This is a genomic window from Rudaea sp. (assembly GCF_057139185.1).
Window position 1 is genome coordinate 1 of the sequence record NZ_DBNHDN010000043.1, and the last position, 48,899, is coordinate 48,899.

A 48,899-nucleotide genomic window follows, 5' to 3' on the forward strand; every position below is an offset into this window, starting at 1 on the left:
GCAGGTCGGTATCGACAATGTGGGCGATCGCCAGCCGCCGATCCTGTATCAGCAGAACGTGGCCAACGCCAACACCGACGTGAACACCTACGACACGATCGGCCGCTTCTTCTGGGGCAAGATCACGATCAAGTTCTAGACGCGACCCCTCCCGGGCCGCATTCGTGCGGCCCGGGTTTCCACAGGGACGACACATCATCTGGCGCGGTCGGGTCGATACGACCGGTGGCGCTTTCTTCAACAGGCGTTCGTACGCAACGCCGGAGCAGCGAGCCCGCTCCTGCGCAGCGCGCTTGCGGTGGTTCCGAAGCGCTGATGGAACAGGCGCGAGAACGCACAACGATTCTCGAAACCGCAGGCGAGCGCGATCTCGCCGATCGCGAGCGGGCTCGTGCGCAGCAGGCGCTGCGCGCGCAGCAGGCGCTGGCGCACGAGGAACGCGTGCGGCGTCTCGCCGTAGGCGGCATGGAAGGCGCGGATGAAATGCCAGGGTGAGTAGCTCGCGATGCGCGCGAGCGCGGCATTGTCGAGATCGAGATGGTAATTGCAGGCCAGATGTTCGCGCACGCGCTGCAGGCGCAGGAACACGTGACGACGCTGTGCCCAGGTGCGACCGGGGCAGCGCGCGATCATCTCGTCGAAGCGGTTCTGCATCGCACCGATTTCGTCGAGCATGCCGTACAACGCCACGGCATCATCGCCTCGCTGCACTGCGCGCGCAAGGCTGAGGGCACGACGCAGCAGGGCGCGGCCAACCTGATGCGTGGCCGGCAGCAGGCCGCAATCGCGCGCCGACCCGGTCGCAAGCGCTTCGCGCCACGCGGACGGCGTGCCGACGATGGCCAGCCAGAGGGCGTGACCGCGGCCGGTCACCTGGGTGAACGCATCGGCACAGGTGGCGCGAGCCTCGAAGCGCGCATGGGTGCTTTCGCCGTCGCCGACGCCGATCTGCAGGCGGCCGCGCAGCGGCAGCCATATGCCCGCGGCCGGGCCCTCGATGCGCAGGCCGGCGCTGCGTCCTCCGCCGATGAACATCGACAGCGGCCCGCTGTCGATGCGCGGCAAGGCCAGGCGGGTTCCGTGGCTGATGATTTGAACGCTTGCGGGCATGGTGCACCTTCGTCGTCATGAAGAAGGCACCTATTTACTTACCCTGTCATAGAACTGTACGGAAATTGCGCTGAAATCGCGGTGAAATCTTTCGGAGCAATCGACGAAATCGTTTAATCACAACGGCTTGCACGATCGCGCCTGCGCGCAAGTCGTCGAACACCTTGGACCTTTCGAGAAGCTGGAAATGAAAACGGCCATCGGGGTCCCGGTCCCGATGGCCGTGTGACGCTTCCACTGCCCGTTGGAGAGGGCGAACGCAGTGTCCTCCACGAGGTCATCGCCGGGGTTGCGCGAACTGGCGCATGAGTTGATCGAAATTGCCCGATGCGCGCCGCGACAAAATGCGACGCGGCCGACAAATTCAGCGTGCGGAGCTACGCTGCAGCTCGAAGGCGCCGATGTCGCTGTCCTCGACCGACACACGCGGCAGATAGACCCGCTTCAAGTCAGGGCCGACGCTGAAATTGAACTCGCCGAGCTCGATCGCGAGTTGCGCGACCAGCCGGTCGCTGCGCGTATCGGGGTCGAATTCGCGCAGCGTCATCGAATGCAGGTCGGCGGCGGAGATATACCAGATCTTGCCGCCTACGAGGTGCCAGCCGTTCAACGTCAGCGAGGTGATCGTCTGGGTCAGCCGCTGTTCTTCGCCCGAGGGCAGGGCGCGACGGAACAGGCCCGCGGTACCGGTATGCGTGTAGTAGACGAGGCTGCGCGCCGCATCAACTTCGACGTGCTGCACGCCTTGCGCCAGTACTTCGTCGGCCTGCTGCGGCGTGCCCGCCCGTGTGCGCTGGAGCAGGCGCGCGCCATTGCTGCTTGCGCCGATCGCGAGCACGACACTGCCCGGCTGCGCGCCGTAGGCGCCGAACAGCACATTCTCGTCCTTGCCAGAAACGACGCGCTCGCGGCGCGAGGCGATGTCGATTTCCGCCAGACGCGAAGGCTCGCCGTCGCGATGCACGCCGACGAGCAACGCCGCCGAGTCGCCACGCCACACCGGGTTGGACAGGGTCGCATCGCGATACTCGGTCACGGCGTAGGCGTCTTCCTTGCCGCGTTCGCTGACCCACAGTTGCACGGCGCCGCTGCGCGTGGAAAGGAAAGCGACGCGTGTGCCATCGGGCGAGGCGACGGGCGTGAAGTCGCTGCCGGTCGATGCCGCGAGTTTGCGCGGCTCCTTCGCTGCCGCGTCGAGATCGACTTCGACGACATCCGTGGTCGTGCGCGAAATCTCGTAGACCACCGTGTTGCTGCCACGCGCCGCATCCGGAAAGCGCGCCGATTCGACGCCGAGGCGCTGCGGCGCGCCGCCCGCCATGTCGACGGCATACAGCTCGGGCTTGCCCTGATGGTCGGTCGAGAATACGAGCGCCGAACTGTCGGCGACCCAGGCATAGCCGCGAATTCGGCCGGACAGATGGGTGAGCTGGCGCACTGCGCCGCCGCCGGCGTGCATCACGAACAAGTCGCTGTACGGCGAGATGCCGCGACGGAATGCGATCCAGCGGCCGTCGGGCGAATAGCGGGCCTCGAGATCCTGATCGCCTTTCGCATGTTCGTAGCGCAACGGCTGCCTGGCGCCGGTCTCGACGTTCCAGAGCAGCAGGGTCAAGTCCGACTGGCGGCCATCCATGCGCAGCGCAGTGATGAGCTGCTTGCCGTCCGGAGCCCAGTCGTAGTCGCTGGTGAAGAAATCCTGGCAATCGCCGATCTCGCGCTCGCGCCCGCCGAGGCTCGGCACGACGAACAGCGTGCACTTGCCCTTGCCCAGGCGCGAGAAAGCGATGCGGCTGCCGTCGGGCGACCACATCGGCTGCATGTCGTGCGCGACCTCGGTATTCGGCGCTAGCGCGACGAGCTGCGAGGGCTCCATCGCACGGATGTAAAGACGATCGAAACCGGTGCTCTGAACGAGCTTGCCGAACGCGACGCGCGTACCGTCGGGCGAGATGTGCGGGCGCAGCTCCATGCCCGGATCGGAGGTGACCGCGCGCAAGTTCGAGACGCGCCACGGCGGCGGCGACGGAGCGTGCGCGGTGCGCGCGACGTATGCTGCGGCAGCGAGCGCCAGCGCCAGCAATACCGCAAGCGGGGCGAACCATTTCCCTGCCGTGCGCTGCTCGGCACCGGCTTGGCGCATCGTCGCAGCCGGCGCTTCGGCTGGCGCGTTGCCGTCATCGCTGGCGAGCGCGCTCGCGGCGAGGGCGAACGCGGTCGCCTCGCCGCCGTTCGGCTCGGCCCAGGATTCGTTCTCGGCACGCAGCGCGAGATGGTCGATGCGACCGAACGGAATCTCATCGGCCTCGATCACCGACACGTCCGCGAGCAGACGGTAGCCAACTTTCGGAATCGTCTCGATATAGCGCGCCGGCTTGTCGCCGTCGGCGAATGCGCGGCGCAGTTCCTTGACCGCCTGGGTGAGCACGTCGGGCGTGGTCACGCGGTCCTTCCATACCGCCTCGAGCAGATCTTCGCGGCCGACCGTGTTGCCGGCATGGCGCACGAGTTCGAGCAGCACGGCGATGGCCCTGCTGGTCACCCGCGACGGTTCGCCATCGCCAATCACGCGCAACGCACCGACATCAACGGCGCAGTCGCCGACGCGCAAGCGTAGATTCTGGAGTTTGAGCTGCTCGGCCGAAGGCAAGCGCCGCAGCAGTTGCAAATTGGCATTCATCGCTGGGAATCGAAGCTTGGACTGGATACGTGCAAAAAATTTCCCGGGACGCGACGATGTGAGTCTGATCGCGACCGCCCGATCCGGCAAGTGCCACTATGCGCCGAAGCCCGCGACCACTTGCTCATTCGCCTGCAGCGCCTCTTCGCGAAAAACACCCTCGCTGCAGCCCCACCCATTTTGCAGACGCAGCACGCGGCCAAATCGTCGCAACACCGGATCCGCGCGCACTTGCCCGGGGCGCGCGCAATCTCGCATTCATTCATAGTGGCGATTCGCAGATCGATCGAAGGCGCGGCATCTCCTGCGAGCGAGGTCGCCGCAAGCGCGGTACCTTGCCAGACCGATGCGCAGATCGAGCGCGCATAGGCACCGCCTCGGATTTTTCAAGGCGCGGCGGAACGGCTGCCGTGTCGATCGATTGCATCGGCCAATTGCAACGAGTCCGGACGACGACGCCGAATCCAACGCCGCCAGTGAGCGCAATCGGCCCGCCCGTCCGTCGGGCCGACGTCTCGTCGAACGGGCTATTTCTTCGCGAACACCAGCCGGCCGTGCTCGGCGTCCACCGCCACCGTATCGCCCGGCTGGAACTTGCCTTCGAGAATCTCCTTCGCCAGCGGATTTTCGAGTTGCTGCTGGATCGCGCGCTTGAGCGGGCGCGCGCCGAACACCGGATCGAAACCGACGTTGCCGAGCAGATCGAGCGCCTTGTCGCTGATCGTCATGTTCAACTGACGCTCACCGAGACGCTTGGCGAGATAGGCGGTCTGGATGCGCGCAATCTGGCGGATCTGCGCCTTGTCCAGCGGACGGAACACGACGATCTCGTCGAGACGGTTGATGAACTCGGGGCGGAAGTGCGCCTGCACGACGCCCATCACCGCGGCCTTCATCTTCGTGTATTCCTCCTCGGTGTCGCCGGCCATTTCCTGGATAAGCTGCGAGCCGAGATTGCTCGTCATCACGATCACCGTGTTGCGGAAATCGACCGTGCGGCCCTGGCCGTCGGTCAGGCGGCCGTCGTCGAGCACCTGCAAGAGAATGTTGAACACATCGTGATGCGCCTTCTCGACCTCGTCGAGCAGGATCACGCTGTACGGCCGGCGGCGCACGGCCTCGGTCAGATAGCCGCCTTCCTCATAGCCGACATAGCCCGGCGGCGCGCCGATCAGACGTGCGACCGAGTGCTTCTCCATGAACTCGCTCATGTCGATGCGCACGAGCGCATCGGGGGAATCGAACAGGAACTCGGCCAGCGCCTTGCACAACTCGGTCTTGCCGACGCCGGTGGGACCGAGGAACAGGAACGAGCCGTTCGGCCGGTTCGGATCGGACAGTCCCGCGCGCGCGCGCCGGATCGCATCCGCGACCGCGTGCACCGCTTCGCTCTGACCGATGACCCGCTCATGCAGCACGTCCTCCATGCGCAGCAGCTTGTCGCGCTCGCCTTCGAGCATCTTCGCCACCGGGATACCGGTCCAGCGGCTGACAACCTCGGCGATTTCTTCGCCGGTCACTTTCTGCTGCAGCAGCTTGAAGCCCTTGCTCTCGGCTTCCTGCGCCGCGGCGAGCTGCTTTTCCAGTTGCGGGATTTTTCCGTACTGTATTTCCGCCACCTTGGCCAGATCCTGCTTGCGCTGCGCGGCCTCCAGCTCGGCACGCGCCGCTTCGATCTCCTCCTTGATCTTCGTCGTACCCTGCACCGCGGCCTTCTCGGCCTTCCACACCTCGTTCAGGTCGGAGAACTCGCGCTCGAGCTTGGCGATGTCGGTTTCCAGATCGGCCAGACGCTGCTGCGATTCCTTGTCCTTTTCCTTCTTCAGCGCTTCGCGCTGGATTTTCAACTGGATCAGGCGGCGCTCGAGGCGATCGAGCTCCTCCGGCTTGGAGTCGATTTCCATGCGGATGCGCGAGGCCGCTTCGTCCATCAGGTCGATGGCCTTGTCGGGCAATTGGCGATCGGGGATGTAGCGATTGCTCAGCGTCGCCGCGGCGACGATGGCCGGATCGGTGATCTCGACGCCGTGATGCAGCGCGTACTTTTCCTTCAAGCCGCGCAGGATCGCGATCGTGTCTTCCACGCTCGGCTCGCCGACGAAAACTTTCTGGAAGCGGCGCTCGAGTGCTGCGTCCTTCTCGATGTACTTGCGATATTCATCGAGCGTGGTCGCGCCGACGCAGTGCAGTTCGCCGCGCGCGAGCGCGGGCTTGAGCATGTTGCCCGCATCCATCGCGCCGTCGGCCTTGCCTGCGCCGACCATCGTGTGCAGCTCGTCGATGAACAGGATGACGTTGCCCTCTTCTTTCGCCAGATCCTTGAGCACGGCCTTGAGCCGTTCTTCGAACTCGCCGCGGAATTTCGCTCCGGCGATCAGCGCGCCCATGTCGAGCGAGAGCACGCGCCGGTCGCGCAAGCCTTCGGGGACCTCGCCGTTCACGATTCTTTGCGCAAGACCTTCGACGATCGCCGTCTTGCCGACGCCGGGCTCGCCGATCAGCACGGGATTGTTCTTGGTGCGCCGCTGCAACACCTGGATGACGCGACGGATCTCCTCGTCACGCCCGATCACCGGATCGAGCTTGGACTTCTCGGCGCGCGCGGTCAGGTCGATCGTGTACTTCTCCAGCGCCTGGCGCTGGTCTTCCGCATTCTCGCTCTGTACCTTTTCGCCTCCACGCATGTTCTCGATCGCAGCTTCGATCTTCGGCCGGATCGCGCCGGCCGCCTTGAGCGCCTGCCCGACCTCGCCCTTGTCATCGACTGCGGCCAGCACGAACAGCTCGCTGGCAATGAACGCATCGCCGCGTTGTTGCGCGAGTTTGTCGGTGAGGTTGAGCAGGCGGTTCAGCTCGTTGGAGACGTTGATGTTTCCTTCCTGCCCCTTGACCCGGGGCAGGCGCTCGATCGCCTCGTTCACGCGCTGGCGCAACACGGGCACGTTCACGCCGGCCTGCGCCAGCAACGGCGCGGTCGAGCCGCCCTGCTGTTCGAGCAGCGCCGCCATCAGGTGCGCGGGTTCGAGCATGTTGTTGTCGCGCCCCACGGCGAGGCTCTGCGCATCGGCGAGCGCCTGCTGGAAACGCAAAGTCAGCTTGTCTTGTCGCATGACGGGATATCCCAAAAAAAGCGCGGCATCGAGCCGCTGATGGCTCCGATATGGGCCTGCACCCACACGATTCAACTGCATCGCCGACGCTTGTTCAACGCGATCCGATCATCACGGTTCTGCGCTATGGTAAGCATCCCGCCCACCCGAACCGGTCCGCCATGCACGCTTCCCGCATCCTCGCCTGCCTGCCGTTTTTTGCGCTGACCACCACGGCGTCAGCCGTAACGCTGTCGGTGCAGGAACAAAAAATCGTTTCCGCCGTGGACGCCGGACAGACCCGCAGCGTCGCCTTGCTCCAGCGCCTGGTGGAACAGAACAGCGGCACCCACAACCCGCAAGGCGTGGAAGCCGTGGCGCGCATGCTCACGCCCGAATTCGAGGCACTGGGTTTTCGCGTGCAATGGAAGCCGTTGCCGCAAACCGGTCGCGCCGGCCATCTCATCGCCACCCACGCCGGGTCCGGCAAGGGCAAGCGCTTGCTGCTGATCGGCCACCTCGACACGGTGTTCGAGGCTGACAGCCCGTTCCAGGGCTTCCGCCGCGAGGGTGCGCGTGCGATCGGCCCCGGCGTCGGCGACGACAAGGGCGGCGACGTGGTGATGCTGGCCGCGTTGCGCGCGATGCAGGCCGCAGGCACGCTGCGCGACGCCGACATCGAAGTGGTGTTGACCGGCGACGAGGAAGATGTCGGCAGCCCGCTCGACGTTGCGCGCGCTGACCTCGTCAACTCCGGCAAACGTGCCGACGTCGCACTGGATTTCGAGAACCTCGCCCACGAGAACGGGCGCGACATGGGCTCGATCGCGCGCCGTTCGTCCAACACGTGGACGCTCACCACACACGGCAAGTCCGGACACAGCTCGACGATCTTCTCGACATCCGCCGGCGACGGCGCGATCTTCGAACTCGTGCGCATCCTCGACGCGTTCCGCAACGAGTTGCCGGAAGCGAACCTCACCTTCAACGTCGGCCTGCTCGGCGGCGGCCAGCGGGCGACATTCGACGCCGGCAAGTCGCACGTCACCGCCGACGGCAAGGACAACATCATCCCGCCCATCGCCGTGGCCCGCGGCGATTTCCGCACGCTCAGCGCCGAGCAGACCCGGCGCGTGCGCGAAAAGATGCAGGCGATCGTCGCGCGCCACCTGCCGCAGACCGACGCAGTGCTGGAGGTCGAGGAACACTACCCACCGATGGCACCGACCGCCGGCAGCCGCGCACTGCTGGCGCAACTCAACGCCGTGAACCGCGATCTCGGCCTGGCGGAAATGGGCGAACTCGATCCGCTCAAGCGCGGTGCCGGCGACATCGCCTTTGTCGCCACCGATGTCGACGGCCTGATCGGCATGGGCGTGTCTGGCGCCGGCAGCCACGCACCGGGCGAGTCCGCCGACCTGGATTCCATCCCGCGCCAGGCCAAACGCGCCGCGATTCTGATGAGCCGACTCGCACTCACGCCGCGCTGACCGGCTCGATCCACGCGAGCGTTGCCATGCGCCCCGTGCGCTGATCGCGCCGGTACGAGAAAAACATCTGCGGCTCGCTGATGGTGCAGCGATCGCCACCGAACACGTCGCGAATGCCGGCGTCGGCCAGACGCTGGCGCGCGAGTGCGTACAGGTCGACGCGCCAATGCCCCGGACGCGTCGGAACGAAGGCGGTGCCGGCACCGCGATCATGGGCGAGGAAGGCATTGCGCACTTCCAGGCCGATCTCGTAGGCTGTCGGCCCCGCCGCCGGACCCAACCATGCGACGCACCGCGCACATGCCGTGCGCATCGATGCAACGGTCGCTTCCAGTATTCCGGCGGCCAGCCCTTTCCAGCCGGCATGCGCGACTGCCACCTCGCTGCCGTCGCGCGCCGCGACCACCACCGGCAGGCAGTCCGCGGTGAGGATGGCCAGCACCAAACCGGGTGTCGACGTCACTGCGGCGTCGGCTTGCGGCTCGCCCTCGCCCGCTTGCGCATCGAGCCGCATCACGTTCGTCCCATGCACCTGGCGCAACCAGTGCGGCTCGCCCGGCAGGTCGAGCAGTGCCCGCAACGCGGCGCGGTTCGCGGCGACGCTTGCTGGATCGTCGCCGCTGTTGCTGCCGAGGTTGAACTTATCGAACGGCGGCCGGGAAGCACCGGCCATCTGCCGCGTCGTCGTCAGCGCCCGCACGCGTGGGAGCGCAGGCCAGTCGGGCACGAGAATCGCATCAGCGGACGACATGGGATGATCTGATCTGTTCAGCGCCGGATCCCGTGTCAGCGGCCATCCATGGCCTGCACGCGATGACTATATCCTGTCGTCACTTGCCCAGTTCGTACAGGTAATCGACGAAAGACATGACCGCCCCGTCGTACCCCGCCACCTTCGGATTGCTCGATTCGATGACGTAGTACTCGTCCGGCGCATGCGCGCCGCTGCCATGGCCGAGACCGAAGTGGCCCGAGGCAAGCTTGAGCGGCGCGCCGGTGAACACGTAACCGGGGTAGGAGCCGGCATTGCGCAGCCACATCACCGGATCGATGCCGGCGCGCTTGAGCACGGCGATCTGCGCCTGGATCAGCGGCGCATCCGCCGCCGTGCTGGTCGAATCGTAGCCGCCGGAGACGTTGACCTCGATATCGCCGAAGCCACGCTTGGCCAGATGCGCCTTGAGTGCGGCCACGGCGTCCTTCAGCGTCATGTCGGGAACGAGGCGCATATCGATCTTCGCCACCGCCTTGTGCGGCAACACGGTCTTGCCGCCGGGGCCGGTATAGCCGGCGACGAGGCCTTCGATGTTGACCGTGGGCTGCGACACCAGACGCTCGTTCGCCTGCAACCACGGCAGATCGTCGATCCAGTGCTGCACGCCGAAGCGCTGCTTGGTCTGTGCCTCGTCGCCGCGCTCCGCAGCCTTGGCGATCATCGCTTTCTCGTCCGCGCTCAGCGGCCGTGGCTGCGGATAGTTGTCGATCGTGATCGTGTTGCCGTCGGCCGAGACCAACGTATCCAGTGCCTTGACCAGGTGCCAGACCGGGCTGTCGACCATGGCCTTGAGCGAGGAATGGACGTCCTTGACCGGGCCACGTCCCCATTTCTCCCCGCTGGAGACGAGTTCGAGTTCGACCACGCCTTTCGCCCCCAGGCTCACCGTGACGACACCGTCGGGCTCCTGCTCCGCCGACGGCATGAACACGCCAACGGTTTTCGCCAACGCCTTCTGCACCTCGGGTTTGAGCGCAATCTGGCCGATGTGCGGCGAGCCGATTTCCTCCTCGCCCTCGGCGACGAGGACGAGATTGACCGGCAGTTTCTTGCCCGCTGCCTTGATCGCATGCAGCGCGGCGAGGAAGGCCGACTCCGGGCCCTTCTGGTTGACCGCGCCGCGACCGACGACGACCTTGCCGTATCCCGGTTTGTCGACCAGCTTCGCCTCGAGCGGTGGCGACGACCATTCGGCCGGATCGAATTGCTTCACGTCGTACATGAAATACAGGCCAACGGTTTTCTTCGCACCGGCATCGAGCGTGGCAAACACTCCGGGCTTGCCGTCGGTCGGCACGATCTCGACCTTCTGGAAACCCGCCTCGCGCGCGAGCCGGGCCATGTGCTCGGCGCCTTCCTTCGAGTTGCGGTTTTCCGCCGCAATCGACGGCAGCGCGATCCAGTCCTGCAGACGCTTGAGCGCCTCGTCATGGCGTTTGCCGACTTCGGCCTTGATCGCGGCGCGGTCGACAGCGTCGAACGCATGCGCGTTGCCCATCGCCAGCAGCATGGCGGCAATGCCGGCCGTGAGCGCATTTCGACCCGATACGAACGATGCTCTACGCATGTTTCCTCCACCCGTGGTTGCAAGTTGACGAACCCCGGCGGGAATCTTACGTCATCGCGCTGCCTTCGTATCCTCGCGCAGCGCCTTCACGAGCGCAGCGAAATCCGCCGGCGCATCGACCGCGACGCTGACCAACCCGCCGCCGACTGGATGCTCGAATTCCAGCTTCTCCGCATGCAGCGCCTGGCGCTTGAAGCCGCGCAGCGTCTGCACAAGTTCGGCCGTCGCGCCCTTGGGCAGCTTCATGCCGCCACCGTACTGCGTGTCGCCGACCAGCGGATGCTTGGCGTGCGCCATGTGCACGCGAATCTGGTGCGTGCGCCCGGTTTCGAGGCGGCACTCGATCAGCGTGTGCGCGCGGAAGCGTTCGCGCACGCGGTAGTGGGTCAGCGCGTGCTTGCCCGCCGGCTCGTCGACCACGGCCTGCTTCAGGCGATCGCGCGGATGGCGGCCGATCGGCGCATCGACGCTGCCGCCGGCGATCATCGGGCCGAGCACGACGGCGACGTACTGGCGATGCACGTCGCGCTCCTGCAGCGCCTCGACCAGCTTGGTGTGCGCGCGCAGCGAGCGCGCGACGACCATGACGCCCGAGGTGTCCTTGTCGAGCCGGTGCACGATGCCGGCGCGCGGAATTTCGACCAGCTTCGCATCGAAGTGCAGCAACGCATTCTGCAGCGTGCCCGCGGGCTGGCCCGCACCCGGATGCACGACGAGGCCGGCGGGCTTGTTGATCACCAGCAGGTCGGCGTCCTCGTAGCGGATGTCGAGCGCGATTTCCTCCGGCCGCAGCGGCACCTCCTGGCCAGGCCGCGCATGCAATGAGACAAGCTCGCCGCCGTGGACAATCTTGCGCGGCGCCGCCTGTGCGCCGTCGAGCAGCACGTCGCCGGCCTTGATCCATTCGCTCAGGCGCGAACGTGAGTAATCGGGGAACATCTGCGCCACAGCCTGATCGAAACGCAGGCCGGCAGCGCTTTCGGGGACGGGCAAGGTCTGGACGGGAATGGAGTTTTGCATGCTGAATCGAATCTGGCTGTCGGGCCGATGGATTTCCGGGCCGTGGCGGGTTTGGGCTATTATCGCCGCTCTTGCCGACTTGCGGCCCCTGTTCCCCATGCGAATTTTCTCGATGCGTCTGTCGCTGCCCGCCAAAACCCTGATCCTGCTGCTGCTCGCCGTGTTCGCCGTCGGCTGCCACCGCGAGAAGAAGCAGGACGAAACCGAGGTGCTCCCGGTCGAACAAATGTACGAGACCGCGAAGGACGCGCTGATGGCCGGCAACGAGTCCAAGGCGATCCGCTACTACACGCGCCTGATCGCGCGCTTCCCGTTCGGCCCGTACACCGAGCAGTCGCAGATGGAACTGGCTTTCGCCCAGTACAAAGACGGCAAGAACGACGAGGCGCTGTCGACGATCAACCGCTTCATCAAGACCTACCCGACGCAGAAGAACGTGGCGTACGCCTACTACCTGCGCGGCATCGTCAACTTCGACCGCGACCGCGGCTTCCTCGCCAATTGGGCCAACCAGGACCCGACCAAGCGCGAGATGGCAAGCACGCTGCAGTCGTTCGAGGACTTCAACGAACTGGTCACCAAGTTCCCCGACAGCCGCTACACGCCCGACGCGCGCCAGCGCATGATCTACCTGCGCGACAACCTGTCGCGCGCCCAAGTCCACGTCGCCCAGTATTACTACAAGCGCGGCGCCTACGTCGCCGCGATCAACCGCAGCAAGGACGTATTCGAGCGCTTCACGCGCACTCCGGCCGCGGGCGACGCGCTGGCGCTCACCGTGCTGTCGTACAAGGCGCTGGGCCAGGAAAAGCTTGCCAGCGACGCCGAGCGCGTGCTCAAGCTCAATTATCCCGACCACCCCTACTTCGCCGGCCATTACCCCGACTACGGTCACTGGTGGATGCGCCTGGTGCCGTTCCACGGCTGAAAAGCCGGCCGCCAGAACAAAGCATCGAAGGTCGGGCATCCTCATTCCCTCGCTCGCCGCGGGGACTACAGCCGGACAGGCTCGCCTCACCTTTGGCACTTGCGACCATTTGCCGTCATGACGCATCTGTAGCGTCGTGACCGCCCCGACTTTCGAACTCGACGTCCCGCTTGCCCTGATCGCCCGCGTCCGCAACGGTGAGACGGCGGCATTCGAGCAGATCTACCGGTGCTTCGAGCGGCCGGTGTTCAATCTCGCCTGGCGCATGCTCGGCGACGCCGATGCCGCGCGCGAGATCCTCCAGGATGCGATGCTCAAGGTGTTCCAGCGCATCGGCCAGTACCGCAGCGATGCGCCGTTCTGGGCGTGGCTGCGGCAGATCGCGACGAACGAGGCATTGATGCGCCTGCGTCGCGACAAGCATGTGGACGACCGCGCGGAAGTGCCCGAGGTGATCGACGAAACCGCGCCGCCGTGGGTGCGCGCCGATTCGGCCGCGCTCGAACGCGCGCTGGCCGGCTTGTCCGCGCTGACGCGCAGCGTGCTCTGGCTGTATCACGTCGAAGGTTACGCGCACCACGAGATCGCCGAGCAGCTCGGCAGGACGGTCAGCTTTTCCAAGTCGCAGGTCGCGCGCGGCACCGCGCGCCTGCGCGAGCTGCTCGCCTGTGTTCCGGACGAGCCCACCCCCGGCCCGCCGGAGCACGCCGCGTCCGGAACAAGTCCGGACTCGACGGCGCCGCCACAGGCGCTCGCGCGCATGCGGCGCGTCGAGCCCTCCGTGTCTCGAACGATTTTTTCCGAAAATCCATCATAGGACGCGACGTCATGTCCGATCGAACTCAAGCAAACGACGCGGGCGGATTGAACGCGCCAATGCCGGTTTCCCTGGCCGAGGCCTTGCGCGCGCTGCCGCCGCTCGCGCCGCCCGCGGATGCATGGGCCGAGATGGCGCGGAAGCTGCGGGACTCGGGGCTCGCGACTCGGGACTCGGGAGAGGGCACAAGCGTCTCGCTCGCCGCCCTGCGCTCGAACGGTATAAGGCACTTGTGGCCGCTCGGCATTGCCGCTGCGCTCGTGCTTGCGTTTTCCGCGGTGGCGGTCCTGCGCATGCAGCATCTGCAGCGCACACGGGAACTCGGACATGCCGAAACCGCGCAGGTCGTTGCGACGGAATCGGGCGCCGCCGCATCTTCCGTACACAATGCCGCAAATTCCACAAATTCGCACGATGCTTCGTCCGCCGCCACAAGCCTGGCTGCGTTGCAATCGCGTTCACGCGCGCTCGAACGCTGGCTGCGCGACACCGGTGCCGCGTCCGCTCCGCAGTCGACGCAGGACCTCGCCGCAAGCGCGGAGATCGAGGACATGATCGGCCTCGTCGACGTGCAACTCGGCGCAGCCGACCCGGCCGACGCGGATACGGCGCTGCCGCTGTGGCGCCGTCGGGTTGCGCTGCTCGAGGACCTGTCGACGCTGCGCTACAGCGCGAACGCGTTGAGCATGCGCAGCGGCATCGCCGTCAACGATGCCGCCGCGAAACGGATGGACGCGGCCCCCACCGTCTGGAGAAACTAGTGAACGCCATGAAACATTCCTTCATTCCCGCGTTGCTCGCCGCATTCGCCTTCGCCGCCGGCACGGCCGCCGCGGCCGAAACCCCCGTGGCCAAGGCCGAGCTCCAGGCGAGCGTCGATACGACGCCGCACGCCGACGCAAAAATCGATGCGCAGGAAGCGCGCCGCGAACTCGACGGCATGCGCGAGCAAATGCGCGAGCTGTCGAAGAAGATGGCCGAGATGTCAGCCAGACTCGGCGATGTCGGTCCGCGCAGCTACGCCTGGCAATACATCGGCGACCAGGACCGCGGCATGATCGGCGTCGTGCTGTCGAAAGGCGAGCATGGTACGCGGGTCGACGCGGTGACGCCGGGCGGCCCCGCCGACAAGGCCGGGATCAAGAACGGCGACCTGATCGTCAAGGTGCGCGGCGAAGCTCTCGAAGGGCCTGCGGACGATTCGGCGAAGTTCCTCAGCGAAGCCCTGCGCAACCTCAAGGTCGGCCAGGAAGTCACCTTGACCCTGCAACGGGACGGCAAGAACGTCGATGTCAAGGTCAAGGCCGAGCGCCGCGAGCCGTTCAATTTCGCCTACTCGATCGACAGCGCGAACATCGATGCGGAACAGGTTCGCAAGGACGTCGAGCAGGCGCTGCGCGACGCCCACTTGAGCCGCGAAGAAGCCGCGAAGATCGGCGCGGAAGCACGCCATGCCGCGGAGCAGGGACGTCTCCTGGCGGAACAGCAACGCAGCGTTGCCGCGCAGGCGCGCGAGATCGCCGACCAGGCGCGCCGCCAGGCGCAGCAGATCCGCTACTCCACACCATGGTGGGGACTCAACCTCGCCAGCCTCAATCCCGATCTAGGCGGCTATTTCGGCGCGGATCACGGCGCGCTCGTGCTCTCCGCGGACGCGGGAACCGCGAAGACACTCAAGTCGGGCGACGTGCTGCTCGCGATCGACGGCAAGAAGATCGAACGCCCCGAGGATGCGATGCGCCTGTTGCGCGAAGGCGAAACCGGCCGCGAGGTCAAGGTTGAGGTGCTGCGCCAGCACAAGACGCAGACGCTGAGCATGAAGGCACCGGAGTTCAACAGCCTGTTCGTGCCCGCGCCACCGGCACCGCTCGCGCCGCTGAAGCCGGTCGCGCCGTTGAAGCCGCTGGTTGCGCCGAAGGCACCCGCGACTCCGGCCGCGCCTGCTCCGCCGGCGCCGGTCGGAGCGGCCCCGGCAACTCCGACGGCTCCGCTGGCGATGTCGCCGGCGCTACGGATGTGACGTCGGACCCGAACGATCGGGCGCGGATCAGCCACGCAACGTGACGTTCTCGTCGCGCGCAATCGTTGCGGCGACCTGCCCGCCCAGCACAGACAGCTCCACTGGCGCACGCAAGCCGAGCACACGCAGGCATGGCAGCTGCAGCAACGGAAAGCGCACGACCTGCGCGTGCCAGGCGATGCCCTTGCGGCGCAGTGCGCAGCGCATGAACGCCGCGTGCGCACGCCACGGCTCCGGCTCCGGCACCGGCACTCGGGCACGCGCGATTGCGCACTCGGCGAGCATCGCATCCCAGGCCAGATAGTCCGTGTCGGGCAGCAAACACAGACGCGCGCTGCATGTGCCCCGCGCATCGATCAACTCCAGCCATTCGCGCGGGCCGTGCGAGCCGATCGCGGCGCGTGCGTGCAGCGCAACGCAGGAGGAAAGCGCGGTCAGCGCGGGATGATCGAGCAGCAACACACCCCGTTGCGCCAGCCGCGCACGCGGGAATGCCGCGTCGCCGACGTCGCGGTGCAGCCACAGCGCGGGACCCAGGCGGGCCAGCCGACCGGCAAGACGATACCAGTCGATCGCAGCGTCGCCGCCCGGCGGCGACGCTGCGCGCACGCATCGATGCGCGGCCGAAGCGGATTCGGCTTCGTTCGGCGCGCGCGCGTACCCTGTGGCCTCGTCCTGGCGATCGCTCATGGAGCGGATCCTCGTTGCCAGCGCTGTCGCGGCATGGCGGATGGCGGTTCGCGGCTACTTGGTCAGGATCAGCTTGCCATTGCGCGTCTGGCGCAGGCGATACTCCTGGCCGTAGTGTTCGATGCGCAATTCCTGTGCGGCGCCGAACAGCGTACGGCTGTCGAACTGACGCGGCGCCTGGTTGGTCTGCGCGCGGGACGCCGCGTTGACCGGGCGCAAGGCAACATCGCCCGAAGGCAGCGGCAGGATCGCGGTATGCATGGCACGGCTCCGTTTTTGACGATCAGATAAATGATAATAATTCTTATTCGCGTGTCAAGCGATGCCCTGCCGCGTGGGTCCAACCGCCACATGCAATGCGCAAGAAGTGTGTAGACAGCCTTGCAATTCTTTACCCGAATCGTTTCGACAACCTCGCCACGCGTGCGCCAGAATGCGCGCCGTCCCGCCGCATAAACCCGGAGCACCCGTGCCGCGCCAACTCGTTGCGATCCTTCTCGGTATGCTGGCGATCGCCGCCGTCGCCTGGTACGGCGGTCGCCGCAGCACGCCCGTACCGGCGCAAGGCGCGGCGGCGCCAACGGAGGCGCGAGTGCAAAATGCCGCAATTTCCACAAAGGGAAAAAGCGAAACGGCTGCTGCCGCGACCCGACCCGCACTGTCGGGCGCACCGGGCCGACGCGTGCTCGACAGCGCCGTATCGGATGCCAGCGAACGCACGCCGCTGCCGCCGGCAAGCGCACCGCTCAAGTCCATCCTCGCCGAACTCAAGGCACGCGCCGATGCCGGCGACAGCGACGCCGCAACGCGCCTGTTCCGCGACATGCAGACCTGCGCACAGGTGCAACGGCTCAACCAGACCATGCCCGGCGTCGCCAACCGCGTGCTCAACGACACTTCGGCACCGGCCTCGTCCGCGGCGGCACAACGCAGCGAGCGCATGCTCGATTTCGTCCAGCGCAATCTCGACTTCGCCAGGAACAACGCGGCGATGTGCGCGGGCCTCAGCGCCGACGACATGGCCAATCTGGTGCCGGCGACGCTGCAGGCCGCGCAGCTCGGCGACGCACAAGCCGCGAACTGCTATGTCGGCGCCAACCTCAACAACTGGCCGGGGCTCGTCAACAACCCGCAGTGGGTGCAGGACTATCAGAGCAACGCGCTCAATCTCGCCAACAATGCGTTGCAGCAGGGCGACTGGTCGATGGCAATGCTGATGGCGCAGGCCTATGGCGGCAGCTCGCGCAACCTGCTCAACCAGATCACCGGCAACAACGCGCAGCAGGCCTACACCTACGCGAAACTGATGAGCCTCGGTCAGCCGACCGGCACGCAACAGTCGCAACGCTCGACCAACGCGCTGAGCAATTTTTCCAGCCAGTTGACGCCCGACCAGATCCAAGCCGCCGACGCGCAGGCGCAACAGATGTATCAGCAGTATTTCAACAATACACCGCGCCAGACCGGCGATGTCGCCGGTGCGATGCAGGCCTGCCAGGGTGGCGGGCCGCCGGGATTCTGACCCGCGGCGACTTGCGCGATCCTGGAGAAATGCGCAGCATCGCTTTCTGCAAACGGATATTCGCGGAGAGTCGATGAAGCGCCATCTCTGGATCGTTGCGGTGATCATCGCGGCACTCGCTGCCGGTTGGTGGTTGGGTCGTGGCGCAGCGCCGGCGCGCAGCGCGACGACCGCGGAGAAGGCTAACGCCGATGCCGGCAACCCCGACGCAACCGCCCGATCCAACGCGCCGAAGCGCACGACCGCGCATGCGCAATCAAGCGCGCCGACGAAGACGCCAAGCGTCTCGAAACCGCTACCTCCGCCCGGCACTCCGCTGAAACAGACATTCGACGAACTGAAGGCGCGTGCCGATGCGGGCGATGCGCAAGCGGCATCGCGCTTGTATCGCGACTTGAACATCTGTTTCGCCGCAGATGCCGTGATACGCAGCAATGCGCTCGAGGCAGAGGACATTCTGCGGACGCAGAACAGCGCCGATCCCGTCGAAGTGCAACAAGCGCAGTTGGACAATGCGCAGCGATTCATCAAAGGCTCGGGAACGCTGAAGATCCTGTGCGCCGGTGTGGACCCGCACATTCTCGGCACGCTTCCCGCTGCGTCACTCCAAGCGGCGCAACTGGGCGATGCCAACGCGCGAGACTGCTATGTTCATCGCGGCCCCTTCGTGAATCCAGGCAGTCTCGTCAGCGATCCATCGTCCATCGACACCTATCGCGCACAGGCTCCGGCACTGATTGATTCCGCGATGGCAGCAGGCGATTGGAAAATGGTTTCCATGCTGCAATACGCCTACGGGCCTTCCGGAACGAACATGATCGCCGGCCTTGTCGGCCCTGATCCGATTCAGCACTACCGGTATTTGAAATTGTTCCGCCTCGGCGCCGACGGCTATCGAGTTCCGCAACTGGACAAGGAATTGGCGTACGCGGCAAAACAACTCGACGCCCAACAACTGATCGACGCAGACGCATGGGCACAGACGACGCAACAGGCCTACTTCAAGGGCAGCTCCACCGATGCGGCACCACAAAACTGGAACGCATGCGCGGTGCCGTCAGAATGACCCTCGGGTTGCAGTTTCGGTTGCGCCGCGAACGCTCAGAAGAATAAACTGCACCCACTCCATCGGGGAGTAGTCGGCCGGCTCGATTCAAAATCCGGCGTTCCGCGTCAACACACTCGGGCGGCAGCCTGTGGCGCGGGAAACGCGATATCTTCGCGCTCGACGAGACCTTTGGTTCGCTCGCGTCGCACCCAGGCCGGGGCCGCGCGGGGGAATCATTGCGTCCACTGCCCCGGCTTCGGAGTCACTCTTGGAAACCCTGCTCATCTCCACGCTGACCGTCACGCTCGGCGAGATCGGCGACAAGACGCAACTGCTCGCGCTGATCCTCGCGGCGAAGTACCGCAAGCCGTGGCCGATCTGCCTCGGAATCCTCACCGCGACATTGGTCAATCACGCGCTCGCCGGTGCGTTCGGCGCGCTCGTCAGCGAATGGCTGTCGCCGCAGATGCTGCGCTGGATCGTCGCGATCAGTTTCCTCGCGATCGCGCTGTGGACGCTCAAACCCGACCAGGCCGACGAAGACGAAGCCGCGCACGGCAGCGCGCACGGCGTGCTCGTCGCGACGGTGCTGAGTTTTTTCCTCGCCGAAATGGGCGACAAGACGCAGATCGCGACCGCGGTGCTCGCCGCGCAATATCATCCGTTGTGGCAAGTGGTGAGCGGTACGACGCTCGGCATGCTGATCGCCGATGTGCCTGTGGTCTGGCTCGGCGCGCGCTTCGCGCATCGATTGCCGCTGCGCGCGGCGCGCATCGGCGCGGCGTTGCTGTTTGCGGCGCTGGGGGTATGGATACTCGTCGGCGCGTGATTCAGCGCCAGACGAACGTCGCGACGCTGCGCGCAGGCATCGTGTAGGCGAACCTTCGTTCGCGCTCGCGCGCGACGAAGCGCTGCGTCGACGATGAGGAGTTCGCCACGATCATCACCAGCGAGGCATCGTCCGCATTGCGGAACGCCACGTTGTCGAGATCGGCGCGGCCGGCGCTGGATTCGATGCGCTGCGCACCGGCGCGCACGAACCGGCTGGCGTGCGCAAGCGCCACATAGTCGACCGTGCGCGTGTAGTTACCCGTCTTCGAATTGATCGTGACGAGACCGCGGCAGTCGCTGCAACCGCCGGCGTGCGGGCCGTGGTTTTCGTCGAGCGCGAGATTCCACAACAACACGCCGCGCGACCAGCCGCGCACCGAGTCGATCAGCAGGCGGCGCGCGATCGTGAGCAGGCCGTCGTCCCTCATCGGCTTCCAGCCGCCGCCGGAGCATTCTGTGAGATAGGTGTCCTTGTCCGGATACTTGTCGTGCACGCGCGTCTGCGCATCGACGTAGCCCGCGTAGCAATGCCAGGCGACTGCCGCGACGTACCGATTCGCGAGCGGATCGTCGAGCAGGGCCAGCGGTTCCGTCTCGATGTCCCAGTTGTGGTCCCAGTCGAAGATCAGCGTCGGCGGTTTGCGTTGCGCCAGCGCCGGCCCGAGATGCTCGCCGATCAGCAAGCGCCGCGCGCCCGCGCTGAGCAGCATGCCGGGATAGTCGGGCGCGTTGAAGCGCGGTTCGTTCTGCACGGTCAGCGCGAAGATCGGCACCCCGGCGGCCGCCATCGCGTCGACGTATTTGACGAGATAGTTGGCGAATGCGGCGAAGTATTCGTACTTGAGCGTTCCGTGCAGCATGCTGCCGTTGGTCTTCATCCACGCCGGGGCACTCCAGGGCGATGCCATGACCTTCAGTCGCGGATTGATCGCGAGCGCCGCACGAACGACCGGCAATACTTCGTCGGCGCCGGTGCCGGCGATTTTCGGCGTCAGCGAAAAATGGGCAAGCGTCGGATCGCTCTGCCCCGGCGGCATGTCGTCGAGGCTGTAGTGTGCGCGGGAAAAGTCCGACGCGCCGATGCTCAGGCGGGTGAAGTCGATGCCGAGGCCGCCGTCGTCGCGGCCGAACAATTCGCGCAACAGTTGATCGCGCTGCGCCGGGCTCATGCGCTGCTCGATCAGCCATGCAGATGAATCGGTGATCGCGGCACCGAAACCGACCATGGCCTGATAGCGCTTGCCCGCATCGATATCGATGATGGTGTCTTCGCCCGCAGCAACGTCGAAGGCAACATCGGCTTCGCGCGCCAATTGCTTTCTGCCATCGGCGGTGCTCAGCCAGACTTGCACGGACGCGTGCGGCGACGGCCGCGGAACGGCCGCACAGGCGGCAAGGACGAGCAGGCACAGGGCGGATACGGCGTACGGAAATTTCATCGGCAAGAAGCAATACTGGAAACGTTCCCAACTATTGAGGCCGGAATATAGCAAAACCCGAAATTCCTGCGGCGTGTTCCGACCCGGCCTTGATTCGCGGCAAATCCAGCACGGGCAGGGGAAAAATGCTGCGCCGCACGGTGACGGCCGAATGCGTCTCGTGCATATTTCGCGGCGAAATTGGTAACGCTTCCAAAAATTCTTCCCGGTTGCGTCGGAAGAGCAGGTCGCGAATGCACACCGGCAGGTGCCATGCATCGCGGGCAACACAAGTGTCCATTCCTGCGATCGTCCTTGATCGCGAAAACCAGAAAACCAAAGCGGCCATTCACGACCGCATTCGACAATCGAATCCCTGGGAGAGCACCGATGATCCAGTCCAGCACGTCGCGCACATCCACCACACCCGTCCGCGGGCTGCGCAAGCGTCCGCTCGCCGCCGCCTGCGCGAGCGCGCTGTTTCTCGTCGCCTCGTCGGCGCTGGCCGCCGATGAATCCACCGGCGCGACGACGGCCGGCAGTGCGGCCACCCCGGCGGTGGCCGCCGGTCAGGCGCAATCGGGTACCACGCCGGATCAGGCCAAACCCGCCGACCAGAAGAAGGGTAGCGGCGATGCCACCGCCAGCCTTGACACGGTCACCGTGACCGGCATCCGCGGAAGCATCCAGAGCGCATTGTCGGTCAAGGAAAACCTCGACAGCATCGCCGAGGCGATCGCGCCGGAAGATCTCGGCAAGCTGCCCGATCTGTCGATCGCGGAAAGCCTTGCGCGCCTGCCCGGTCTCGCCACCCAGCGCGTCGGCGGCCATGCCGAATACATCTCGATCCGCGGCCTGTCGCCCGATTTCGTCGGCACCACACTGAACGGCCGCGAACAGGCGTCCACCGGTGAAAACCGCGGCGTCCAGTACGATCAGTACCCGGCCGAACTCATGGGCGGCGCCGTCGTCTACAAGGTTCCCGATGCCACCGTGATCGGCCAGGGCCTGTCCGGCACCGTCGATCTGCACACGATCCGCCCGCTCGACTTCCAGGAAATGACCATGGCCGCGAACCTGCGCGGCGAACGCACGACCAACGGCAGCCTCAACCCCGGCAGCGGCGTCGGCAAGACCGGCAATCGCGTCAGCTTTTCGTTCGTCGACCAGTTTCTCGATCACACCCTGGGCGTCGCTTTCGGCGTGGCCCACCTGGATTCGCCATCGCAGGAAAAGCAGTACCAGGCGTGGTGGTGGAGCATGAACAATGGTGCGGGCAGCATCGAGGATGCCTGGGGTGGGCCGCATACGCCCGGAATGCCGGGTGGCGTGATTTCCGAAGAAGGCATGCAGCTGCGCGCGCAATCACAAAGCCAGGTGCGCAACGGCGCCATCGGCATCATCGAATGGGCGCCGAACGATCACTACCATTCGACGCTCGACATCTACTACTCGAAGTTCGATCAGGAGAAATACAAGAACGGCCTGCAGTGGTCGAGCAGCCCGTGGGACGGCATCGCCTTCTCCAATGTCGGCACCTCGCTGGGCGGCCCCTACCCGATCGCCACCTCGGGCACGATCGACGGCCTGCAGCCGATCATGCAGAACGAGTACACCAAGGAAAAGGATTACCTGTTCTCCGCAGGCTGGAACAACCGCTTCGAATTCGACAACCAGTGGCAAGTGACGGCGGATCTGTCGTATTCGCGCGCCAAGGTGAAGTTGCACGACGCCTACGCGTTCACCGGACTCGCCGGCGGCGCAAAGCTTTCGACCGGATTCACGATGCCGGCCGGCGAGGGCTATCCGACGTTCACACCGGCCGTGGACCTGTCGAACCCCGCCAACCTCGTCTTCGCCGACCCGACCAACTACAGCTACAACGGCCGTGCCGAATGGGACCGGCAAAAGGACGAGATCAAGGCATTCCGCCTCGAAGCCTCGCATCCGCTGGGCTGGATTTTCAGCGCCATGAACTTCGGCTTCGACTATTCCGAGCGTACCAAGTCCAAGCAGGCCGACGTGTTCTTCGCGTATCTCAACGGCAACGGCTGCTCGACCTCGTACGCTGGCCCGACCGGCAACCTGCCTGCCACCAATCCGCAATGCCAGAGCCCGGCCTACGACCCGCACCACTACGTGCCGATCGGCTCGAGCCTCGACGGCAGCACCTCGCTCGCCTACGGCGGCATCGGCGGCATTGCGTACTACGACGTGTTGTCGGCCATCGCGAACCAGTTCTATCTCATTCCCAAGAGCGGCCAGAACGACTGGAACCGCAACTATTCGATCACCGAGAAGGTGCCGCTGGCCTACGTCAAGCTCAACATCGACACGACGCTGTGGGACATCCCGATTCGCGGCAATATCGGCGGGCAGTTCGTGCGCACGGAAGTGTCCTCCTCGGCCATCCAGACCAGCGGCGACACCTACGTCGGCACGCTCCAAGGCAGCAACTCGTACAACAAATTCCTGCCGAGCCTCAATCTCGTCGCCGACTTCGGCGATCGTACCTACCTGCGCTTCGGTCTGGCGAAAACGATGGTGCGCGGGCGCATCGACGATGAAAAGATCGCTTCGTCCGCCGGCGTCAGCCCCTGCGGCGGAAACCCCCCGAACGCGCAGTGCGCCACGGTCGGAAACGATCCCACCAAAGGCACGTGGAACGGCAGCGGCGGAAACATCTTCCTCAAGCCATGGGTCGCCGTCGGCACCGACCTCTCGCTGGAGAAATATTTCGGCGAAGCCAGCTATGTGTCGGCCGCCGTGTTCAACAAGAATCTGCTGACCTACATCTACAACCAGACGGTCGAGAACTACAACTTCGCCGGATACACCAACCCGACGCCGAACATCACCGCGATTTCCAGCTACGGCACGAACACGGTGCCGCAGAACGGCGCGGGCGGAAGCATCCAGGGCGTCGAACTGGCCGCCGCGCTCGAAGGCAAGTTGCTCGCGTCATGGTTGGACGGCTTCGGCATCCAGGGCAACTTCGCCTACAACAAGAGCAAGATCCCGACCAGCACGATCTCGCAGATTCCGGGAGGTCCGACCACGCTGCCGGGCCTGTCCGCGAAAACCGGCAACATCACCGTCTACTACGAGAAGGCCGGCTACTCGGTGCGCCTCGCCCAGCGCTACCGTTCCGAATTCACCGGCGAGGCAGTCGCCCTGTTCGACCAGATCGGCTACACCAAGATCCTCGCCGACAAGCAGACCGATTTCCAGGCCGGCTACGAATTCCAGGACGGAAGGATGAAGGGCCTGTCGGTGCTGTTGCAGGTCAACAACCTGACCGATTCACCTTACCGCACGCAACAGGTTTCGGGCCTGCCCAACGGTGTTTCGGTCGCGCGGCCGCTCGAGTACGACACCTACGGCCGTACGATCCTGCTCGGGTTGAACTACAAGCTGTGACGATGAGCAAGACGCCCGCGGTAGCGCGAAGCCTCCTGTTCCACGCTATCGCGGGCCTTGCGCTGGCCGGCTGCACGGCCGAGGCGACGAAGCACACTCCCGGAGCGCCAACGCCGGAAGCCGATGCTGTTCGCCAAGGCGACGGCATTGCCGACTGGCCCCAACTGACGAGCCCGAACAAGCCCGATCCGGCGATGGAAGCGCGCATTCGTGCGATCGTCGCCGGCATGACGATCGAGCAGAAGATCGGCCAGATGACCCAGGCCGACATCCGCAAAATCACGCCCGAAGAAGTGCGCCGCTTCTACATCGGCAGCGTGCTCAACGGCGGCAATACGCAGCCCGACAACACGCGCGGCGCAAGCTTCGCACAATGGCGTGCGGCAACCGGGCGATACCACGCCGCGGCGCTCGCCACCGACATGGCGGTGAAGATTCCGCTGCTCTGGGGTACCGACGCGGTGCACGGCCACGGCATCGTCACCGGCGCCACCGTGTTTCCGCACAACATGGGCCTCGGCGCCACGCACGATGCCGCATTGGTGCGCGAGATCGGCGCGGCGACGGCGCGCCAAGTGCGCGCGACGGGCATCGACTGGGTGTTCGCGCCGACGCTCGCGGTGGTGCAAAACTACCGCTGGGGGCGCAGCTACGAGAGCTTCTCGTCCGACCCGGCCGTGGTGCGCGAACTCGGCTCGGCCTATGTGCAAGGCTTGCAAGGCGACCTCGGCAGCGACGCGAGCGCGCTGGCGACCGCAAAGCATTTCATCGGCGACGGCGGCACCGATCGCGGCAAGGACCGCGGCGTCAATCTGTCCAGCCGCGCCGACCTGATCGCCATTCACGCGCAAGGCTATGTCGGCGCACTCGAAGCCGGCGCGCAGACCGTGATGGCGTCGTACAGCAGCACGCGCGACTACGGCAAGATGCACGGCGCCGGGTTTCTGTTGACCGACGTGCTGAAAAAGCGCATGGGCTTCGACGGCTTCGTGGTGTCGGACTGGAACGGCATCGCCGAAGTCGCCGGTTGCGCGCGCGATCACTGCGCGCAGGCGATCAACGCCGGCATCGACATGGTGATGGTGCCGGAGAAGTGGGAGAAGTTCATCAAGAAAACGGTGCGCGAGGTGAACCTGGGCGAGATTCCGATGAAGCGCATCGACGACGCGGTGACGCGCATCCTGCGCGTGAAGCTGCGCGCGGGCCTGTTCGCGCGCCCGGCCGACGCCGTGTTCGGTGACGCGGGCGACTTGCAGGCGCGCGATCTCGCCCGGCGCGCGGTGCGCGAGTCTCTCGTGCTGCTCAAAAACAATGACGCGGTGTTGCCGCTCAAGCGCAGCGCGAAGATTCTCGTCGTCGGCAAGAGTGCGAATTCGCTGCGCAACCAGGCCGGCGGCTGGACGCTCGACTGGCAGGGCATGAAGAACCGCAACGCGGACTTCCTCATCGGCGACACCATCCTCGCCGGCATCCGCGAGACCGCGGGTGAGGCCAACGTCGTGTTCGACAAGACCGCAACGAAGGCGAAGGTCGAATCGTTCGACGCAGTCATCGCGGTGATCGGCGAACTTCCCTACGCGGAAATGAAAGGCGATATCCTTTTTCCCGACACCATCGCCGAAAGCCGGCATTTCCCAGAGGACCTCGAAGTGCTGCGTCGCGTCGCCGGACACGGCAAGCCGGTGATCACCGTGCTCGTGTCGGGACGCCCGCTGTACGCGAACGAGCTGATCAACCTCTCGGACGCGTTCGTCGCCGCGTGGCTGCCGGGCACGGAAGGCAAAGGCGTGGCCGATGTGCTGTTCCGCACCGCAAACGGCGCGATCGCGCACGACTTCCGCGGCACGCTGGCATTTGCGTGGCCGCATGCACCGTGCCAGACCAGTTTCGCCGCCGGCGATGGCGGTCCACAGTTTGCACGCGGCTACGGCCTGACGTACGCGAATCCGCAGCCGCTGGGTCTCATCGCCACGCCTTCGATTCCGATCAACTGCGTGCAGTAGGGGCACAAGGACGCCATGGCCACGATCACCGACGTCGCACGCCTGGCCGGAGTCGGACTCGGCACCGCCTCGCGCGTGATCAGCGGCAAGGGCTCGGTCTCCGCCCGGACCGCCGAACGCGTGCGCCGCGCAATCGATGAGCTGAAATACCGCCCTTCGCACGCCGCACGCACGCTGCCGACCGGCGCCTCGCACATGATCGGCGTCTACATCCCGATGCTGAAGGGCTCGTTCTACACGCCGATCCTCAACATCATCCACACCGAGCTGCGCGCAAACGGACAGAACATGGTCGTCGCGTTCGGCAGCGGCAACGGCGATGCGCGCAAGCAGGCGATGGAAGGCCTCGAATTCCTCATCGAACGCGGCTGCGATGGCTATCTGCTGGTCAGCGACGCGCTGGTCGAGGACGACGTCGCCGCGATCGGCGCGCAGGCCTCGCGGCTGGTGTTGCTCAACCATTCGCTCGAGGCCATCCACAACCAGTGCTTTTCCGCCGATCATTACGGCGGCGGCCGTCTCGCCGCACGGGCACTGCTCGAAATGAAGCATCGGCGCATCGCCGTGATCGCCGGCTTCGCAAGCTCGCTCGACAATGTCGCGCGCCTGCGCGGCTTCATGGACGAGTTGCGCGGCGCCGGCATCGACATCGGGAGCATTCCCGTGATCGACAGCGATTTTTCTCCGGAAGGCGGCTGGAACTCCGCCGCCGCGCTGATCGCAGCGAAGCACAAGTTCACCGCGCTGTTCTGCGCGAACGACGAGATGGGGGTCGGTGCGCTGTCGTATTTCCAGCAGGCCGGCATCGCCGTGCCCGGCAAGATTTCTGTGCTCGGCTACGACGACACGGCCACGGCCGAGTACTCCGCGCCACGCCTGACTTCCGTGCACATCCCGTGGTACGACGTGGCGCTCAACGGCGTGCGCTGGCTGCTCAACCAATGCTACGCCACGAACAAGCCGGTGAAGCGCAAGTTCACGGCCAGCGTGACCTGGCGCGCGTCGGTGGCACGCGCAGCGAACGGCAAGTAACGAACAGGATCGATCTTGATGCAGACACGTAGGCAATTCCTGCAACTCGGCACCGCCAGCGCCCTCGGCTTCGCCCTGCCGAGCGCATTCGCGAAAAGGGCGACGCGCGACTGGAGCCTGGTCGAAACCTCCCGCGACGGCGCACGCCTGGCACCACGCGCGATGCCGGCCACGATTGCAGCCGCCGCATCGACACTGAAATGCGATGCGTCCCGCCGCTTCCAGCAGATCACCGGCTTCGGCGGCGCGCTGACCGAATCCTCCGCGTACGTGCTCCGGCAGCTGCCGGAAGCACAGCGCCTCGAAGTGATCAGGCGCTACTACGATCCGCAGGAAGGCATCGGCTACACGTTGGCGCGCACCCACATCGGTTCCTGCGATTTCTCGCTGTCGATGTGGTCACTCGCATCGACGCCCGGCGACTATGAATTGCTCGACTTCAGCCTCAAACCGATGCAGCGCTGGTTGATGCCCTTGCTGCGCGACGCGCACCGCGTCGCCGGCGCCGACCGCTTCAAGCTGCTCGCCTCGCCGTGGAGCCCGCCGGCGTGGATGAAAACGAACAACCAGATGGATCGCGGTGGAAGCCTGCGCGAGGAATACGCAACGACCTGGGCGAACCACTACGTCAAGTTCCTCCGCGCCATGCGTGACGAGGAAAAAATCCCGCTCTGGGGCCTCACCGTGCAGAACGAGCCCGAGGCGAGCCAGAGCTGGGAATCGTGCGTCTACACGCCCGAGCAGGAACGCGATTTCGTGCGCAAGCACCTCGGCCCGACGCTCACGCGCGAGGGTTTCGGCGCAATCAAGCTTTACGGCTTCGACCACAATCGCGACACCCTGGAAAGGCGCGCCGACGCCATGCTCGGCGATGCCGACACGGCGAAATATCTGGCCGGCATGGCCGTGCACTGGTACGTCAGCGACGACTACGCCGCCGAAGCGCGTGTGTTGAAGAAGTACCCGGGCAAGGAAGTGCTGTTTACCGAAGGCTGCGTCGAGGGTGGCGCCAAGCCGGGCGACTGGAGCGTCGGCGAACGCTACGCGCGCAACCTGTTCGGTGATCTCAATGCCGGCGTCTGCGGCTGGATCGACTGGAACATCGCCCTCGACCTGCGCGGCGGCCCGAACCACGTCGGCAACTTCTGCGATGCGCCGGTACTCGTCGATACGCACGGCGGCAAGGTTCTCTACCAAAGCTCGTTTTACGCGATCGCGCATTTCTCGCGCTACGTGGCGCCGGGAGCGCATCGGGTCGAACTGAGCGGCGCGACGCAAGGTATGCAATCGTGCGCGTTCGCCAATCCTGACGGGAGCCTCGCGATCGTCGCCTTCAACCCGGGCGACGCCGCGATCGACTTCAATCTCGAGATCGCCGGCGAGCGGCGTGGCTGCCACATTCCGGCGCACGCCATCCAGACCTACCTCGCCTGAGTTTTCCGGCGCCAGCCATGCCGCCGCTGCGCGGCGTCGCAGCTTGCGCTCCGTCGCATTGCTGCTACGCTCGGCGCAACCAAACGGGGAACCAAGCATGAGCCTGAAACTGCGCCTGATTGTCATGAATTTCCTCCAGTTCTTCGTCTGGGGGTCCTGGCTGATCTCGATCGGCGCATACTGGTTCCAGAACAAGCACTGGTCCGGCACGCAGTTCGGCGCGATCTTTTCGACGATGGGCATCGCCTCGCTGTTCATGCCGACGATCGCCGGCATCCTCGCCGACCGCTGGATCAATGCCGAGCGCCTCTACGGCGTGCTGCACCTGCTCGGCGGCGCGTTGCTGCTCATGCTGCCGACGATCGAGGATCCCGGTACGTTCTTCTGGGCGATCCTGCTGACGATGATGTGCTACATGCCGACGATCGCGCTCGCGATCGCGGTGTCGTACAACGCGCTGAAGCAGCATGGCGACGACATCGTCCTGGTCTATCCGCCGATCCGCGTCTGGGGCACGGTTGGCTTCGTTGCCGCGCTGTGGGTTATCGCCCTGCTGCACCTGGGCACCTCGCCGGGCCAGTTTTACGTCGCCGCCACCGCCGCGATGGCGCTGGGCCTGTACGCGTTCACCCTGCCGCCCTGCCCGCCCAAGCTCGGCCGTCCGTTCGACCAGGCACTGGGCGATCCGAAGCTGCTCGAAGCCGGCGCGCTCGACGCGTTCGGCCGTTCGAACCGGTTCGCCCTGCTCGTCGACACGTTCGGACTGCGCGCCTTTGCCCTGTTCAAGAACCCGAAGCTCGCGATCTTCTTCATTTTCGCCATGCTGCTCGGCGCCGCACTGCAATTGACCAACGCCTACGGCGACACCTTCCTGCACGACTTCGCCAAACTCGACGCGTACAAGGACGACTTCGCCGTGCGCTACCCCGAGTTCGTCATGTCGATTTCGCAGATCTCGGAGACACTTTGCATCCTGCTGATACCGTTCTTCCTCAAACGCTTCGGCATAAAGACCGTGATGCTGCTGAGCATGGTCGCATGGACGCTGCGCTTCGGCCTGTTCGCGTACGGCGACCCCGGATCGGGCCTGTGGATGATCGTGCTTTCGTGCATCGTCTACGGCCTCGCCTTCGATTTCTTCAACATCTCGGGCTCCTTGTTCGTCGAAGGCCAGAGCGACGAGAAAATCCGCGCCAGCGCGCAGGGCCTGTTCATGCTGATGACCAACGGCATCGGCGCCGTGCTCGGCAGCACGATCTCGGGTTACGTCATCGACCGCTTCTTCACCGACCATGCCTGCAGCGAGGCCGTCGCGATCTGCAAGAACTGGCCCGGCATCTGGACCACGTTCGCGCTGTACGCACTGGTCACCGGCATCGCCTTCGCGCTGCTGTTCAAGCACAAGCACGAGCCGACAGACCAGGTCATGCCGGTGTAATCCGGTATACATTTTTACCTTTTGATCTTTCCTCGATGGATGCGACGCGGCTTGTACTTCGCGGATCGCCTGCTCGGCCAGCAAAACGTACAATAGCGACCATGTACGTCGGCCCCCACCGCATCGACCCGCCCGTCGCGCTCGCGCCGATGGCGGGCGTTACCGACAAACCGTTCCGCCAGCTGTGCAAGAAGCTCGGCGCGGGCTTGGCCGTGTCCGAGATGACGACGAGCGATCCGCGTCTGTGGACCACGCGCAAGTCGCTCAAACGCATGGACCATGCCGGCGAGCCTGACCCGGTCAGCGTGCAGATCGCCGGCTACGATCCAGTGATGCTCGCCGAAGCGGCGCGCTACAACGTGGACCACGGCGCGCAGATCATCGACATCAACATGGGTTGCCCGGCGAAGAAGGTGTGCAACGTCCATGCGGGTTCGGCGTTGCTGCAGGACGAGGCGCTGGTCGCGCGCATCTGCGCGGCGACCGCACGCGCGGTGGACGTGCCGGTGACGCTGAAGATTCGCACCGGCTGGAATCGTGACAACAAGAACGGCGTGCGCATCGCCCAAATCGCGCAAGGCGCCGGCATCGCCGCGTTGGCCGTGCACGGCCGCACGCGCGCCGATCTGTACCACGGCGAGGCCGAATACGAAACGATCGCGGCGATCAAGGCGGCGGTGTCGATTCCGGTGTTCGCCAACGGCGATATCGGCTCACCGCAGAAAGCGCGCGAGGTGCTCGCGTACACCAAATGCGACGGCGTGCTGATCGGCCGCGCCGCGCAGGGCCGGCCGTGGATCTTCCGCGAGATCGCGCACTTTCTCGCCACCGGCGAAACGCTGGCGCCGCCCGCGCCCGCCGAAATCTGCACGATTCTCGTCGAGCACCTGGAAAACCTCTACGCCTTCTACGGCGAGCAGCAAGGCGTGCGCATCGCGCGCAAGCACCTGGGCTGGTACGCGAAGGACCACGAGGAAAACGCATCTTTCCGCAGCATCGTCAACCGGGCGGAAACCGCCGCGGAACAATTGCGCCTTACCCGCGACTATTTCGGAGCGGCCGCGACGCTCGCGCGGGCCGCCTGACTGCAGTCGCAGCAGCGAGCGCAACACTTTCCAGGAAGGCGCTCACCAGCGCCCCGTGATGCTTCGAGCGACGCAGCACCCACGACAGGCGCCGGCGCAGATCGAGGAACGGCGTGCGCAGCACGGTCAGCCTCTCGGCCTTGACCGCCTCCGTGACCGCGACCGCCGGCAGGCAGGCAATGCCGAGGCCGGCGATCACGGCCTGCTTGATCGCCTCGCTCTGGCCGAGTTCGAGCACGGTCTGCCCGGGCGGCAGCGAAGCAAGAACGTGCTCGGTCATCGCGCGCGTGCCGGAGCCGTCCTCGCGCAGGATCCAGCGCGCGCCGGCGAAGTCGTCGGCGCACAGGCGCCGGCGTTGCGCCAACGCATGATCGGGCCGCACGCAGATCACCAGTTCGTCTTCACGCCACGGGCGCACATCGATATCGGCATGTGCCACCGCGCCCTCGACACAACCGACATCGAGCTGGTGGTCGAGCACGCCTTTGACGATGGTGCCGGTGTTGCCGACCCTCAGCCGGATCGACACCCGCGAGTGCTGCGCAGCGAACGCGCCGAGCAGATCGCCGACCAGGTAGTTGCCGATCGTGTTGCTCGCGCCGAGGCGCAGTTCGCCTTCGAGCGCCGCACCGCGCCCCTGCACGCCGCGCTTCAGTTCGATCACGCGCCCGAGTATCTCCTGCGCGAGCGGCAGCGCGTCGCGGCCGCGTTCGCTCAGATACAGGCGACCGCGCTTGCGGTCGAACAGGTCCGCGCCCAGTTGCGATTCGAGCTCGGCCAATGCCATGCTCAATGCCGGCTGGGACAGATGCAACTGTCCTGCCGCCGCACGCACGCTACCCTCGCGCGCGACGGCGACGAACACTTCGAGCTGGCGGAAGGAAATGCCGAGCATCAGGAAATCTTATTCTCTGGATAAATAGTTTTCAATTTTCTTATCGATCATGCAGAGCGAGAATACGTCGACCTCCCGCGGATCCACGACCGTGAACACCAACAGCCTCGCCGTTTCCACCGACAACCCCGCCAGCAATGCGGTTCGCCGGTTTCTGCCCGGGCTCGCGCTGGCGATCGCGCTCGGTGTCGCCGGGCTGCTGCTTGCCGGCTGGGCACCGCTGCAGAAGGCGCAGATCAGCGCGCTGACGATCGCGATCGTGCTGGGCATGGTCGTCGGCAACAGCTTCGGCGCGCAGTTGCCGGCAACATTCGTCCCCGGCGTCCTCGTCGCCCAGCAGAAACTCCTGCGCCTGGGCGTGATCCTCTACGGCCTGCGCCTGTCGTTCGGCCAGATCGCGGCGATCGGCCCGGCGGGCCTCGCGATCGACGCGATCATCGTCGTCGGCACGCTCACGCTGGGCTCGTTCCTCGGCCGGCGCGTGTTCGGCCTCGACCGCTACAGCGCGTTGCTGACCAGCGTCGGCAGCGCGATCTGCGGCGCCGCCGCCGTGCTCGCGCTCGAACGCGTGCTCAAGCCCGATCCGGCCAAGGTCGCGATCGCGGTGGCGACGGTCGTGCTGTTCGGTACACTCGATATCTTCCTCTATCCGGCGATATACCCGTATCTCGGCATGGACGCGGCGCACTTCGGCCTCTACACCGGCGCGAGCGTGCATGAGGTCGCCCAGGTGATCGCGGTCGGCAGCGCCATCGACCCGGCGACCGCGGACAGCGCGGTCGTGGTCAAACTGACGCGCGTCATGCTGCTCGTGCCGGTGTTGTTTTTCTTCGGCTGGCGGCAGGCGAAGCTGTCGATCAACGCCTCCAGCGAAAAGACGAAGATGCCGCTGCCGTGGTTCGCGCTCGCCTTCGTCGCCGTCAGCGCGGTCAACTCCGTCGTCGTGTTTCCGCCTTCGATCAAAGGCCCGCTGCTGACCCTGGATACCCTGCTGCTTGCCATCGCCATGGCCGCGCTGGGCCTGGAAACACGCGTGGCAAAGCTGCGCGCGCTGGGGCCGAAACCGCTGCTGCTCGCCGCGACGCTGTGGCTGTGGTTGATTCTCGGCGGCGCCGCAATGGTGCGATTCGCCGCTTAGCGGATCCAGTGCCAGCAGCGCACGTCCCGCGTACAGATCGGGAACCTCGATGAGTCCCGCGCGCAACCCGGGACCTGCCTCACCGCCGAGTCACTTCGTTCCGAACAAGCGATCGCCCGCATCGCCGAGGCCGGGCACGATGTAGCCGTGGTCGTTGAGATGGCTATCGATCGCGGCGGCGTAGATCGGCACGTCGGGATGCGCCTCCTGCAGAGTCCTGACGCCCTCGGGCGCGGCGACGAGGCAGACGAACTTGATCGCGTGCGCGCCACGGTCCTTGATCCGGTCGAGCGCGGCCACGGCGGAATGGCCGGTCGCCAACATCGGGTCGAGAACGACGGCGAGACGCTCGCCGATGTCGAGCGGCAACTTGCAGTAGTACTCGATCGCCTCGAGCGTGTGCGGGTCGCGGTACAGGCCGACATGGCCGACGCGCGCCGAGGGAATCAAATCGAGCATGCCGTCGAGCAGGCCGTTGCCGGCGCGCAGGATCGAGATCAGGCAAAGCTTCTTCGACGACAGCTTCGGCGCATCGATCGTCGCCAGTGGCGTCTCGATACGCGTCGTCTCCAACGGCAGGTCGCGCGTAACCTCGTAGGCGAGCAAGGTCGCGATCTCACGCAGCAACTGACGGAATTCCGCGGTCGAGGCCTGCTTGCGCCGCATCAACGTGAGTTTGTGCTGGACCAGCGGGTGATCGATTACGACGACGTTGGACATGCTCTTCTTCCTCTGATGCGATTCAATGGTTGACGCCCGGATTCAGCCTCGATCCCCTTTTCGCGACGCGCTTCGCGCATCGACACCTTCGCAAGGGAGATGTGAACACAGACGATTCCTAGAATACCGTTCCGTCGCTGACGATATTCAACGGCGGCGCGCCGCCGGGCCTGCGTTCCGCGGCGATCTTGCGCCCGGCCGTCCACGTGCCGCCTTCGAGCACGCGCGCGAGCGGCAGGCTCGCCGCGTCGAGCCCGAGCCTGGCGCGAATGCGTTCGGCGAGGCGATCGAGGCCGATCACGGTCAGCGCGCGCCACTCGACGATCGCCGGATGATCGACCGCCAGCGCCTCGGTGTACAAATTCGCATCGCGCGCGGCGACCACGCCGAAATCGATCAGCAGGCCGCCGTTGCGATATTCCGGCAAACCGGTCAATGCATCCAGACCGGTTACTTCGAGGCCGCCATCGGCCAGCGGTTCGAGCAGCGAATACGCAAGCCACTGGGTCAGCTTGTGGAACGGCACCAAACCATCGGTCGGATCGTTCGCATCGACTGCGGCGCAAGGATGCTTCCAGCAGTCGCCGAGGTCGACGCCGCCGATCTCGAGGCGCCCGGGCCAGACGGGCCCGAGCGCGTGCAGCAGGGTTTCGAGCAGCAACTCCGCCGGAATCCTGCCGTCGACGGCGCTCGCCGCGAGATGGTCGTAGAGATGGCCGAGCCGCGCGGGCGTACCGAACACATCGGCATTGACCCGCGCCGCCGCGCCAAGGCGACGCAACAGGCTCACGCGCCCCTCGACGCCGACCAGCGGATTCATCGCATCGACCTGGAAGCCGCGTTCGATATCGTCGGTCGCGATCTGCATCAGCGCCGACGCGTCGCTGCGCAATGGCTCGCTCTTGTCGGCAGCGAAAGCGCCGTTGACAAACATGTCGAAGCTGGCGACACCGAGACCTTCCGAGCGCGAGAAGCCCTTGTGATGTGCCTCGTCGTAGTACTCCCACGACGCCCCGGCGCCCGCATCGAGCAGCACGCTCGGAATCGTGAGATCGATACCGATGCGCGCGCGTTCGGCGGCATGCTCGGCGCCGCCCAGTCCGTGCTTCGCAATCAGTGCGCTCCAGCGATCGATGCCACCCGCCTCGAAATGGCGGCGGCGGCTGTGGATCGGCACGTTCAGATCGGGGAAGCGCTTGCGCATCACCCCGAGCACGTAGTCGGCGCAGGCGTCGAGTTTGTCGTCGTGCCAGCTGAAATACGGCGTCTTGCCCGCTTCGGCCGCAGCCATGATGCGCGCGCAGCGTCCGCGCACGGCGGATGCGGAAAGCAAACGAAGTGCGGCGTCTTTTTCACGGCCCCCGGCTCCCGAATCCCGAGTCCCGCTATTCATTGAGCCCTCGCCCCTTCGCCTTCTCCAGTTCCGTAGCCGTCGGTGCCGCCTCGGTGCTGAAGTAGCCCGCGGCGACCTTCGCATCCATCTCCACGCGCGCGTCCTGCGGAATCAGTTCGTCCGGAATCGCCACGCGCTCGACCACCTCGATGCCCTGCTCGGTCAGCGCGCCATGCTTCATGTTGCTCATCGAGGCCCAGCGATCGATGCGTGTGATGCCGAGCCAGTGGAACACGTCGGGCATCAATTCCTGGAAGCGCATGTCCTGCACGCCGGCGACGCATTCGGTGCGCGCGAAATACGTTTCGGCGCGATCGCCGCCTTCCTGGCGTTTGCGCGCGTTGTAGACGAGGAACTTGGTCACCTCGCCGAGCGCGCGGCCTTCCTTGCGGTTGTAGACGACGAGGCCGACGCCGCCCCGCTGCGCCATGTCGATGCACACCTCGATGCCGTGCGCGAGGTACGGGCGGCAAGTGCAGATGTCCGAGCCGAACACGTCGGAGCCGTTGCATTCGTCGTGCACGCGGCAGGCGACTTTCGTCTCGCTCTTGCCGAGTTGGTTGATGTCGCCGAAGAAGTACAGCGTCATGCCGCCGATCGGCGGCAGGAACACGTGCAGGTCCGGGCGCGTGACGAGCTCGGGGAACATGCCGCCGGTCTGCTCGAACAGGCCGCGGCGCAGATCCGATTCCTTGATGCCGAAACGTTGCGCGATGCCGGGCAGGTGCCATACCGGATCGACCGCGGCCTTGGTCACCTTCACGTCGCCGTTCGCGTGCAGGATGTGGCCGTCGGCCTTGAGCCGGCCGGCCTCGATCGCATCCTTCAGCTCGGGCATGTTGATGTGCGCGCGCGTCACCGCGATCGTCGGGCGGATATCGGCGCCCGCAGCGATCTCGTCGGCGAACGCGGTCGCGACCATGTGCCCCCACGGATCGAGCGAGACGATCTTGTCCTGCCCCTGCGCGTTCTTCTCCCACCACTGTGCGTGCGGCCCGATCGCATCGGCCGGCGCCGTGTTGGTCAGGTCGGGGCGGTGGCCGCGGTCGAGCCGGCCCGAGGCGATCGCGAGCGCGCGGTACACGGCATAGGCGCCCGAGTGCGTGCCGATGACGTTGCGTTTGGCGGGATCGGTCAGCGAGGCGACAATGGGCCCGCGCTGTTTGGGCGTTTGCGCACCCCAGTGGATCGGCGCCGCCTGACCGCGGCTGTCGGGGTGCGAGGTCAGGACGATATGGCGTGAACTCATGTTTTTATGCGGTCACAAAAATGCAGCATACAGAGTTTGCGGGCGGTGTAAAGTGGGAACCTGCTTCCCTTCTCCCGCCGGGAGAAGCCGCGCCACCAAAGCGCCGAATGAGGGAAGAGTGCGGGTTCCGCCGCGCCTTCCGTGCGCGCGCGCCGTAGTTGAAACGCCTGTCTCTCATCCGCCCTGCGGGAAACCTGCTCCCGGCGAGAGAATAGATGGGATAAATAGCCATCTAAACGTCCGAATGACCCGTCGCTTAACACCACGCTCCGCAACCCCTCCGCAGGCTGCAAACCAACCCTGATCCGTGTATGATGCGCGGCTTACATCTTTCCATCCGAATCAAAGGATACATACACTCATGAGCAACTACCTCTTCACCTCCGAGTCGGTGTCCGAAGGTCATCCGGACAAGGTTGCCGACCAGATCTCCGACGCCGTGCTCGATGCCATCCTCGCCCAGGACAAGGGCGCGCGGGTCGCCTGCGAAACGTTGGTGAAGACGGGCGTGGCGATCGTCGCCGGCGAAGTCACCACGAGCGCGTGGATCGACCTCGAAGCGCTGACACGCAAGGTCATCCTCGACATCGGTTACAACAGCTCCGACGTCGGCTTCGACGGCGCCACCTGCGGCGTGCTCAACCTGATCGGCAAGCAGTCGCCGGACATCAACCAGGGCGTCGACCGCAAGTCGCCCGAAGAACAGGGCGCGGGCGACCAGGGCCTGATGTTCGGCTACGCGACCAACGAAACGCGCGACTATATGCCGGCCGCGATCTACTACTCGCACCGCCTCGTCGAGCAGCAGGCCCGCGTGCGCAAGAAGGGCAAGTTGAATTGGTTGCGCCCCGATGCGAAGTCGCAGGTCACGCTGCGCTACGAGAACGGCAAGGCGGTGGCGATCGACGCCGTCGTGCTCTCGACCCAGCACGATCCTGGCATCAAGCAGAAAGACCTGATCGCCGGCGTGCGCGAGGAAATCCTCGATCCGGTGCTGCCGAAGAAGTGGCTGCACAAGGGCACCAAGTTCCACATCAACCCGACCGGCAAGTTCGTCATCGGCGGACCCGTTGGCGACTGCGGCCTGACCGGCCGCAAGATCATCGTCGACACCTACGGCGGCTGGGCTCGCCACGGCGGCGGCGCGTTCTCGGGCAAGGATCCGTCCAAGGTCGACCGCTCGGCCGCCTATGCGGCACGTTATGTCGCCAAGAACATCGTCGCAGCAGGCATCGCCGACCGTTGCGAGGTGCAGGTTTCGTACGCGATCGGTGTGGCCGAACCGACCAGCATCTCGGTGACCACGTTCGGCACCGGCAAGATCGGCGACGACAAGATCGAAAAGCTGATTCGCAAACATTTCGACTTGAGGCCGTACGGCATCATCCAGATGCTCGACCTGATTCACCCGATGTACCAGCAGACGGCGGCCTACGGCCACTTTGGCCGTGCGCCGTTCCGGCACACCTACCGCTGGAAAGAAATCGTCAACGGCAAGGAAGTCGAGAAATCGGAAACCGCCACGGCGTTCTCATGGGAGAAGACCGACAAGGCCGAGCAGCTGCGCGCGGACGCCAAGCTGAAGTAAGCGGTTCCTTTTACCGACTTGCAAAAAAAGGCCGCTAGTGCGGCCTTTTTTTTGCGTGTGTCGGCGACCAAGCGAATGGGGAATCCCGTATCCGCGCTCGCACTCGTCACGGCGGCGGTTCGGGAAAGCCGAACGCGCGTACCACCGCAGCCATGTCGAGATCGCCGAGGCCGGCGTCGCGCGCGCGGCGGAACAACGTGACGCAATTGCGCATGAGCGGAGCCGGCTTGTGCGCACGCGCAGCCTGGTTCGCGACCAAGTCGGCAATCGTCGCCACATCACCTACCGCAGCCTGGGGCGAGAAATCCTCGCGCACCAACTTGTCGAGCTTGCCGCGCGATACTTCGCTGGCCATCGGCCCGGCATCGAGGATGCAGCGCAGGACGGCGAGGTCGATGCCGCAGGCGCGGGCCACGTGCACGGTCTCGCACAGCGCCACCACCGTGGCGATGAGATAGTGGTTCACCGCAAGCTTCATGCGCAACGCGCCCGGCACTGCGCCGCAACGGAACCATCGAGTGCACAGCGGCTCAAGTAGCGGAAGAACCTCCTCGACCACATCGACGGCACCCGAGACCATGCCGACCAGCCGTCCCTGCTCGGCGGGGACGCGCGAACCGGAAACCGGCGCCTCGACGTAGCACGCGCCACATGCGCGCAAGTCGCGCGCCAATTCCTGCGAATATTCGGGCGAGGTCGTGCCCAGATGAACGAAGGTGCGGCCGGCTACGCGCGCGCGGAATGCCGGCGTGCTGCGCCCGAGTACCGCGTCGATCGCCGTTTCGTTCAGCAGCATCAGCAACACGAACTCGGACTGCCGACAAAGTTCGTCGAACGTGACGGCCTGTTTCGCGCCATGCTCGATCAATGCGGCGCTTTTTTCCGGCGTGCGGTTCCACACCGTCAAACGCTGGCCCGCACGCAACAGATTGAGGGCCATCGGCAATCCCATCGTGCCGAGACCGACGAAGCCGGCGTTCATCGCGCCGCCTCCATGGCATTCACCGGCAGCAGCCGCGAACGCAGGAAGGCGATCACTTCGTCGCGCGCATGCAGCGTCGGCGAGCCCTCCTCATCGACAAGATGCGCGGTCAGCACACTGTGCGGGCAGCCGACGATGTACTTGAAGAACGGCGTCGGCTCCGGATTGGCGGCGAGGTCGGGTAGAACCTTGCCGACGAAGCGCGGGCCCAGCGCCGACGCGTAGGCGGCGAAGCGTTCCGCGCGGCAATGGCGATCTCCGGCAAAACGGTAGGCGAGCACACTGAGGTCGTCGCGTTCGAGGCGAGTTCGGACCGCAAGCAGTTCGTCCGCGTCGCTCTCCACCGCCGCCGGGTCGTCGAACGGTAGCGAAGGCTGCGCCAGTACCGGCGCCAGCGTCGCCGGCTCCAGCATCATCGACAGGGCGAAGTTGCCGGTGAAGCACATGCCGACCGCGCCGACGCCCGGCCCGCCGCATTCGTCGTGCGCGCGCCGCGCCAACGCGCGCAGCCAGCGCGTGACCGGGCTTGCGCCGCGGCGGCCAAGGGCGTGGAATTCGGCGCTGATGCAGGCGCGGCGCAGCACGGTCAGCCCGTCTTCGGCCTGCGGATACGCGCCATCGCGGCCGAACAGCGAAGGCAGGTAGACGGTGAATCCGGCCTGTCGCAGCCAGCGCGCGAACCGCGCGACATCCGGGCTGATGCCCGGCATCTCCGCCATCACGATCACGCCCGGGCCTTGCCCCGAGACGTACACGCGCCGCGTCGCGTCTTCCAGCTCGATCGCGCGCGCGGTGAAATCGTCGAGCGGGTCGTTGTCTTGGTTCACGGCATTCATGGGCTCGCACTCGTGGGAGATCCGGCGCCATTTCAACCGTTTTGTCGCATGTCATGATAGTGTCGTTAAAGACATCTTTCAGGCGATTTCCGACATGAAGGATTTCGAGCTTCTGCTCCTCGACGGAACCAACCCCAGCGGCGTATCGATGACCCGCGACATCCTCGCTGCCGCTGCCCTGTTCGCCGCACGCGGCGGCGAGGCGGCGCCGAGCTGGGGCCTTTACTCGCCCTCGGGCGGCCGCGTGCAGCTGCAGGGCGGCATCGGAGCCGACACGCGCCGGCTGCCCGGCCGCCGGCGCGGTGCGCACTCGGTGCTGCTGGTTCCCGGCATCTGGGTGACCGATGCGCGCGAGCTGCACGCGCGCATCGACGCCGACGATTGCCGCCGCGCGATCCGCCACATCGCCGCGCACGTCGCCAACGGCGGCCAAGTCGCTGCGTCGTGCTCGGCCGTGTTCCTGCTGCAGGCGGCCGGCGTGCTGGCCGGACGAAGGGTGACGACAACGTGGTGGCTGGCACCGGAACTGGCGCGTCTCGCCGCGGACACGCACGTCGACGCCACGCGCATCCTGTGCATCGACGGCCCCGTGCTTACCGCCGGCGCCGCGTTCGCGCAATCCGACTTGATGCTGCATCTGCTGCGCCGGAGCTTCGGCGCGACGCTGGCCGAAGGCGTTTCGCGCGTGTTGCTGTTGCATGAGCGCGCGCAGCAGGCGCAGTTCGTCATCCCGGCGATGTTGGCCAGCGGCGACGCGCTCGTGACACGGCTGGCGCGACGCGTGGAGACGGCGCTGCCCAAGGTTCCTTCCGTAGCCCGGCTCGCAGCGGAGTTGTGCATCTCCGAGCGCACGCTCGCTCGGCATGTGCGCCACGCGACCGGCATGGGCACAATCGATCTGGTCCGCAGCATCCGCCTGCATCGTGCGCGCGGCCTGCTGCAGAACAGCCGCATGAGCGTCGAACAGGTCGCCGCCGCGGTCGGCTACCGCGATGCGACTGCGCTGCGGCGATTGGTGCGCAGGGCCGCGGGCGTCACGCCCGGGAGGATGCGCGCCACGGTCGAGCGGGACTGACTACGGCCAGCGCAGTCGTCAATCGCCTCGCGCCGGACTATCGGCACGTGCGCGAGCAGCTCCGAATTGGAGGTCCGCGATTTCGGCGAGTACCGCTTCGTGCGGCAGTTGCAGCTTGTCGACGGCCGCCTGGTGACGCCAGCCACCACCGCGCGCTGACGGGCGCCGGATCGCTGATGATGAAAAAGGCCGCTTGCGCGGCCTTTTTTTCCATTGCCTGGCGAAGACTGCGCCGCTTATTCGCCGTGCGCTTCGGCGACGAACTCGGTCACGCCCCCGCGCAACGTCTCGAAGTCGGCGTCGGACAACCCGCCGGCGGCCTTCTTGCGCCGCTGGCTGTGATAGGCCAATCCCGTGCCCGCCGGAATCAGGCGGCCGACGATGACGTTTTCCTTGAGACCGCGCAACGTGTCGCGTGTACCGCGCACGGCGGCCTCGGTGAGCACACGCGTGGTCTCCTGGAACGACGCCGCCGAGATGAACGACTCCGTGGCAAGCGAGGCCTTGGTGATGCCGAGCAGCATCGGATCGAACTGCGCCTCTCGCTCGTCGCGTGCCTTGGCACGCGCGTTTTCCTCGCCGACACGTTTGCGATCCGACTGCTCGCCACGCAGGTAACGCGTATCGCCCGGCACGGTGATCTCGACCTTGCGCAGCATCTGGCGAATGATCGCTTCGATGTGCTTGTCGTTGATCTTCACGCCCTGCAGGCGGTACACGTCCTGGATTTCCTTGACCAGATACGCGGCCAGCGGCTCGACGCCGAGCAGGCGCAGGATGTCGTGCGGATTCGGCTCGCCGTCGACGACGGTTTCGCCCTTCTCCACGTGCTCGCCTTCGAACACGATGACCTGACGCCACTTCGGAATCAGCTCTTCGTGATCGTTGCCGTCCGCGTCCTTGATGATCAGGCGCTGCTTGCCCTTGGTGTCCTTGCCGAAGCTGACCACGCCGGAGACTTCGGCGAGGATCGCCGGCTCCTTCGGCTTGCGCGCCTCGAACAGATCGGCCACGCGTGGCAGACCGCCGGTGATGTCGCGCGTTTTCGAGGTTTCCTGCGGAATACGTGCGACGACGTCGCCGACGCCGACTTCAGCGCCGTCCTGCAGCGAGATGATCGCGCCGGCGGGAAGGAAGTACTGTGCCGAAATATCGGTGCCCGGCAGGCGCAGTTCCTTGCCCTTCTTGTCTTCCAGGCGAACGATCGGACGCAGATCCTTGGCCTGCGTGCCACGACGCTTCGGATCGGTTACCACCGCGGACTCGAGGCCGGTCAGTTCGTCCGTTTGCGCCTGTACGGTGACGCCATCGATGAAGTCGATGAAGCGCACCTTGCCGGCCACTTCGGTGACGATCGGGTGGGTGTGAGGATCCCAGTTGGCGATGGTCTGGCCAGCCTTTACCGCAGCACCGTCCTTGATCGAAATCGTCGCGCCGTACGGCACCTTGTAGCGCTCGCGCTCGCGACCGTGCGCGTCCATGATCGACAATTCGCCCGAACGCGACACGGCAACGAGGTGGCCGGCGCTGTGCTGCACGATCTTGAGGTTGTTGAACTTGACCGAGCCGGTGGTTTTCACCGACACGTTGTCGACTGCGGCCGCACGAGAGGCCGCACCACCGATGTGGAACGTGCGCATCGTCAGCTGCGTACCCGGCTCGCCGATCGACTGCGCAGCGATGACGCCGACCGCTTCACCCATGTTGACGATGTGGCCGCGGGCGAGATCGCGCCCGTAGCAGTGCGCGCAGATGCCGAAGCTCGATTCGCAGGTGATCGGCGAACGCACGAGCAGGCTCTGCACGCCGGCGGCTTCGAGCTTTTCAACCCATTTCTCGTCGAGCAGCGTGTTGCGTGTGACGATCGGGTCGTCGTCGTTGCCCGGCGCAAAGGTGTCGGCCGCGACGACGCGACCGAGCACGCGATCCTTCAGCGGCTCAACGACGTCGCCACCCTCGACGATCGCGGTCATGGTCAGGCCGTTGAGCGTACCGCAGTCCGGCTCGGTGACGACGACATCCTGCGCCACGTCGACGAGACGGCGCGTCAAGTAACCCGAGTTGGCGGTCTTCAACGCGGTATCGGCCAGGCCCTTGCGCGCGCCATGGGTCGAGTTGAAGTACTGCAGCACGTCGAGGCCTTCACGGAAATTCGCCTTGATCGGCGTCTCGATGATCGAGCCGTCCGGACGCGCCATCAAGCCGCGCATGCCGGCGAGCTGGCGGATCTGCGCCGCGCTGCCGCGCGCGCCCGAATCGGCCATGATGTAAAGCGAATTCATCGACTTCTGTTCGACGGTCTCGCCCTTTGCGGTCTTGACCTTGTCGAAGCCGATGCCCTTGATCATCGCCGCGGCGACGAGTTCGTTGGTGCGCGACCAGATGTCGACGACCTTGTTGTAGCGCTCGCCGGCGGTGACGAGGCCGGAAGCGAACTGCTCCTGGATCTCGCTCACGTCCTTTTCGGCCACTTCGAGGATCTTCGCCTTCTCGCCCGGAATCTTCATGTCATCGATGCCGATCGAGATGCCCGCGCGCGTCGCGTAGTTGAAGCCCGTATACATGAGCTTGTCGGCGAACACGACCGTGTCCTTGAGGCCGAGGCGGCGGTAGCAGGCATTGATCAGACGACCAATCGCCTTCTTCGTCAACTCGAGGTTGACGAGCTCGAACGGCAGACCTTCCGGAATGATCTCCGCGAGCAGCGACCGACCGACCGTGGTTTCGACAATGGACGACTTCTTGGTCCGCCCGCCATCTTCCCCGACCTGCGTTTCGACCAGACGCACCTTGATCTTGGCGTGCAGTTCGACCGCGCGGTTGTCGTAGGCGCGTTTCACTTCTGCGGTATTGGCGAAGACCATGCCCTCGCCCTTCGCGTTGATCAGTTCGCGCGTCATGTAGTACAGGCCGAGCACGACGTCCTGCGAGGGCACGATGATCGGATCGCCGTTCGCCGGCGAGAGAATGTTGTTCGACGACATCATCAGCGCGCGCGCTTCGAGCTGGGCTTCGAGCGACAGCGGCACGTGCACCGCCATCTGGTCGCCGTCGAAGTCGGCGTTGAACGCGGTGCAGACCAGCGGATGCAACTGGATCGCCTTGCCTTCGACCAGCACCGGCTCGAACGCCTGGATGCCGAGACGGTGCAGCGTCGGCGCGCGGTTGAGCAGCACCGGATGCTCGCGAATCACCTCTTCGAGGATATCCCATACCTCGGCTTCCTCGCGCTCGACCAGCTTCTTCGCCGCCTTGATCGTGGTGGCGAGGCCGCGGCGCTGCAGCTTGGAGAAGATGAATGGCTTGAACAGCTCGAGCGCCATCTTCTTCGGCAGGCCGCATTCGTGCAGTTTCAGCGTCGGGCCGACCACGATGACCGAACGGCCGGAGTAGTCGACGCGCTTGCCGAGCAGGTTCTGGCGGAAACGGCCCTGCTTGCCCTTGATCATGTCGGCGAGCGACTTCAGCGCGCGCTTGTTCGTACCGGTGATCGCGCGGCCGCGGCGGCCGTTGTCCATCAGTGCGTCGACCGCTTCCTGCAACATGCGCTTCTCGTTGCGCACGATGATGTCGGGCGCGTTGAGCTCGAGCAGGCGCTTCAGGCGGTTATTGCGGTTGATCACGCGGCGGTACAGGTCGTTGAGATCCGACGTCGCGAAACGGCCGCCGTCGAGCGGAACGAGCGGACGCAGGTCGGGCGGCAGCACCGGCAACACGGTCATCACCATGTACTCCGGACGATTGCCCGACTCGATGAAGGCCTCGACCAGCTTGATGCGCTTGGAGAGACGCTTGAGCTTGGTCTCGGAATTGGTCGAGGCGATTTCCTCGCGCAGCTTGATCAGCTCGGCGTTGAGGTCGATGGTCTTGAGCAGCTCGTAGACAGCCTCCGCACCCATGCGCGCGTCGAACTCGTCACCGTGCTCCTCGACCGCCTGCAGGTACTGCTCCTCGTTGAGCAACTGACCGCGCGTGAGGGAGGTCAGACCCGGGTCGACGACGACGTAGGCTTCGAAGTAGAGGATGCGCTCGATGTCGCGCAGGGTCATGTCGAGCATCAGGCCGATGCGCGACGGCAGCGACTTGAGGAACCAGATATGCGCAACCGGCGAGGCCAGCTCGATATGGCCCATGCGCTCGCGGCGCACCTTGGTCAGGGTCACTTCGGTGCCGCACTTCTCGCAGACCACGCCACGGTGTTTCATGCGCTTGTACTTGCCGCACAGGCACTCGTAGTCCTTGATCGGGCCGAAGATCGCGGCGCAGAACAGGCCGTCACGCTCCGGCTTGAACGTGCGGTAGTTGATCGTCTCGGGTTTCTTCACCTCGCCGAACGACCACGAGCGGATCAGCTCCGGCGAAGCCAGCGCGATCTTGATCGAGTCGAAATCGAGCGACTGACGGGTTTGGTTGAAGAGGTTGAGCAGGTCTTTCATTTTGTGTCTCCGGGAGGAGGAAATCTTTTTGTAGGGGCGCAATTCATTGCGCCCATATCGTCATGTCGGATCGCGGGGCGGGCGCGATGAATCGCGCCCCTACGATCAATGCTCTTCGAGCTCCATGTTGATCGCCAGCGAGCGGATTTCCTTCACCAACACGTTGAAGGATTCCGGCATGCCCGCAGCCATCTCGTGGTTGCCGTCGACGATGTTCTTGTACATCTGATTGCGGCCGGGTACGTCGTCGGACTTCACCGTCAGCATTTCCTGCAGCGTGTACGCCGCACCGTAGGCCTCGAGTGCCCAGACTTCCATTTCGCCGAAGCGCTGGCCGCCGAACTGTGCCTTGCCGCCCAGCGGCTGCTGGGTGACGAGCGAGTACGGTCCGGTCGAACGCGCGTGCATCTTGTCGTCGACGAGGTGATTGAGCTTGAGCATGTGCATGTAGCCGACGGTGACCGGACGATCGAACGCTTCACCGGTGCGGCCGTCGTACAGCATCGTCTGGCCCGACTGCGGCAGGTCGGCGAGCTTGAGCATCGCCTTGATCTCGCTTTCCGCCGCGCCGTCGAACACCGGCGTCGACATCGGCACACCCGCCTGCAGGTTCTTCGCCAGCGCGAGGATTTCCTCGTCGCTCAGCGACTTCAGGTTGACGCGCTGACCGAACACGTCCTTGTCGTGGTTGTAGATTTCGTCGAGGTATTTGCGCAGCTCGACCACCTTGGCTTGCGCCTCGAGCATGCGCTGGATCTTCTCGCCGAGGCCCTTCGCGGCCCAACCCAGGTGCACTTCGAGAATCTGGCCGATGTTCATGCGCGACGGCACGCCAAGCGGGTTCAGCACGATGTCGATCGACTGTCCGTTGGCCATGTACGGCATGTCCTCGACCGGACGGATCATCGACACCACGCCCTTGTTGCCGTGACGGCCGGCCATCTTGTCGCCCGGCTGGATGCGGCGCTTGACCGCCAGGTACACCTTGACCATCTTGAGCACGCCCGGAGCGAGGTCGTCGCCCGCGGTAATCTTGGCCTGCTTGGCCTTGAAGCGCTTGTCGAACTCGGCGCGATGCGCGTCGATCTGCGCCTTGGCCTTCTCGAGCAGGTCGGCCGCGTCCTCGTCCTTCATGCGCAGCGAGAACCATTCGTCTTTCTTCAGACCGTCGAAGAATTCGCCGGTCAGCACCGTGCCCTTCTTGACGCCCGCAGGGCCGCCGTTGGCGACCTGGCCGATCAACTGACCACGCAGACGCGCATAGATCGCGCCTTCGAGGATGCGGAACTGGTCGTCGAAGTCCTTCTTGACGCGCTTGACTTCCATCTGCTCGATCTGCAGCGCGCGCTTGTCCTTCTCGATGCCGTCGCGGGTGAACACGGTCACGTCGATGACCGTGCCGTCCATGCCGGGCGGCACGCGCAACGACGAATCCTTCACGTCGCTCGCTTTTTCGCCGAAGATGGCGCGCAGCAGCTTTTCTTCCGGCGTGAGCTGGCTCTCGCCCTTGGGCGTCACCTTGCCGACGAGGATGTCGCCCGCCTTCACTTCCGCGCCGATGTAGACCACGCCCGATTCGTCAAGGCGCGACAGCGCCTGTTCGCCGACGTTCGGGATATCCGCGGTGATTTCTTCCGGTCCGAGCCTGGTGTCGCGCGCCTGGATGGTGAGCTCTTCGATATGGATCGTCGTGTAGCGGTCTTCCTCGACCACGCGCTCGGAGAGCAGGATCGAGTCCTCGAAGTTGTAGCCATTCCACGGCATGAACGCGACCAGCATGTTCTGGCCGAGCGCGAGCTCGCCAAGGTCGGTCGACGAGCCGTCGGCGAGCACGTCGCCCTTCGCCACCTTGTCGCCGACATTGACCAGCGGGCGCTGGTTGAGATCGGTGTTCTGGTTGGAGCGCGTGTACTTGGTCAGCGTGTAGATGTCGACGCCGGCATCGTTTTCGCCGATTTCGTCTTCATTGACGCGCACGACGATGCGGCCCGCGTCGACCTGGTCGATCACGCCGCCACGACGGGCGGCGGCGGTCACGCCCGAGTCGCGCGCGACCGGACGCTCGATGCCGGTGCCGACCAGCGGCGTCTGCGAACGCAGCGTCGGCACGGCCTGACGCTGCATGTTCGCGCCCATCAGCGCGCGGTTCGCGTCGTCGTGTTCGAGGAACGGCACCAGCGCCGCCGCAACCGACACGGTCTGCATCGGCGAGACGTCCATGTACTGGATGTCGGTACCGTGGCGCATTTCCGACTCGCCCTTGGAACGGCAGGCGACGAAGTCCTCGGCGAAGCTGCCATCCTTGTTCAGGATCGAGTTCGCCTGCGCGATGACGTACTCGCCTTCCTCGATCGCCGACAGATATTCGGTCTTGTCCGTGACCTTGCCGTTGATGACCTTGCGGTACGGCGTCTCGAGGAAGCCGTACGAGTTGGTGCGCGCGTAGACCGCGAGCGAGTTGATCAGGCCGATGTTCGGGCCTTCCGGCGTCTCGATCGTGCAGACGCGGCCGTAGTGGGTCGGATGCACGTCGCGCACTTCGAAGCCCGCGCGCTCGCGCGTCAGGCCGCCCGGACCGAGCGCCGAGACGCGGCGCTTGTGGGTGACTTCCGACAGCGGGTTGTTCTGGTCCATGAACTGCGACAGCTGCGAGGAACCGAAGAACTCCTTCACCGCCGCCGCGACCGGCTTGGCATTGATCAGGTCCTGCGGGGTCAGGCCATCGGCTTCGGCCAGGCTGAGGCGTTCGCGAACCGCACGCTCCACGCGCACCAGGCCGATGCGGAAGGTGTTCTCCGCCATCTCGCCCACCGAACGCACGCGGCGGTTGCCCAGGTGGTCGATGTCGTCCACGGTGCCGTGGCCGTTCTTGATGTCGATCAGCACCTTCAGCACGTCGAGGATGTCGGAGCTCTCGCCCTGCTCGGCGACCAGTCGCTGCGACTCCTCTTCCTTGCGCTCGCTGAAGTACTTGTAGTCGTACAGCACGCCCGGGCCGAGGATTTCCTTGCGGCCCACGCGGCGGTTGAACTTCATCCGGCCCACGCTCGACAGGTCGTAGCGGTCGAAGGTGAAGAACAGGTTGAAGAACAGGTTCTGCGCGGCATCCTTGGTCGGCGGCTCGCCCGGACGCATCATGCGATAGATTTCCACCAGCGCCTCCAGCGGCG

At 65.4% G+C, this 48,899-nt stretch carries 35 protein-coding genes; 17 read left to right on the forward strand and 18 right to left on the reverse strand.

The genetic code is table 11. From position 1 onward, the window contains the following. Positions 1–237: 237 nt before the first annotated feature. The 3 genes from AC16HO_RS14300 to clpB all read right to left on the reverse strand — a co-directional run bounded on the left by AC16HO_RS14300 (position 238) and on the right by clpB (position 6,900). A complete protein-coding gene (locus AC16HO_RS14300) occupies positions 238–1,110 on the reverse strand; it encodes a helix-turn-helix domain-containing protein (RefSeq protein WP_395644008.1) in 873 nt (290 codons plus the stop codon). Positions 1,111–1,474: 364 nt separating this feature from the next. Further along, positions 1,475–3,790 (reverse strand): winged helix-turn-helix domain-containing protein, encoded by a 2,316-nt coding sequence (locus AC16HO_RS14305; RefSeq protein WP_395644009.1) that lies wholly within the window; start codon positions 3,788–3,790, stop codon positions 1,475–1,477. A 527-nt stretch (positions 3,791–4,317) separates the two neighbouring features. Then, positions 4,318–6,900 carry an ATP-dependent chaperone ClpB gene (clpB, locus tag AC16HO_RS14310; protein ID WP_395644010.1) on the reverse strand — a complete coding sequence of 861 codons (2,583 nt, stop codon included), beginning with the start codon at positions 6,898–6,900 and terminating at the stop codon, positions 4,318–4,320. Positions 6,901–7,061: 161 nt separating this feature from the next. Between clpB and AC16HO_RS14315 the strand changes: the two genes are divergently transcribed. Next, on the forward strand, positions 7,062–8,369 hold the full coding sequence (locus AC16HO_RS14315; protein ID WP_395644011.1) for a M20/M25/M40 family metallo-hydrolase: 1,308 nt from the start codon (positions 7,062–7,064) through the stop codon (positions 8,367–8,369). Here the strand turns inward: AC16HO_RS14315 and pgeF are convergent. The 3 genes from pgeF to rluD all read right to left on the reverse strand — a co-directional run bounded on the left by pgeF (position 8,356) and on the right by rluD (position 11,731). After that, the gene (gene pgeF, locus AC16HO_RS14320; RefSeq protein ID WP_395644012.1) at positions 8,356–9,120 is read right to left on the reverse strand and encodes a peptidoglycan editing factor PgeF; all 765 of its coding nucleotides are present in this window, start codon (positions 9,118–9,120) and stop codon (positions 8,356–8,358) included. The genes AC16HO_RS14315 and pgeF overlap by 14 nt on opposite strands. A 79-nt stretch (positions 9,121–9,199) precedes the next feature. After that, the gene (locus tag AC16HO_RS14325) at positions 9,200–10,711 is read right to left on the reverse strand and encodes a M20/M25/M40 family metallo-hydrolase (protein WP_395644013.1); all 1,512 of its coding nucleotides are present in this window, start codon (positions 10,709–10,711) and stop codon (positions 9,200–9,202) included. Between the two features lie 51 nt (positions 10,712–10,762). Further along, positions 10,763–11,731, reverse strand: a complete 969-nt coding sequence (gene rluD / locus AC16HO_RS14330; RefSeq protein ID WP_395644014.1) for a 23S rRNA pseudouridine(1911/1915/1917) synthase RluD — start codon at positions 11,729–11,731, stop codon at positions 10,763–10,765. Positions 11,732–11,843: 112 nt separating this feature from the next. On the opposite strand from rluD, the gene AC16HO_RS14335 reads away from it, so the two are divergent. From AC16HO_RS14335 to AC16HO_RS14350, 4 genes are all read left to right on the forward strand, one after another. Further along, on the forward strand, positions 11,844–12,659 hold the full coding sequence (locus tag AC16HO_RS14335) for an outer membrane protein assembly factor BamD (protein ID WP_395644015.1): 816 nt from the start codon (positions 11,844–11,846) through the stop codon (positions 12,657–12,659). A 136-nt stretch (positions 12,660–12,795) separates the two neighbouring features. Next, positions 12,796–13,476, forward strand: coding sequence for an RNA polymerase sigma factor (locus AC16HO_RS14340; RefSeq protein ID WP_395644016.1), 681 nt, complete (start codon positions 12,796–12,798; stop codon positions 13,474–13,476). Between the two features lie 11 nt (positions 13,477–13,487). Continuing rightward, complete coding sequence (locus AC16HO_RS14345; protein WP_395644017.1) at positions 13,488–14,237, forward strand: hypothetical protein; 750 nt, start codon at positions 13,488–13,490, stop codon at positions 14,235–14,237. Positions 14,238–14,245: 8 nt separating this feature from the next. Continuing rightward, positions 14,246–15,496: a PDZ domain-containing protein gene (locus AC16HO_RS14350; protein ID WP_395644018.1), complete on the forward strand. Its 1,251-nt coding sequence runs from the start codon at positions 14,246–14,248 to the stop codon at positions 15,494–15,496. 27 nt (positions 15,497–15,523) lie between these two features. Here the strand turns inward: AC16HO_RS14350 and AC16HO_RS14355 are convergent, their stop codons facing one another. Both AC16HO_RS14355 and hemP read right to left on the reverse strand, forming a co-directional pair. Next, on the reverse strand, positions 15,524–16,186 hold the full coding sequence (locus tag AC16HO_RS14355) for a hypothetical protein (RefSeq protein WP_395644019.1): 663 nt from the start codon (positions 16,184–16,186) through the stop codon (positions 15,524–15,526). A gap of 54 nt (positions 16,187–16,240) precedes the next feature. After that, positions 16,241–16,447, reverse strand: coding sequence for a hemin uptake protein HemP (hemP, locus tag AC16HO_RS14360; protein ID WP_395644020.1), 207 nt, complete (start codon positions 16,445–16,447; stop codon positions 16,241–16,243). Between the two features lie 208 nt (positions 16,448–16,655). Between hemP and AC16HO_RS14365 the strand changes: the two genes are divergently transcribed. The 3 genes from AC16HO_RS14365 to AC16HO_RS14375 all read left to right on the forward strand — a co-directional run bounded on the left by AC16HO_RS14365 (position 16,656) and on the right by AC16HO_RS14375 (position 19,585). Beyond that, positions 16,656–17,708, forward strand: coding sequence for a hypothetical protein (locus AC16HO_RS14365; protein WP_395644021.1), 1,053 nt, complete (start codon positions 16,656–16,658; stop codon positions 17,706–17,708). Beyond that, a complete protein-coding gene (locus tag AC16HO_RS14370) occupies positions 17,686–18,774 on the forward strand; it encodes a hypothetical protein (RefSeq protein WP_395644022.1) in 1,089 nt (362 codons plus the stop codon). Before AC16HO_RS14365 ends, AC16HO_RS14370 begins: the two co-directional genes overlap by 23 nt. A 250-nt stretch (positions 18,775–19,024) precedes the next feature. Then, positions 19,025–19,585, forward strand: coding sequence for a TMEM165/GDT1 family protein (locus AC16HO_RS14375; RefSeq protein ID WP_395644023.1), 561 nt, complete (start codon positions 19,025–19,027; stop codon positions 19,583–19,585). A 1-nt stretch (position 19,586) separates the two neighbouring features. Here AC16HO_RS14375 and AC16HO_RS14380 read toward each other — a convergent pair whose 3' ends face one another. Together AC16HO_RS14380 and AC16HO_RS14385 are read right to left on the reverse strand one after the other, a co-directional pair. Further along, a complete protein-coding gene (locus AC16HO_RS14380) occupies positions 19,587–21,026 on the reverse strand; it encodes a glycoside hydrolase family 30 protein (protein ID WP_395644024.1) in 1,440 nt (479 codons plus the stop codon). A gap of 31 nt (positions 21,027–21,057) precedes the next feature. Further along, on the reverse strand, positions 21,058–21,354 hold the full coding sequence (locus AC16HO_RS14385; protein ID WP_395644025.1) for a hypothetical protein: 297 nt from the start codon (positions 21,352–21,354) through the stop codon (positions 21,058–21,060). Between the two features lie 41 nt (positions 21,355–21,395). On the opposite strand from AC16HO_RS14385, the gene AC16HO_RS14390 reads away from it, so the two are divergent. The 6 genes from AC16HO_RS14390 to dusB all read left to right on the forward strand — a co-directional run bounded on the left by AC16HO_RS14390 (position 21,396) and on the right by dusB (position 31,417). Beyond that, entirely contained in the window at positions 21,396–24,425 is a 3,030-nt protein-coding gene (locus AC16HO_RS14390; RefSeq protein WP_395644026.1) for a TonB-dependent receptor, read from the forward strand. A gap of 2 nt (positions 24,426–24,427) precedes the next feature. Then, positions 24,428–26,428, forward strand: a complete 2,001-nt coding sequence (locus AC16HO_RS14395) for a glycoside hydrolase family 3 protein (RefSeq protein WP_395644027.1) — start codon at positions 24,428–24,430, stop codon at positions 26,426–26,428. A 15-nt stretch (positions 26,429–26,443) separates the two neighbouring features. Then, positions 26,444–27,460, forward strand: a complete 1,017-nt coding sequence (locus tag AC16HO_RS14400; RefSeq protein WP_395644028.1) for a LacI family DNA-binding transcriptional regulator — start codon at positions 26,444–26,446, stop codon at positions 27,458–27,460. An 18-nt stretch (positions 27,461–27,478) separates the two neighbouring features. Beyond that, positions 27,479–28,894: a glycoside hydrolase family 30 protein gene (locus tag AC16HO_RS14405; RefSeq protein WP_395644029.1), complete on the forward strand. Its 1,416-nt coding sequence runs from the start codon at positions 27,479–27,481 to the stop codon at positions 28,892–28,894. 97 nt (positions 28,895–28,991) lie between these two features. Then, a complete protein-coding gene (locus AC16HO_RS14410; protein ID WP_395644030.1) occupies positions 28,992–30,332 on the forward strand; it encodes a nucleoside permease in 1,341 nt (446 codons plus the stop codon). 101 nt (positions 30,333–30,433) lie between these two features. Next, positions 30,434–31,417 (forward strand): tRNA dihydrouridine synthase DusB, encoded by a 984-nt coding sequence (gene dusB, locus AC16HO_RS14415; protein ID WP_395644031.1) that lies wholly within the window; start codon positions 30,434–30,436, stop codon positions 31,415–31,417. Here the strand turns inward: dusB and AC16HO_RS14420 are convergent. Next, positions 31,368–32,312 carry a LysR substrate-binding domain-containing protein gene (locus tag AC16HO_RS14420; protein WP_395644032.1) on the reverse strand — a complete coding sequence of 315 codons (945 nt, stop codon included), beginning with the start codon at positions 32,310–32,312 and terminating at the stop codon, positions 31,368–31,370. The two genes, dusB and AC16HO_RS14420, sit on opposite strands and share 50 nt — an antisense overlap. Positions 32,313–32,403: 91 nt before the next feature. On the opposite strand from AC16HO_RS14420, the gene AC16HO_RS14425 reads away from it, so the two are divergent. Further along, positions 32,404–33,450, forward strand: a complete 1,047-nt coding sequence (locus AC16HO_RS14425; protein ID WP_395644033.1) for a YeiH family protein — start codon at positions 32,404–32,406, stop codon at positions 33,448–33,450. 90 nt (positions 33,451–33,540) lie between these two features. Here the strand turns inward: AC16HO_RS14425 and upp are convergent, their stop codons facing one another. From upp to AC16HO_RS14440, 3 genes are all read right to left on the reverse strand, one after another. Then, positions 33,541–34,170 (reverse strand): uracil phosphoribosyltransferase, encoded by a 630-nt coding sequence (gene upp / locus AC16HO_RS14430; RefSeq protein WP_395644034.1) that lies wholly within the window; start codon positions 34,168–34,170, stop codon positions 33,541–33,543. A gap of 118 nt (positions 34,171–34,288) precedes the next feature. Then, positions 34,289–35,563, reverse strand: a complete 1,275-nt coding sequence (locus AC16HO_RS14435) for a URC4/urg3 family protein (protein ID WP_395644035.1) — start codon at positions 35,561–35,563, stop codon at positions 34,289–34,291. Continuing rightward, positions 35,556–36,812: a GTP cyclohydrolase II gene (locus AC16HO_RS14440; protein ID WP_395644036.1), complete on the reverse strand. Its 1,257-nt coding sequence runs from the start codon at positions 36,810–36,812 to the stop codon at positions 35,556–35,558. The genes AC16HO_RS14435 and AC16HO_RS14440 overlap by 8 nt, the downstream gene beginning before the upstream one ends. 361 nt (positions 36,813–37,173) lie before the next feature. Between AC16HO_RS14440 and metK the strand changes: the two genes are divergently transcribed. Further along, positions 37,174–38,400, forward strand: coding sequence for a methionine adenosyltransferase (metK, locus tag AC16HO_RS14445; protein WP_395644037.1), 1,227 nt, complete (start codon positions 37,174–37,176; stop codon positions 38,398–38,400). Between the two features lie 106 nt (positions 38,401–38,506). Here the strand turns inward: metK and AC16HO_RS14450 are convergent, their stop codons facing one another. Both AC16HO_RS14450 and AC16HO_RS14455 read right to left on the reverse strand, forming a co-directional pair. Then, positions 38,507–39,382 (reverse strand): NAD(P)-dependent oxidoreductase, encoded by an 876-nt coding sequence (locus tag AC16HO_RS14450; protein WP_395644038.1) that lies wholly within the window; start codon positions 39,380–39,382, stop codon positions 38,507–38,509. Beyond that, entirely contained in the window at positions 39,379–40,218 is an 840-nt protein-coding gene (locus tag AC16HO_RS14455; protein WP_395644039.1) for a dienelactone hydrolase family protein, read from the reverse strand. The genes AC16HO_RS14450 and AC16HO_RS14455 overlap by 4 nt, the downstream gene beginning before the upstream one ends. Positions 40,219–40,312: 94 nt before the next feature. Here AC16HO_RS14455 and AC16HO_RS14460 point away from each other — a divergent pair, with 94 nt between their 5' ends. After that, positions 40,313–41,293, forward strand: a complete 981-nt coding sequence (locus tag AC16HO_RS14460; protein ID WP_395644040.1) for a GlxA family transcriptional regulator — start codon at positions 40,313–40,315, stop codon at positions 41,291–41,293. Between the two features lie 236 nt (positions 41,294–41,529). On the opposite strand, the gene rpoC is transcribed toward AC16HO_RS14460, so the two are convergent. Both rpoC and rpoB read right to left on the reverse strand, forming a co-directional pair. Further along, positions 41,530–45,729, reverse strand: coding sequence for a DNA-directed RNA polymerase subunit beta' (gene rpoC / locus AC16HO_RS14465; protein WP_395644041.1), 4,200 nt, complete (start codon positions 45,727–45,729; stop codon positions 41,530–41,532). 105 nt (positions 45,730–45,834) lie between these two features. After that, a partial coding sequence (gene rpoB, locus AC16HO_RS14470; RefSeq protein WP_484335563.1) for a DNA-directed RNA polymerase subunit beta occupies positions 45,835–48,899 on the reverse strand: 3,065 nt, incomplete at its 5' end.

Excerpts from the sequence above, each read along its gene's own strand:
- AC16HO_RS14300 (WP_395644008.1), bottom strand. The coding sequence starts at position 1,110 with ATGCCCGCAAGCGTTCAAATCATCAGCCACGGAACCCGCCTGGCCTTG.
- AC16HO_RS14305 (WP_395644009.1), bottom strand. The coding sequence starts at position 3,790 with ATGAATGCCAATTTGCAACTGCTGCGGCGCTTGCCTTCGGCCGAGCAG.
- clpB (WP_395644010.1), bottom strand. The coding sequence starts at position 6,900 with ATGCGACAAGACAAGCTGACTTTGCGTTTCCAGCAGGCGCTCGCCGAT.
- AC16HO_RS14315 (WP_395644011.1), top strand. The coding sequence starts at position 7,062 with ATGCACGCTTCCCGCATCCTCGCCTGCCTGCCGTTTTTTGCGCTGACC.
- pgeF (WP_395644012.1), bottom strand. The coding sequence starts at position 9,120 with ATGTCGTCCGCTGATGCGATTCTCGTGCCCGACTGGCCTGCGCTCCCA.
- AC16HO_RS14325 (WP_395644013.1), bottom strand. The coding sequence starts at position 10,711 with ATGCGTAGAGCATCGTTCGTATCGGGTCGAAATGCGCTCACGGCCGGC.
- rluD (WP_395644014.1), bottom strand. The coding sequence starts at position 11,731 with ATGCAAAACTCCATTCCCGTCCAGACCTTGCCCGTCCCCGAAAGCGCT.
- AC16HO_RS14335 (WP_395644015.1), top strand. The coding sequence starts at position 11,844 with ATGCGTCTGTCGCTGCCCGCCAAAACCCTGATCCTGCTGCTGCTCGCC.
- AC16HO_RS14345 (WP_395644017.1), top strand. The coding sequence starts at position 13,488 with ATGTCCGATCGAACTCAAGCAAACGACGCGGGCGGATTGAACGCGCCA.
- AC16HO_RS14350 (WP_395644018.1), top strand. The coding sequence starts at position 14,246 with ATGAAACATTCCTTCATTCCCGCGTTGCTCGCCGCATTCGCCTTCGCC.
- AC16HO_RS14355 (WP_395644019.1), bottom strand. The coding sequence starts at position 16,186 with ATGAGCGATCGCCAGGACGAGGCCACAGGGTACGCGCGCGCGCCGAAC.
- hemP (WP_395644020.1), bottom strand. The coding sequence starts at position 16,447 with ATGCATACCGCGATCCTGCCGCTGCCTTCGGGCGATGTTGCCTTGCGC.
- AC16HO_RS14380 (WP_395644024.1), bottom strand. The coding sequence starts at position 21,026 with ATGAAATTTCCGTACGCCGTATCCGCCCTGTGCCTGCTCGTCCTTGCC.
- AC16HO_RS14385 (WP_395644025.1), bottom strand. The coding sequence starts at position 21,354 with ATGGCCGCTTTGGTTTTCTGGTTTTCGCGATCAAGGACGATCGCAGGA.
- AC16HO_RS14390 (WP_395644026.1), top strand. The coding sequence starts at position 21,396 with ATGATCCAGTCCAGCACGTCGCGCACATCCACCACACCCGTCCGCGGG.
- AC16HO_RS14395 (WP_395644027.1), top strand. The coding sequence starts at position 24,428 with ATGAGCAAGACGCCCGCGGTAGCGCGAAGCCTCCTGTTCCACGCTATC.
- AC16HO_RS14400 (WP_395644028.1), top strand. The coding sequence starts at position 26,444 with ATGGCCACGATCACCGACGTCGCACGCCTGGCCGGAGTCGGACTCGGC.
- AC16HO_RS14405 (WP_395644029.1), top strand. The coding sequence starts at position 27,479 with ATGCAGACACGTAGGCAATTCCTGCAACTCGGCACCGCCAGCGCCCTC.
- AC16HO_RS14410 (WP_395644030.1), top strand. The coding sequence starts at position 28,992 with ATGAGCCTGAAACTGCGCCTGATTGTCATGAATTTCCTCCAGTTCTTC.
- dusB (WP_395644031.1), top strand. The coding sequence starts at position 30,434 with ATGTACGTCGGCCCCCACCGCATCGACCCGCCCGTCGCGCTCGCGCCG.
- AC16HO_RS14420 (WP_395644032.1), bottom strand. The coding sequence starts at position 32,312 with ATGCTCGGCATTTCCTTCCGCCAGCTCGAAGTGTTCGTCGCCGTCGCG.
- upp (WP_395644034.1), bottom strand. The coding sequence starts at position 34,170 with ATGTCCAACGTCGTCGTAATCGATCACCCGCTGGTCCAGCACAAACTC.
- AC16HO_RS14435 (WP_395644035.1), bottom strand. The coding sequence starts at position 35,563 with ATGAATAGCGGGACTCGGGATTCGGGAGCCGGGGGCCGTGAAAAAGAC.
- AC16HO_RS14440 (WP_395644036.1), bottom strand. The coding sequence starts at position 36,812 with ATGAGTTCACGCCATATCGTCCTGACCTCGCACCCCGACAGCCGCGGT.
- metK (WP_395644037.1), top strand. The coding sequence starts at position 37,174 with ATGAGCAACTACCTCTTCACCTCCGAGTCGGTGTCCGAAGGTCATCCG.
- AC16HO_RS14450 (WP_395644038.1), bottom strand. The coding sequence starts at position 39,382 with ATGAACGCCGGCTTCGTCGGTCTCGGCACGATGGGATTGCCGATGGCC.
- AC16HO_RS14455 (WP_395644039.1), bottom strand. The coding sequence starts at position 40,218 with ATGAATGCCGTGAACCAAGACAACGACCCGCTCGACGATTTCACCGCG.
- AC16HO_RS14460 (WP_395644040.1), top strand. The coding sequence starts at position 40,313 with ATGAAGGATTTCGAGCTTCTGCTCCTCGACGGAACCAACCCCAGCGGC.
- rpoC (WP_395644041.1), bottom strand. The coding sequence starts at position 45,729 with ATGAAAGACCTGCTCAACCTCTTCAACCAAACCCGTCAGTCGCTCGAT.